Origin of the sequence: Flavobacterium sp. RSSB_23 (genome assembly GCF_051547145.1) — a bacterium.
Taxonomy (GTDB): Bacteria; Bacteroidota; Bacteroidia; order Flavobacteriales; family Flavobacteriaceae; genus Flavobacterium.
Genome location: NZ_JBPTTO010000001.1, coordinates 518923 through 576593 on the forward strand (window position 1 = coordinate 518923; position 57671 = coordinate 576593).

51 protein-coding genes, 1 tRNA gene and 1 pseudogene (2 of these 53 only partly in view) are annotated in these 57671 nt (G+C 33.5%); 15 read left to right on the plus strand and 38 right to left on the minus strand.

Annotated features, from left to right (window positions below):
• From ACSVH9_RS02375 to ACSVH9_RS02430, 12 genes are all read right to left on the minus strand, one after another.
• On the minus strand, window positions 1–2418 hold the 5' portion of the coding sequence (locus ACSVH9_RS02375) for a type I restriction endonuclease subunit R (RefSeq protein WP_438062311.1). It extends 636 nt beyond the left edge of the window; only the first 2418 of its 3054 coding nucleotides appear in the window; the start codon lies at window positions 2416–2418; its stop codon lies beyond the left edge, outside the window.
• Window positions 2411–4915: a DUF262 domain-containing protein gene (locus ACSVH9_RS02380; RefSeq protein WP_438062312.1), complete on the minus strand. Its 2505-nt coding sequence runs from the start codon at window positions 4913–4915 to the stop codon at window positions 2411–2413. The genes ACSVH9_RS02375 and ACSVH9_RS02380 overlap by 8 nt, the downstream gene beginning before the upstream one ends.
• A gap of 7 nt (window positions 4916–4922) precedes the next feature.
• Complete coding sequence (locus tag ACSVH9_RS02385) at window positions 4923–6746, minus strand: DUF262 domain-containing protein (protein WP_438062313.1); 1824 nt, start codon at window positions 6744–6746, stop codon at window positions 4923–4925.
• Between the two features lie 71 nt (window positions 6747–6817).
• Complete coding sequence (locus ACSVH9_RS02390) at window positions 6818–7537, minus strand: hypothetical protein (protein WP_438062314.1); 720 nt, start codon at window positions 7535–7537, stop codon at window positions 6818–6820.
• Complete coding sequence (locus ACSVH9_RS02395; RefSeq protein WP_438062315.1) at window positions 7534–8793, minus strand: restriction endonuclease subunit S; 1260 nt, start codon at window positions 8791–8793, stop codon at window positions 7534–7536. Before ACSVH9_RS02395 ends, ACSVH9_RS02390 begins: the two co-directional genes overlap by 4 nt.
• Window positions 8787–11222, minus strand: coding sequence for a type I restriction-modification system subunit M (locus ACSVH9_RS02400; RefSeq protein ID WP_438062316.1), 2436 nt, complete (start codon window positions 11220–11222; stop codon window positions 8787–8789). The genes ACSVH9_RS02395 and ACSVH9_RS02400 overlap by 7 nt, the downstream gene beginning before the upstream one ends.
• A 393-nt stretch (window positions 11223–11615) precedes the next feature.
• A complete protein-coding gene (locus tag ACSVH9_RS02405) occupies window positions 11616–12467 on the minus strand; it encodes a hypothetical protein (protein ID WP_438062317.1) in 852 nt (283 codons plus the stop codon).
• Between the two features lie 507 nt (window positions 12468–12974).
• Window positions 12975–13631, minus strand: coding sequence for a hypothetical protein (locus ACSVH9_RS02410; protein ID WP_438062318.1), 657 nt, complete (start codon window positions 13629–13631; stop codon window positions 12975–12977).
• A 592-nt stretch (window positions 13632–14223) separates the two neighbouring features.
• The gene (locus tag ACSVH9_RS02415) at window positions 14224–15444 is read right to left on the minus strand and encodes a DUF5131 family protein (RefSeq protein ID WP_438062319.1); all 1221 of its coding nucleotides are present in this window, start codon (window positions 15442–15444) and stop codon (window positions 14224–14226) included.
• A 205-nt stretch (window positions 15445–15649) separates the two neighbouring features.
• Entirely contained in the window at window positions 15650–16090 is a 441-nt protein-coding gene (locus ACSVH9_RS02420; protein ID WP_438062320.1) for a hypothetical protein, read from the minus strand.
• A gap of 119 nt (window positions 16091–16209) precedes the next feature.
• Entirely contained in the window at window positions 16210–16494 is a 285-nt protein-coding gene (locus ACSVH9_RS02425) for a helix-turn-helix domain-containing protein (protein WP_438062321.1), read from the minus strand.
• A 75-nt stretch (window positions 16495–16569) separates the two neighbouring features.
• Window positions 16570–17358 carry a hypothetical protein gene (locus tag ACSVH9_RS02430; protein ID WP_438062322.1) on the minus strand — a complete coding sequence of 263 codons (789 nt, stop codon included), beginning with the start codon at window positions 17356–17358 and terminating at the stop codon, window positions 16570–16572.
• A gap of 206 nt (window positions 17359–17564) precedes the next feature.
• On the opposite strand from ACSVH9_RS02430, the gene ACSVH9_RS02435 reads away from it, so the two are divergent.
• Entirely contained in the window at window positions 17565–18083 is a 519-nt protein-coding gene (locus ACSVH9_RS02435; RefSeq protein ID WP_438062323.1) for a hypothetical protein, read from the plus strand.
• Window positions 18084–18213: 130 nt separating this feature from the next.
• Here ACSVH9_RS02435 and ACSVH9_RS02440 read toward each other — a convergent pair whose 3' ends face one another.
• The 9 genes from ACSVH9_RS02440 to ACSVH9_RS02480 all read right to left on the minus strand — a co-directional run bounded on the left by ACSVH9_RS02440 (window position 18214) and on the right by ACSVH9_RS02480 (window position 28065).
• The gene (locus ACSVH9_RS02440; RefSeq protein WP_438062324.1) at window positions 18214–19458 is read right to left on the minus strand and encodes a site-specific integrase; all 1245 of its coding nucleotides are present in this window, start codon (window positions 19456–19458) and stop codon (window positions 18214–18216) included.
• A 271-nt stretch (window positions 19459–19729) separates the two neighbouring features.
• Window positions 19730–19814: transfer RNA gene (locus ACSVH9_RS02445), tRNA-Ser, on the minus strand.
• Between the two features lie 167 nt (window positions 19815–19981).
• On the minus strand, window positions 19982–21115 hold the full coding sequence (gene ribB, locus ACSVH9_RS02450) for a 3,4-dihydroxy-2-butanone-4-phosphate synthase (RefSeq protein ID WP_438062325.1): 1134 nt from the start codon (window positions 21113–21115) through the stop codon (window positions 19982–19984).
• An 8-nt stretch (window positions 21116–21123) separates the two neighbouring features.
• On the minus strand, window positions 21124–22572 hold the full coding sequence (locus ACSVH9_RS02455; RefSeq protein ID WP_438062326.1) for an LptF/LptG family permease: 1449 nt from the start codon (window positions 22570–22572) through the stop codon (window positions 21124–21126).
• Window positions 22573–22578: 6 nt separating this feature from the next.
• Complete coding sequence (locus ACSVH9_RS02460; protein ID WP_438062327.1) at window positions 22579–23277, minus strand: LolA family protein; 699 nt, start codon at window positions 23275–23277, stop codon at window positions 22579–22581.
• 3 nt (window positions 23278–23280) lie between these two features.
• Window positions 23281–25731 (minus strand): DNA translocase FtsK, encoded by a 2451-nt coding sequence (locus ACSVH9_RS02465; RefSeq protein ID WP_438062328.1) that lies wholly within the window; start codon window positions 25729–25731, stop codon window positions 23281–23283.
• Window positions 25732–25749: 18 nt separating this feature from the next.
• Window positions 25750–26124 (minus strand): diacylglycerol kinase family protein, encoded by a 375-nt coding sequence (locus ACSVH9_RS02470; protein ID WP_438062329.1) that lies wholly within the window; start codon window positions 26122–26124, stop codon window positions 25750–25752.
• Between the two features lie 7 nt (window positions 26125–26131).
• Window positions 26132–26629, minus strand: a complete 498-nt coding sequence (gene tpx, locus ACSVH9_RS02475) for a thiol peroxidase (protein ID WP_438062520.1) — start codon at window positions 26627–26629, stop codon at window positions 26132–26134.
• A gap of 224 nt (window positions 26630–26853) precedes the next feature.
• Window positions 26854–28065, minus strand: coding sequence for a GAF domain-containing sensor histidine kinase (locus tag ACSVH9_RS02480; RefSeq protein WP_438062330.1), 1212 nt, complete (start codon window positions 28063–28065; stop codon window positions 26854–26856).
• Window positions 28066–28212: 147 nt separating this feature from the next.
• Between ACSVH9_RS02480 and ACSVH9_RS02485 the strand changes: the two genes are divergently transcribed.
• The 4 genes and pseudogenes from ACSVH9_RS02485 to ACSVH9_RS02500 all read left to right on the plus strand — a co-directional run.
• Entirely contained in the window at window positions 28213–30075 is a 1863-nt protein-coding gene (locus tag ACSVH9_RS02485; protein WP_300978110.1) for a DNA topoisomerase IV subunit B, read from the plus strand.
• A 10-nt stretch (window positions 30076–30085) separates the two neighbouring features.
• A complete protein-coding gene (locus ACSVH9_RS02490) occupies window positions 30086–30268 on the plus strand; it encodes a hypothetical protein (protein WP_438062331.1) in 183 nt (60 codons plus the stop codon).
• A gap of 38 nt (window positions 30269–30306) precedes the next feature.
• Window positions 30307–33012 carry a DNA gyrase/topoisomerase IV subunit A gene (locus tag ACSVH9_RS02495; RefSeq protein WP_438062332.1) on the plus strand — a complete coding sequence of 902 codons (2706 nt, stop codon included), beginning with the start codon at window positions 30307–30309 and terminating at the stop codon, window positions 33010–33012.
• Between the two features lie 175 nt (window positions 33013–33187).
• Window positions 33188–34600, plus strand: a pseudogene (locus tag ACSVH9_RS02500) (formate--tetrahydrofolate ligase); the annotation flags it as partial.
• A gap of 75 nt (window positions 34601–34675) precedes the next feature.
• Here ACSVH9_RS02500 and ACSVH9_RS02505 read toward each other — a convergent pair.
• The 14 genes from ACSVH9_RS02505 to ACSVH9_RS02570 form a co-directional block, all read right to left on the minus strand.
• Window positions 34676–35056 (minus strand): hypothetical protein, encoded by a 381-nt coding sequence (locus ACSVH9_RS02505; RefSeq protein WP_438062333.1) that lies wholly within the window; start codon window positions 35054–35056, stop codon window positions 34676–34678.
• 417 nt (window positions 35057–35473) lie between these two features.
• Window positions 35474–36136, minus strand: coding sequence for a 3'-5' exonuclease (locus ACSVH9_RS02510; protein ID WP_438062334.1), 663 nt, complete (start codon window positions 36134–36136; stop codon window positions 35474–35476).
• The gene (locus ACSVH9_RS02515; RefSeq protein WP_438062335.1) at window positions 36136–38055 is read right to left on the minus strand and encodes a DUF294 nucleotidyltransferase-like domain-containing protein; all 1920 of its coding nucleotides are present in this window, start codon (window positions 38053–38055) and stop codon (window positions 36136–36138) included. The genes ACSVH9_RS02510 and ACSVH9_RS02515 overlap by 1 nt, the downstream gene beginning before the upstream one ends.
• 99 nt (window positions 38056–38154) lie before the next feature.
• The gene (locus ACSVH9_RS02520) at window positions 38155–38922 is read right to left on the minus strand and encodes a TerC family protein (RefSeq protein WP_438062336.1); all 768 of its coding nucleotides are present in this window, start codon (window positions 38920–38922) and stop codon (window positions 38155–38157) included.
• A gap of 35 nt (window positions 38923–38957) precedes the next feature.
• Window positions 38958–39326, minus strand: coding sequence for a DNA topoisomerase IV (locus ACSVH9_RS02525; protein ID WP_315173122.1), 369 nt, complete (start codon window positions 39324–39326; stop codon window positions 38958–38960).
• A gap of 35 nt (window positions 39327–39361) precedes the next feature.
• Window positions 39362–39943 (minus strand): DUF1572 domain-containing protein, encoded by a 582-nt coding sequence (locus ACSVH9_RS02530; RefSeq protein WP_438062337.1) that lies wholly within the window; start codon window positions 39941–39943, stop codon window positions 39362–39364.
• 2 nt (window positions 39944–39945) lie between these two features.
• Window positions 39946–40518 (minus strand): pentapeptide repeat-containing protein, encoded by a 573-nt coding sequence (locus ACSVH9_RS02535; RefSeq protein WP_438062338.1) that lies wholly within the window; start codon window positions 40516–40518, stop codon window positions 39946–39948.
• Window positions 40519–40667: 149 nt separating this feature from the next.
• The gene (locus ACSVH9_RS02540; RefSeq protein WP_438062339.1) at window positions 40668–40820 is read right to left on the minus strand and encodes a type II toxin-antitoxin system RelE/ParE family toxin; all 153 of its coding nucleotides are present in this window, start codon (window positions 40818–40820) and stop codon (window positions 40668–40670) included.
• Window positions 40805–41035: a hypothetical protein gene (locus ACSVH9_RS02545; protein ID WP_315173133.1), complete on the minus strand. Its 231-nt coding sequence runs from the start codon at window positions 41033–41035 to the stop codon at window positions 40805–40807. The genes ACSVH9_RS02540 and ACSVH9_RS02545 overlap by 16 nt, the downstream gene beginning before the upstream one ends.
• Window positions 41036–41121: 86 nt before the next feature.
• Window positions 41122–41343: a DUF6095 family protein gene (locus tag ACSVH9_RS02550; RefSeq protein ID WP_315142069.1), complete on the minus strand. Its 222-nt coding sequence runs from the start codon at window positions 41341–41343 to the stop codon at window positions 41122–41124.
• Between the two features lie 34 nt (window positions 41344–41377).
• Window positions 41378–42196 carry an N-acetylmuramic acid 6-phosphate etherase gene (gene murQ, locus ACSVH9_RS02555; RefSeq protein ID WP_438062340.1) on the minus strand — a complete coding sequence of 273 codons (819 nt, stop codon included), beginning with the start codon at window positions 42194–42196 and terminating at the stop codon, window positions 41378–41380.
• Window positions 42197–42470: 274 nt separating this feature from the next.
• On the minus strand, window positions 42471–42878 hold the full coding sequence (locus ACSVH9_RS02560; protein ID WP_315173140.1) for a hypothetical protein: 408 nt from the start codon (window positions 42876–42878) through the stop codon (window positions 42471–42473).
• Window positions 42879–43108: 230 nt separating this feature from the next.
• Entirely contained in the window at window positions 43109–43777 is a 669-nt protein-coding gene (locus ACSVH9_RS02565; protein WP_438062341.1) for a ZIP family metal transporter, read from the minus strand.
• Window positions 43778–43827: 50 nt separating this feature from the next.
• Window positions 43828–44592 carry a class I SAM-dependent DNA methyltransferase gene (locus ACSVH9_RS02570; protein WP_438062342.1) on the minus strand — a complete coding sequence of 255 codons (765 nt, stop codon included), beginning with the start codon at window positions 44590–44592 and terminating at the stop codon, window positions 43828–43830.
• A 111-nt stretch (window positions 44593–44703) separates the two neighbouring features.
• On the opposite strand from ACSVH9_RS02570, the gene ACSVH9_RS02575 reads away from it, so the two are divergent.
• A complete protein-coding gene (locus ACSVH9_RS02575; protein WP_438062343.1) occupies window positions 44704–45870 on the plus strand; it encodes a THUMP domain-containing class I SAM-dependent RNA methyltransferase in 1167 nt (388 codons plus the stop codon).
• A gap of 22 nt (window positions 45871–45892) precedes the next feature.
• On the plus strand, window positions 45893–46129 hold the full coding sequence (locus ACSVH9_RS02580) for a hypothetical protein (protein WP_315173152.1): 237 nt from the start codon (window positions 45893–45895) through the stop codon (window positions 46127–46129).
• Between the two features lie 309 nt (window positions 46130–46438).
• Here ACSVH9_RS02580 and ACSVH9_RS02585 read toward each other — a convergent pair whose 3' ends face one another.
• The 3 genes from ACSVH9_RS02585 to rlmD all read right to left on the minus strand — a co-directional run bounded on the left by ACSVH9_RS02585 (window position 46439) and on the right by rlmD (window position 49712).
• Entirely contained in the window at window positions 46439–47272 is an 834-nt protein-coding gene (locus tag ACSVH9_RS02585) for a DUF6048 family protein (RefSeq protein WP_438062344.1), read from the minus strand.
• On the minus strand, window positions 47244–47783 hold the full coding sequence (locus ACSVH9_RS02590; protein WP_438062345.1) for a DUF6452 family protein: 540 nt from the start codon (window positions 47781–47783) through the stop codon (window positions 47244–47246). Before ACSVH9_RS02590 ends, ACSVH9_RS02585 begins: the two co-directional genes overlap by 29 nt.
• A 516-nt stretch (window positions 47784–48299) precedes the next feature.
• Window positions 48300–49712, minus strand: coding sequence for a 23S rRNA (uracil(1939)-C(5))-methyltransferase RlmD (rlmD, locus tag ACSVH9_RS02595; RefSeq protein WP_438062346.1), 1413 nt, complete (start codon window positions 49710–49712; stop codon window positions 48300–48302).
• Window positions 49713–50136: 424 nt separating this feature from the next.
• Between rlmD and ACSVH9_RS02600 the strand changes: the two genes are divergently transcribed.
• The 8 genes from ACSVH9_RS02600 to ACSVH9_RS02635 all read left to right on the plus strand — a co-directional run.
• Window positions 50137–53025 (plus strand): SIR2 family protein, encoded by a 2889-nt coding sequence (locus ACSVH9_RS02600; protein ID WP_438062347.1) that lies wholly within the window; start codon window positions 50137–50139, stop codon window positions 53023–53025.
• 480 nt (window positions 53026–53505) lie between these two features.
• Window positions 53506–54021 (plus strand): hypothetical protein, encoded by a 516-nt coding sequence (locus tag ACSVH9_RS02605; RefSeq protein ID WP_438062348.1) that lies wholly within the window; start codon window positions 53506–53508, stop codon window positions 54019–54021.
• A gap of 288 nt (window positions 54022–54309) precedes the next feature.
• On the plus strand, window positions 54310–54924 hold the full coding sequence (locus ACSVH9_RS02610) for a VOC family protein (protein WP_438062349.1): 615 nt from the start codon (window positions 54310–54312) through the stop codon (window positions 54922–54924).
• A 33-nt stretch (window positions 54925–54957) separates the two neighbouring features.
• Window positions 54958–55734, plus strand: coding sequence for a hypothetical protein (locus tag ACSVH9_RS02615; RefSeq protein WP_438062350.1), 777 nt, complete (start codon window positions 54958–54960; stop codon window positions 55732–55734).
• Between the two features lie 113 nt (window positions 55735–55847).
• Window positions 55848–56372 carry a CIA30 family protein gene (locus ACSVH9_RS02620; protein WP_438062351.1) on the plus strand — a complete coding sequence of 175 codons (525 nt, stop codon included), beginning with the start codon at window positions 55848–55850 and terminating at the stop codon, window positions 56370–56372.
• Window positions 56373–56526: 154 nt separating this feature from the next.
• On the plus strand, window positions 56527–56976 hold the full coding sequence (locus ACSVH9_RS02625) for an SRPBCC family protein (RefSeq protein WP_438062352.1): 450 nt from the start codon (window positions 56527–56529) through the stop codon (window positions 56974–56976).
• 29 nt (window positions 56977–57005) lie between these two features.
• The gene (locus ACSVH9_RS02630) at window positions 57006–57434 is read left to right on the plus strand and encodes a VOC family protein (RefSeq protein WP_438062353.1); all 429 of its coding nucleotides are present in this window, start codon (window positions 57006–57008) and stop codon (window positions 57432–57434) included.
• Window positions 57435–57531: 97 nt separating this feature from the next.
• Window positions 57532–57671: the beginning of a hypothetical protein gene (locus ACSVH9_RS02635; RefSeq protein ID WP_438062354.1), read on the plus strand. 451 nt of this gene lie beyond the right edge of the window; only the first 140 of its 591 coding nucleotides appear in the window; the start codon lies at window positions 57532–57534; its stop codon lies off the right edge, out of view.

Consider the following 57671-nt stretch of genomic DNA (forward strand, 5'->3'; position numbering starts at 1 on the left):
TTCTCGAAGCTTCAAATAGAAATCCAAACGTTTTTCGATATGGGCTATTTCCCTTTCGTTATATCCAGCTTCTTCCATTTCACCCGCAATATTGGCATAAGCTCTTATGAAAGCTACTGTGCCTTTATATAATGCAGTTCTTTGTGCTTCACGCTCCTTTAAATCGGTTTCTATCTCTGAATTACCGCAGAAGTAATGAAAGTACTCTAGTTGTCCTTTCGGTGGTGCTACAGGCTCGCAAATCATTTCTAATTCTTCCAAGGCATTGTCTAGTCTTTCTCTGCCCATCTTAAGACGGTCTTTCAATAAAACTTCACAATCTTCTTTTGTGAAAGTATCAGTATCTAGTTCTGAAGTATAAACATTGATGGCATCTGTAACATTATCAAAGAGGTTTTTATAATCCACAATATACCCAAAGGTTTTATCCTCGGTATCCAAACGGTTAACTCTGCAAATGGCTTGAAACAAAGTATGGTCTTGCATGAACTTATCAATGTATAAATAGGTACATGGTGGAGCATCAAATCCTGTCAATAATTTTGAAACCACAATCAGTAATTTCATATTGGCAGGTTCATCTCTAAACTTATTTTTTGCGTTGTCTTCATATGTTTCTGTTTTGGTTTGATTTCCATTAGCAGAAACTTTTTCTAACAATTCCGAATAAATCTTAAAAATATATTCCTTATCTGTTTCGGTGTTGGCTCCAGTATCTTCTGTGTTAATGTCTTTGGTTGCTGGGTTATATGAAGTAATAACTGCACATTTTCCTTTAAACTCAGTTCTATTGAAAAGTTCAAAATACTTGCAGGCTTCATAAATACTTGAAGCCACCAATAATGCATTTCCTTTTTCATTTAATAATCGAGGTTTAGTCCCAAAATCCAAAACAACATCACCCACCACTTTCTCCATTCTGGATTTGGAACTCAATACATTTTGCATGGTTCCCCATTTCTTTTTCAGTGCTGATTTTTGAAAATCATTTAATCCTTTAGTTTTGGCTTCAAACCACGCATCTACCTTGGCTGGGGATGCTAATTTTTGGTCAATATCTCGTCCTTCATAAACCAAATCTTTTACCACTTCATCTTCTACGGCTTCATTGAATTTGTACGTGTGGATATAGGAACCAAAAACTTCCATTGTTGTCTTCTTATCCTGTTTCAATAAAGGTGTCCCTGTAAACCCAATAAAAATTGCATTTTGCAACATAGTTTTCATTACTAGGTGCAACTTTCCGCTTTGGGTACGGTGACATTCATCTACAAAAACATATAATTCTCCAACGGTTTGTACTGGATTTTCTTCTAATTCTTTGATAAAGTCCTCAAAATTATCTTCACTTTTTTTACCAAACTTATGTACTAATGAGCATAACAATCTTGGTAATGGTTGCGTAAGTTGTTGTAACAATTCTTTTCCACTTCCTGTTCTTTTGATTGGCTCACCAGCATCATTAAACACCCGTTCTATTTGCTTGTCCAGTTCAGTTCTATCGGTTAGAATGATAACTCTAGCATTGGCGTTATTTTCTAAAATCCATTTAGCCAACATCACCATCATGATACTTTTTCCTGAACCTTGGGTGTGCCAAATAATACCGCCTTCTTTCTTTTTGATACGTTCTTGAGATGCTTTCAATCCAAAGTATTGATGAGGTCTTGGTAGCTTTTTAACACCAGCATCATACAAGACACAATTGAATATAATATCAAGAAATCGCTCTTTAGTGCATAACTTTTTTAAGTACTTGTCTATTTTAAGTTCACTATTATCTTGTTCGTCTTCCTTCCAATTGAGGAAGTACTTTTCTTTGGTTCCAATGGTTCCATAACGTAAACCTTGCGTATCATTGCCAGCCATTACAAACTGAACCGTAGAAAAGAAAGATTGAATAAAACTATCTTGTTGGTTGGTGATGTTTTGACGTATGCCTTCAGAAATTTCAACCAAACCCCGTTTTAGTTCTAATACTCCCAAAGCAATTCCGTTTACATAAATTACAATATCGGGACGTTTGTCTCTGTTTCCTTTTACGGTGACTTCCTCAGCAATGGCGAAATCATTGTTCTCCCAATTTTTCCAATCAATTAGCTGAACTGTTGTGTAATTGGTTCCGACATCTTCTTTCACAGGAATGCCGTATCGAAGCATTGCATATATCTTTTTGTTCTTTACATACAAATCATCGTTAAAGCTATCTGCTACTTGCTTGAGTTCGTATATTGCTTTGCTTAAGACCGTAACCGTGTAACCTTGTTTCAGTAAATAACTACCCAAATGACTTTCCTCAATATTGCTGTTTTTTTCTCGTTCTTCCCAATTGCCATAGTAGATATAGCCCAATTGCTCTTTGAATAATTTGACAATACGGTTTTGAGAAAGGCGTTCTATTTGTCCTATATTATTCATTAGGCAACTTGTTTAATTCTTCACAAAGGTTTTTAATAAAAACAAAGGTTAGGCTCTCATTATTTTTCAAAACACAAAAGCTTTTTGATTCATCATTCCAAGTAAAACTTTTATTTAAAAGGATTTCTTTTATTTTATCGGAGTACATTTCTATATTTTTATCACCAATGGAAATGTAGAAACTTACAGCGTATGAATCAATATCATTTTCTGACTTAACAATGTTTATTTCATAATTTTTATTTTGGAAGCACCAATCGTTAATAAATGCAAACGATAAGTCATCATAAGTAGTTATTTGTTCATGATTTACATTTTGAAATGGCAATAGTGATTCTTTGTTTTTATTTAAATATTCAAGATAAAAATTATATGAATACATTTCACGATGTCTATGATTTATTTGAGATTGCATCAATAATTGAATTTGAGAATCTGATTTAAAATACATAAATCCTTGATGACAGTATCTTAATAACTCAGGGTTTGTAACAAAATATTTTCTCCAATCATTTGGTATATTATTGCAAATATTATCTAATGAAAGTTCTAATCTATTTAAGTCGAAAAGAGGGTCGTCAAATACTGCCTTAACGAAATCCCTTTTCACTTTCCAATAGTCGTAATCAGAAGCTCCAATAGGAGTTAATCTTAACAATCTTTTCCAACTGTAATCCCTAAGGTTTTTTGATGTGTTTAAAAAGTTACTTCTATTGTAACTTGATGGGATTAAATAATCACCTTTGGTTAACACTGAACGCTCCCATATAAAATCTTCATTTTTTTCTGTACCAATTATATCAAAAGTAGCACTTGATTTACTAGCATAATTTATAAATTGATTGTAAAAAGAATCATTAGTTTCTTCATCCCAATTACAGTGTTCATTTAATTCATAAAAATTTAAAATTCCAGAAAACTCCAGTATAAAGGATATTTGCCCAGAAAAGTAGTGATGTTTTTCAGTATTTTCAATGGCATTTTTCCATGCATCTGAATGATTTATTAAAAATGCTTTAATTCTTTCTTCTTGAACTTGTCTTCCTAAATAAAAATCAATTTTGCAATTATCACTCACTAAATAACTTAAAATATCCTCGCAATTATTCGCTAAGTTGTTAATAGATTTAATTGCTTTTTCAGCTTCTTCAGCAGAGTTTAATTGTGTGTTTTCTGTAAGATTATATACAACTCGCATCCACTGATGCAAACCTGAATAATCATTAGGATTTTGTATTAAAAACTTTAGATAGGCATAAAAACGAATTCTTTCAGGCAATGATATTTTATGAGTGAGCACTCTCTCAAAAATAGTTTCTTCATCATAATAAAAGGAATCCTTTAAATGGGTTTTTATTTTATTATCGCCATTAACAAGCTTATCAAATGCATTTATTAAATACTTAATACAATTTGATGAAAGTGCATTTATTGTTTTTAATTTCTGATAGGAAATATATTCACTATCTACATTGGATTCGCTTTTGATGAGATATTTAAAGTTTTCTATATTTATTTCTGGCTCAATAGCATATTGATTTGAAATAATTACCCTAATGAAATTCATTAATTCATCATCATAATTATTCTCTTTTCCCGCTAGAGCTCTATACTGCCAAAATAAATTTGCCCATTTTGTATCAATATTGAAAGAAAAATATTCTTTTGTTTCTACTTTTTTCTCAGTCCCTTCAAAATCCAAAGTATAACTTTGTCTATCATCCGAAAATATTTTTTCAATATGCTGTTCTAATTTTGCTTTGAAATTTTCAAATGTTGTAAGAGGTTTTCCTCTTGAATTCATTTTAATATATAAATCCTCTGTTAATTTAAACTCTCCAAGGTCTAAGTATAGAAAAGTTATTATTGGATTAATAGTATCGGTTAATCTTTCAAAAAAATACGGTTTATCATAAAATTTATTATGTATGGAATCTAACATCGTTAGCATAGATTGAATAGTTGGGTCATTTCCCCATGACAAAAAATACCACCCACAATCTTTAATTGTCTTTGAAAGACCATTTTGTTGATGGTTGTCATTTGGTAATAAATTGGTAAAATCTATTGTGTTTTGCAATAAAGCATCGCAAAATTCACTTGAACTGGTTCGTGTTAAATAAGTGAATTTGGATTTATTATCTTTAACTAAAACCTCCCTGAAGTCTTCTATTTTTCCAGATATAGTAGCTAAATACCAATGCAATAAAAATAATGTTGTTAGTCTTTGCTGTCCATCTAACGGTATGAATTTTTCATTATTTTCTTCAATTTCAGTACTACCATAAATAAAATCTAAATCCCTATTAGGTATATTTTCTTCTAAATAGTCATATAAAGCTTGTAAAAACAAATCCCTCACTTCCCCTTTAGATTTTCTTCCTTGAGCATAATCTCTTTGAATTATTGGAATTTCAATTGCGTATTTATTTTCACTTAGTAGCTGATAGAATGAATAACGCTTACCTTCTTGTTTTGAATTTATAGTAGTGCTCATGCTTTTATTATGCCGTTGGTAAATATTCTTTTAATAACTTTTTTATTGACTCTAAATAATCTTTTGCATCGCTTTCTTTCCAGTACATTACATCCCCCATTTTTTTACTGTAATACTTTAAAAATAAATTTTTAGTGCAAATAGGAACAAAGATGCCGTTCATATCGTTTTCAATAATTCTTTTTCTTTTTATCGGGAACATTGCATTACCATAGCTTCTATTGGTGTTTTCATCCAACAAAGCAAGATTAGATATATTGTCATCTTGTTCAAAATCTGATTCTTTAAATTCAATGGTTAAATCATCATAAAGGCTTTTAAAATACTCAGCATCAATTTTTTCTTGTTCTAAAAGACATATTAATCGTCTTGCAAAATCTTTGTCTTTTTCGTTTAGATTTTCAATATGCTCTAATTGAATTTCCTTTGTTGTTTTATTGCTTTCTTGCCATAAAGTATCAGAATATCCTTTTTGTCCAGTCAAATATTCTAAAATATCTAAAGCCCAATCTTTAGCATTAGATTTATTTATTGATTTTTCTGTTTGAGATTTTACATGCTCAATATCCCAATTTTCTTCTTTGTATTTATCAAAAGGGAATCTCATTTCAGCTTTTTGTGTAGCAAGTATGGTTTGAATGTTAAAGAGTAACAAAGTCATTTTTATTGATTTATTATGGGTTGCTCCATACTCTAAATCATCAATGTCTATGTTTTGAAACATGTCTCGTATCTTTTGTTTTAGAAATGTTTTTTGCTTGGATTTGTTTAAACCATTTGAATCTGATTTTAACTTATTTATATCGTGGTTGTATTCAATCAAGAAACCAATTAAATGATACAAGTCTTTATCATTATACCATTCTTCTAAAATCAAGAAATATTTTTTAATTTTTAACCATAAAGGGTCTATGTTTAATGTACTGTTTTCCTCTCTGTTTTTCTCGAACTCTTTATGAAATTCATTAAAAGTAAAGAAGTCCTCATCATCTTTTTTCTTGCCTTGAATCAAATCAAAAATATATTCTATTCTGTTTTCATACGCTACTGAGTTTTTTGGACTATAAATGAAATACCAAAAAGAGTTGTCTTGCAATTTTTTTTCTATGATATCCCATTCGGTAGCAATTTGTAACTGTTTTAAACTTGCTTGTTGATGAAAATTTCCTTTTTGTAAAAACAATGCTTTCACAAGTTCTGCATTTGTTAAAGGGATTTTACCAATGTTGATACGAGTAAAAATATCTATAGGATTAGAATTACTATCGTTTACTTCATACCAAATAACTTTAGTTTTATTTATTAAAATAGATTCGAAATCATTTATTAGATTTTGTCTGGTAGAAAACCATGTTTTAATAGTTTCATAGGCCTCATAAATGAAGTGGTAATCTATATTTTTATCTTTTTCTGACGCGTTAATATTTGCCAGATATTCTATACTATCTTCTCTTGTTTTATAACTTAAAGAGAAAATAGGCTTTCTGAATTCCTCAGTAAATCGTTTATTAAAGTAGCTTAGGAGTATATAAATTGTAGTTAATCTTTGTTGACCATCAATTAGTTCCCATTGTTCAACATCTGATGTTTTGTTTAATGTTACAACAACGGGTTGCAAACAATAAAACTCATCTTTCACAGGGTTTTTTTCGCTAAATTCCCAAATGTCTTTTAATAATGCGGTTACTTGTTTTTCTGTCCAGCGATAACCTCGTTGGTAAGATGGAATAAAAAAACGTTTGTCAAGTAGTTCTCCTACAGATTTTAGGTTTAAGTAATTTATACAATTATCTACAATTGCATCTGCTTTTTTGATTTCTTCTAATTCCATATTCTTTTAATACTGTGGCTTTGAATTACTGCTTTTTTGATTTTGAATAATTAAACCAACTTTGTCTTTTTTTAATAACTCCTGCAAATGATAACAAATGAACTTTTACCACAATCAACATTTTTATCAATAATCTTATCAACTCCAACCTGTTTTGCGTGGATTTTAAAACAATCCTGCCAATCTTTATCTGTAGTAAAGAGTCGATTCTTCCCATCATTCATGTCCTGAACATCTTGAAAACCTAAATACATTAGTACAACGGGAATACCTTGATTGGCTAGCCACCATGCATGTGCAATACGGTTTGAAAGTTGATAACAATTATCTCGTGAAATAGCAACACCACTAAATTTCTTATTGATTTCGATATTTGCCTGTTCTATAGCTTTACCAATTTGTTTCTGATTTTCTTTTGTACCATCAGATTTAGTGTTTATATCATATGGTTTTCCCTTGCTTTCATTTTCTAATTCGTAAGAGTGTGCTTTTGCTTCTACTAAAACAATGCCTCGTTTACCGTTGATTGTACAAGTACTAATCAAATCCCAATTGGGAGTTGTTGCATCTTTGTATAGCCACCATTCAGTAATAGCCGTAGCTAGTTCAGGATTGAAGTTGTACTTCAAAAAATCATTTAACTCTGCTTCTTTATCATACCTGATGCTTTTAGGCATCCAATTATCATAAGTAGTTACGGTTGCTCCGCTTTTTTTAAGTAATCCATTTAAGATATTAAGAAAACTACTTGACTCAACCATTTTTAATATTGCATATTTACTCCCTTTCATACCAACCTCGTTTTTCCTGTTAACAATTCCTGCATCATCCCCAACTTTACTTTCTTGTATTTCTCTAGTTTTTGCTCTAAGGCAGTTATTTCGGTATCCATATCGTAAAGTATTTCGGCAATTTTGTTCTGTTCATTAATATTAGGTAATGATAACTCCCCGTTTAAAATATCTTTTGTACCTATGTTTGCTTGAACTCCAAGAGATGCTGAACCAATACAATATGTTCTCCAGCTTCTCATATTCGAAAGGGTTTTTAGAAAATAAGCGTTGACTTTTGTGTTATCAAGTCTCAATAAACCAACACGTTGATTAAGCAATAAAGTCTGATTTGTTTTTACTATTGCCATTCGGCCAATTAGATTTTTTTCGGGAGTTACATCTGTCATTGCAATTATTAAATCTCCATTTTTGATGTGAAAATTTTTAAGCACCGAAAAGTCCTCAGGTTTCCAAAAGTTAACCTTTGTTTCATCAAAATTAAAAGAACCATTTAACCCAATTTGTGCCATTGTGATTATTGGTATTCCAGATTTAACATATCCGATAGCAGAAAAGCCATAACCATTTTGAAAATTAATAATAACATCCCCCAACTTTTTCACTTCCCAACCTTCTTTGGGTTGCAAAAGTTGTTGCATAGCACCTTGTTTGATGTTTCTTTTTTTGGAAATGAGTTTTTCTAAACTCGTTATCAATGCATCGGCATCGGATAAGGCTGTGGCAATGGCGGTTTGTTCTTTAATTGAAGGAGGAACAATGATTGGTAATTTTTTTGCAATAGCTCCTGTATAACTTTGTTGTTTTGTTCCTTGACAATATTTAAAAGCTAGCTCATCTCCATATCTAACATAATAGTGATACAGATAAGGTGTTGTCAATACCCCTTTTTTTGGATAAAGTGCCATACATGATTGATTCGTGGTAGCTTTTATTCCCGTTATACCACAACTTCCTCTAGTTCCTGCTGCTTCTAAACCAGTAATTGCAAATAGAAAGGTTCCAATAGGCAAGATTTTTAAATTTGCGGCTTTAACACCTTCTATTGTAATTTTTTCAATGGTATCGGTTATAACATTATAATTTAGCTCACCACTGGTTATCCAAGGAATATCACCTTTGTAATAATCTGTAATTGCTCTATAAGGAGTTTGTCCACTTGAAAAACCATCAATAACATCAACAAATTCTTTCACTTCCCAATCCATTGGAATCACACCAACTTCAGTTTGTTTGTATCCTTCTTTCATTACCATACCAATCCCATTTTAGCCAAATGTGCATTTACTTTTTCTTCTAAGGTTTCCACTTCGTTTTTCAGTTGTGGCATTGGGTTGTCGTAGCGTTCTGCTAATTCTTTGATGCGTTGGGTCAAGGCTTGGCTCACTCGTTCCATTTCGGTGGTAATTGCAGTGGCAATGGTGTTCATCCATTTGTGGTCAGTTACCAAGGTTTTAATTTCGGTTTCGCTTAGCGTTGGGTATTTGGCAACTACTTTATTTTCTAATGCTTTCAAAGCTACTTTTAAGTCGGCATTTATCTTGCTGTCTTGTTCCAATAGCTTCAAATAGGTTTCGCAAACTTCAACTTCTTCTTTGGGTGCTTTTTCTGCCTTTTTCTCTTTGAGCAACTTGCTTACTTCGGCTTTGTTTATCTTGTCTAAATCGCCAAATAAACCACCTTCAGCTCCGTGTTCTTCTTCGAGTTCGGTTTTGGTGGCTTGCCCTTCTTCTTTTTTGGCATTCAAGGCATCAATAGCGTTTTGTTCTTTAGCAAAATAGTGAGCAATCAATAAAGTTGGTGGTATTAGTCTTCCTTCTAATCCATCCAAACCTTCCACGTCTTTACGAACGGTTTCTTTCTTACTGTTCTTGCTTTCTTTAACAAGGCGGTTTACTTCATTTCCAGCCTGCCATCCATCGGAAGCAATCACATAAATATCATCTTGCATGGTTTCGTTCCAGTAGCTCATGAGGTGTTGGTACACATCGTATTGGTCTATCAGAGGACGATTGTCATAAGCATGTAACAAGGCTTCAGAAATGCTTTGAATAACTTGTTTGGGCTTGCAACCCGCTTCTAAGTTTTTAAGTAATTCTGTGGTTTGGTTTTTCCATTGGTTGAAAACTGCATCTAAATCATTAGTAAATGCCAGAAACTCAGGATGTGAAAAAATGGCATTTTTGACCTCGGTATTAGCAACCCTTAATTGTGAATAATTTGGGTTTTCTGTTGGCACAAACAATTCGTTTTTAAGACTTGGATACACTTTCCAATACCCATTCAAGCTTTCAATATCGGCATTTGGAATCCCACCTTTTAGGTGCCCCAAAATATCTTGAATGTCCTCGGCTTCCTGACTGTCTATGTATCTTGGGATATTTAAATTGTAATCGTTTTTAGGGTCGGCAATTTCATCCATTGACACCATACGGCTGTACTTCGGCACTTCAATTTGTTTGTTGAATACATCCACAATCTTATGAATGTCTTGGTCACGAAGGCGGTTTTTGTTACCATCTTTCGCATAGCCTTTTCCTGCATCAATCATAAAAATACCTTTGCGCGTGTGGGCATTTTCTTTGTCAATAAAGATAATACAGGCAGGAATTCCAGTACCGTAAAATAAGTTGGGTGGCAATCCAATAATTCCTTTTATCAATCCCTTTTTGATGATGTTTTTACGGATTTCGCTTTCGGCATTACCACGAAACAATACACCGTGAGGCAAAATAATAGCTCCTTTACCAGTGCTTTTTAAAGATTTGATAATATGCAGTAAAAAGGCATAATCGCCATTCTTGTCTGGTGGTGTTCCAAAGTCTTGAAAACGTTTATAAATATCATTTTGCGCATCAACACCATTGCCCCAGTTTTTCAATGAAAATGGAGGATTGGCAACGCAATAATCAAATGTTTTTAGTTTTCCATCTTCTTCCCATTTTGGTTTAGAAAGGGTATTATCAGCCCAGATAGTTCCTGATGGTTTGTTGTGTAAAATCATGTTCATACGAGCCAAACCAGCCGTTGCTGTTTCTTTCTCTTGTCCGTATAAAGAGATTTCTTTTTCGGCTTCATCAGCTACCTTCAAAAGTAGGGAACCAGAACCACAGGTTGGGTCATAAGCGGTTGTTTGAGCCGTACTATTGTCATTGTTGATTCCAAGAATCTTAGCTAAAACCTTGCTTACTTCCGATGGTGTGTAGAATTGTCCTTTCGATTTTCCGCTTTCAGTAGCAAAGTGACGCATCAAAAATTCATAGGCATCACCCAAAATATCATCGCCTTCAGCTTTGTTCTTGCTAAAATCGAGTTCGGGTTTATTGAAAATCAGAATCAGTTTTGATAAGGTATCAATCATTTCCTTGCCACTACCCAATTTGGTTGGGTCATTAAAGTCTGGGAAATCTTGAAGTTGGTTAACCTCTTTTAAAGGATTAAGGATTTTCTTGTTGATGTCATCACCAATGGTTTCTTTTCCAACCAAAGCCACCATGTCATTGAAACTAGCTCCGTCAGGAATCAAGAGCGGTGCATACTTATCGCCAGCATACTTATCGGAGATGTACTTCACAAACAACATCGTAAGTACATAATCTTTGTATTGAGAGGCATCCATTCCTCCACGTAATTCATCACAACTAGCCCAAAGTGAGCTATATAATTCTGATTTTTTAATTGCCATAGTGTATTAAAAATTCGTTTTTCAACTTTAAAGTTATCTTGAAAAGATGAAATTATAGGGGTTTATATTTTGGTACAATTTACCACAAAACAAAGAAGTGGCTGATGTAAAAATAATTTTTTTTAGAAACATTCCTTAATTAATTTAAGCTATTATCAAGCATTTTTTTTAAGACCATAGCAATCATCTTTTTAGAAAATAGTGAAAGGTCTGAGTACTAATTGATATATAAATTTCGTAATCAGGTAGCTCGGTTTTTGGATTGTTTCTATCCTATAGTAGATTATAAATAATTGTACCTTATTATCGGATTTACCAAATTTTGCAGATGCAAATCAACTTTCCATTAAGCCAATTACCTAAATCTGTTGTATTAGCTGTTTGGTAAAGTGATTATTTCAAATCTAATCTACTTTGATTATCAGTTTTTGAAGTATGCTCCAAAACTTGTTCAATAACATAACTATTCTGGTCAACTATATAAGTTTGTAAATCCTCATCATAAGTTCTACTTCTCGCCAAAATCACTTTAAAAGTGTCTCCTTTCATAAATGCCTCACTATTAAGTTTAGTTATGAAATTAGAATCTTTTATTGATGCTTTAATTGGATATCCACGAAAAATGAAAACCCATTTTGCATTACCTTCAAAATGTATTGTTTTTACAACTAATGTTGCTTCATCTCTAATTATATCTTTTTTGGGTTCGTGTACAATTTCGATTTGTTCTTTTCTGTTTATAATATTTGCAAATTGCGATTTAGGAATATTGATAATTTCTTTGTCGTTCTTATCTATTTTCAAATCTGTAATATTTTTATCTTCATTAACAACTATGAACGATTGCTTAATTTTTTGTTCCACGCTAGTATTTTGGTAAATGTTGTAAACATTATTTACGATTTCGGGTTCAATATTTTGTTTTTCTAAAAGCAACTTTATTTCTTCAAGTGTTTTATCTTCTTCTGGCTTTGTTAGATAATAGAGTAAAAGACCTGCTAAAGTTGATACAACGATTGTTTCAAAAGATTTAAGCAGTATTTTTTCATACTTTGGTGAAATTTTTATTTTGAAACTTCCTTTTTCTGGTGGCGATACTTCAATAATTAAATCGTCACTAAAATAACCTAATTGATTATTAATGCTATAAATTAAGTCTTTGTAAATTTCAAGAAATTCAGTTAAAGTATCAACTTTAATATTTCCATCGCCTCCGAATTTTATAGTTATTTGATTATTAATCATAGTTTTGGTTGGTTCATTTCGCCTAGCAACTAGTTTTGACGGTAAGTTATCAAAGAAACCATTCTTTAAGTCTGAAAACAATACCCAGATTTAGTGATATTTAGAAAAAAGAAATTTGCTAATATTTCAAAATTTTATAAAAATGGAAAATTAATAACTGATAAAGTAGGCAACGATATCTTTTATTAAGAAGTTAGAGTGGATAGGAAGTTAGTTTAGAGCTAAGAAATAAATGAGTGATTTTATTGGTTGAATAATTTTATTTTCAGAATTTGTTGAGAGTTTGAACACAGTATCATGTCAGGAGCTTATTTTTTTACTAAAGAGTGCTTTAGAAGGGCTGTAATCGATGATTGTAAATGTCAGGTAACAGAAGGTTTACAGGTATATCTGAACACTTTTGGTACATATAAAAGGGGGTAAATTTAAAAAAAGAATCAAAATTTTAGTATATCAACGGGGGAGGTCTATTATTAAGATTATAATAATTATACATTTTTATTTTATTTATTGGTTGGCAATCATTTTTTGAAATCTCTTATATTGCTCATCAGAAATTAAAATTCCTTTGTGGTATTCTTTATTTTTATTTAAAGCTGTACCAGAGAAATAGTAATTGAAATCTTCAAATCGGACTTTGGGTGTTGGAAAGTTTTTTTGAAATTCTTTGATATCAATTTCATTAAAATTCAATAAACTCATTACTTGTTCAATATCAATAATATCGTTGTCATGATATAGTGGTATCGATTTGAATTCGTTTACTTCAAAAGCTGGAGTTTCATAAAATTCTGAATTTAATTCTTCAATGGATTTCTCATTTGCACAGTCAATTTTATTTGTTTTTTTATCTGGAAGTAAAAAACTTTCCAGCAAATCAATGTTAACCGTTATTTCATGTCCAGAGGTACCCGTTCTCTCATCGTAATCTTTAATAGCCGTGAAGAAATCAAATTTGTTTAATGTTGTTATAACTGACCTCATTCCCCCATATTTCATTCCGAACTTTAAAGCTAAGGTGTTATTCGTTTCGAAACAGATTTTCCCATTCTCTTGCCACCCAATAATGTAGGATACAAATAGTTTTTGCGTTGAAGATAGTTTTTTTGTAGCTAGTAAATTGTAGTTTACTTTAACGAAGTTTTTCATTTGTTTTTTTTTCATAATTGTTTACTATTTAAATTGTTTTTTTTTTTTTTTTTTTTTTTTTTTCAGTAGGAGGTGTTCTTTTGACAGCAATACATGTTGCTTTAACAACTGTGAATTGTGTTTAAAGAACAGGGTATTTTGTTGGAGCAGTAGCAGGGATGTTGAATAAAGCTCTATCTATTAGATTATTATTAAATTAAAATAAGATTAAATAATAGAATAAAATAATACTAATTACTAGATTGATATTCAGTATGTTAATATTGATTAATTTATTATTTTATTATTTTATTATTTTATTATTTTATTCTTTATTTTCTTTTAGATTTTTATCAATTACTAAACTCAATCTGATTCATAACAGTAACACTTCAACGGATTTAAATTGCGAAGCAAGTAACCTTATCGAAATTGATTAAAAGAAAACAAACTTCAACTCAATATCCTGTGTAGCATTTGTCTTTTCCTTGTCTAAAAGAATAATATCAACGTTGCGGAGCTTTGCTTTTTTTTAATCAAAAACATATCTCAACTAAAAGAAAAAGTTTTAGCTCCGCTCAATTGCCACCCCCAATTCCGCTCACCCCCTCCAAAAATTCTGCTTATTTTAGAACATTACTTTATAAGCCTTTTGAGAATATTTTCTAATTATCGATTTAGCTAATTTCATTTTATGAGGTATTTTATGAAATTCTGAATCATGACCGTGAGGTGTTTTTTTAATATTTAAAGAAGAATTTTCAAGTACCATTTTAGCTCCATAGTAGAAATCATATAGTGCTACGCAAAAAGGGTCGAGTTCAACTGATTTCTTTGTGATTATTTCATTTCTCCTGACAGGTACTTTTTCATAAGCATTAAAATATCTTAGATTCATCAATAAATCTATTTCTTCATCGTTGAAATTCATGTTTCTTAATATTTTTTCATCAAGATACATACGTTCTAATCCCTCAGTATATGGGAAATCATCATTTAGGGTAGTTGTTGTTTTAAACATTTTATAAAATTTAATTGGTTGGTTTTTTATTGGAAATTCTCTAATCAACAAATCATCAGGAATCGTTTGGATTTTGTCAATTTGTTTAAAGAAAAAAGGAACATTTTTTTTCTTGCAATCATCTCGGAGTATTCTTCCCCAATCTGTATCAAACGGTCTTTTTCCATGTCCGCTTTCGCCACCGTTGATGACCCAATCAACTAAGTCTAATAGGACTCTATCAGTACCATCGTTAGCTTTAGCCATTAAATCGATTTTTTCTAATTGTGGTTCAACCGAAAGAAATCTTTGACCATTAACCTTTGATAGCTGAACGATTAGTTTATCAGCTGTCTCTTGGTTTACTGGTGAAGTACCAAACATTACGTTCTTTGGAGGATTATTTTTCCAACTCTCAGGAATGTATTTGTTGATGTTTGACGGTCTTTTGGTCAAGAGTAAGAACATCAGATTAGGTGAATTCGGAACCACTTCATTGAAGAATTTATCTCTCAACTGTCCTGTGTTCCAGAATTCATTTTCTTCTTCTAATAGAGGCTTACCGTTGTGGTCAACCAAAAGCATTGGTTTTTCGAAGATATCCATCATTGACCCAACAAAAACTCTATGAACCTCGTTGAGTTTTTTTGCCTGCTTTTGAAATTTTTCAAATTCAGACCAAACATTTTTAATTATTCTTCTGGGTTTATCGTTACCCCAGACATCATGTCCATATCTCTTAGATTGTAATAGGGCGAAACATAGTTGGCACCCGTCATGAACTTTTGTGCATCCCCACCACAAATTGGCAGTATGATTACACCATTCTATTTTGCTATTTTCAGCCATAATTTTATTGTTTTAAAAGGTTTTTATTATTTTTAATTTGAACATAAGAAGTCCTGTACCCAATTGCTGGGTAGATTATTAATTTGATAAAATTGGTTTGGGATTTCTTTTCGGAAATGAAAAGAAAGGATATTTAGTTAACGACTATAATTTATAACTAAATGACAATAGATTAATTGTATTTGGAACTTGAACAGTTTAGTTTCTAAATTTTACTGAGGAAAAACGATAGGTTTTCTTCTATCACTTCAAATGTTTCATTTTCATTATTTTCAACATTTATAAATTTTGTAATTTCTGACATTTCTTTAAAGAATAAAGCCTCTTGTTCTAATGCAAAATAAGATATGTAATTAGCTCCATAAATAAGGTTTTCATATTCAATTCCGTTTTCTTCTATAATTAAAAATATTTCTATTAAATAGCCTTTGAAGTTTTTATTTGATGGGATATTAAAAGAATTAGAAATTTCCTCAGCTTTTAAAATAGCCTTTCTTCTATTTTCTAATATTGTGTCATCTTCAAAAACATACTGAGTATTTTTACTTTTTCGTTTGCCTATGTTATCTGGGTGAAGAATGAAAACAGATACTACATATTTGCTTTTAATTGAATCTAAATTTGTTGTTGTCATTGAATTTTTCATGTTTTTTAAATTTTAAGGTTGGATTAAGACAGTTCTCTTCCTGTCCATATTCAAATGGATTTTTTTTATTTTACTATTTATTGATTATTTACTCTCCAGATTCGGAAAGACTTTGAAGATTATGCGCTTTGATTGAATCGATTGTTCATCAAATCAAAATTGCTGTTCTGGACTAAAATACTTTCTATCTCAGCAATGGGATAATAATAGATGTCCCCAATCTTTGTAAAAGGAAGCAAGTTTCTATCTCGGTAACTTAGAATAGTGTTGTCACTTAGTCCGAAATACATTTTAAGATGCTTGTTTCGATAATATCGCTTTGGAGATTGGACATTATCAATTTTAGTTTTAAGCTCTTCTAATAGCTTAATAACTGGCTCGAAGGTTTCGTTTGTTTCTTTCATCGTATCAATTGTTTTATTTTGATACTGCAAAGGAAGGTCAGAAAGTTGCCAACAATTATTAATTGTTAACAATTGTTAAGTTTTATTTTTTTTTTTTTCAAATTTAAATTCGTCAATTATGGTAATCAGTTTTTTAGATAGGTTTTCTAAAGTCTTATTATTGGATTTAAGTTCATCTTTATCAATACTGTTGAATCTGGAGTATTCACTTTTTATATCAGTTATTGGGAATGACTTACCATAGGATTCATTATTTCGGACTTCAGTAAAGTTGAAATTTTGTTCAATGAAATTTTTTCTTTGAGCATTATTGTCAAATTTGAGAAGATTTATTTCTTCTAAAATATATAATAACATCAATGACTCTCTCTTGCTTAAATTAAAAGTTGCTCTTACAGCAGTCTCTTTTTCCTGTTTTTGATTCGACTCTGAGAATGTATTATAATCAAAATCTGTATTTATCCTGTAATCAAAATTTGCAATTTTTAGAATCAAATCACTTTTTAAATTTGTTAAAACGTCTAGTTTGGCATCAATTAATTTGCATATGATTGGAATAGACTCTATGTAAATTGGATTTGAATTATTAGATTCTGCTAATTTTCTTCTATATTGATGATAAAGGTTGATTAAATTCTCACCATTTGTATTTATAAGATTAATGAATTTTTGCAACAACTCAACATCACATTTTTCTTTTAACTGAATAAGAATCTTATAGTTTAATTCATCATTAGAGTCTTGGATAATTTTCAATTGAGATTCTAATAATTCTTCACCACCATCAGAATACTCTTTTAAAACATTACTTTGATTAAATTCTCCAATTTTGTTTATTAGGTCTTGAATTTGAATTACATTCATATTTTTGAAATATTATGATTAATTTGTCTAAAGTCTAAATAGAATTTTGTACTTAATTTTCGTTAAATATCGGAAAATCTTATAAATTTATGAGATATTTATATGTAGTTAAATGAAATAAAAACCTTAATCTTTGAACTCAATAAAATTGAAGGTTCTATTTTAAAATAACAACTTGTATTACAAGGATTTATCTCAAAACACCTATGGAAGAAGAAAATTATGGTTACATAAAATTTCTTATTGAAAATACTTTTAATAACGAAAAGTTAGAGAAAGACGTTTTTTATGATGAAATACCAGATTCAATTATATCAGTATTCAATGAAAGTTTAGATTTTGATTTTAAAGAAAATATCGAATATCTACTTTTTTATAATGATTCATTAGATGGAACAGGAGAAGATGGAATTGCAATTGTTAAAAGAGAAGAAAATTATTATTTGATATTAAAAGAACATAGAAATAAGCCATCTATATTTTTTCTCCATTCTGAATTTGAAAGCTGGGAAATAAGGAGAATGTATTTTAATGAAATAGATTATGTATTCAATATTGAAACAGACATAGATGCTTTAGTTATTGGGGACAGATATTATTATACCAATGGTTTTGAAGGTGGTGATTCTGTGAAAAGTAGGTTTTATACTTTTCAATTCTATAACAAAAGGTTTCTAGAATTGTTAATAGAGATATGTGAGCAAATAAATAATGAGTGTAATTAGAAATGAAAAGAGGCTATCCGAAAAGTATGGATAGCCTCTTTTTTATTCTTAAATATTCTGAATTAAAGTTCATTTGTGTAATTCTTAATAGTTGTATCTTACTTTTTGGGTAGCTTCATTGGATTATGACTCAAACAAAATTTTCACTTAATCCTTTCATGTGTTGTTTTACGGTACCATCCAGCAATTTTGCATAATGCTGGGTTTGGGTAATTCGTTTATGACCCATAATCTGGCTAATTACCTCCATTGGAATATTATTAGCCAAAGCAACTGTGGTTGCGAAAGTATGCCTTCCTACGTACCATGTCAGATTTTTATCGATGCCACATAAATCTGCAATTTCTTTTAGATAAGCATTCATGTTAGAATTACTTCGATTTGGGACTAATCGATTTTCTTCAACACATTCTGGGTCGTTTCTATATTTATCAATGATTCTTTGTAATGCAGGGATAACCAAAACATTAGTTTTTACTCCAGTTTTTTGTCTTTTCGTTTGAATCCAACTGTCTAAATCATTATCTAAACTGTAATTTCCTTTACGTAGGTTCATCACATCAACTGGTGCAAAACTTGTATAGCAACTGAATAAAAATATATCTCGTGTTACATCCAGTCTTCGATTTGAAAAGACTTTGTTTTCAATAGTTCTCAATTCTTCAAGTGTTAAAAACGTAGTGTCAATTTCTTTTAGTTTGCCATCATAGATTGTAAAAGGATTATTAGTTACTAGTCCAACTGTTATTGCATGATTAATCATTGAAGAAATGTTTCTTAGGTATTTAACAGTAGTATTATTTCCTAAACCTTTATTCTTACCATGTATTCTTTCAAATCTTAAAAAATCATCGAGACTGTAAACAAATTGTCTATCTACTTTGTCAAACTGAATATCTTTTATTTTATGTTTAGATTGGAGAAAGTCTTTAATGACATTTCCCATTCTTTCGTATTTTTCAAGTGACCCTTTAGCACGGTCACCTTTAGCTACTTGTTTTTTGAAATATACATTGTGTTTATCTATAATCTCCAATAATGTAATTCTATGTTCAGTCTTTTCGTTGAAGCAGTAGTTTTTTAGATGTAAGGGAGTTATTTCTTTGTTATCTGGGTTATTCCTGATTAGCTCATTGTACTTACTCTCAATGCCATCTACTAACGATTTTAAGTAGTTCTTCAGGTTAATTTCATTGTCGATTCTAACTACGTTTCGGAGGTTGTTGGTTTTAGACCAACGTTCCTGTAAAATGTACTTAGATGTTGAAAAAGTAGAGTAGAGGTTCCCTAAATAAATTTTGGCATAAATTGCTGTTTCACCATTCTGATTTTTTTTGTCCCCTTTCAAAAAGAAGCTCACTTTTAGTTTTTTCATATTTCCGTTTTTAATTAATGCAAACGTACTATTGAAAGTTCCCAACCCCTTGTATTTGTTAACAATTGTTAACTTTTTGGTACCCTAATTTGAGGGTTCATTCTGAGGGTACCAAATAGGGTACTTGTCACATAAGATTTAAAGTATAAAATGAAAATGACTTCATTTCATGATTTAAATCAAAACGACTCGTAAGTGCTGTAAAATATAGGATTTTGTAAAGTAAGGAAAGTATTGAAATGTAAAAAGCCCCTCTTTGAGGGGCTTTCAGCGGAGAAAGAGGGATTCGAACCCCCGGACCTGTTACAGTCAACAGTTTTCAAGACTGCCGCATTCGACCGCTCTGCCATTTCTCCAGTAAGTCGCTATCATTTCGTGATTGCGAGTGCAAATATAAGAACCTTTTTTGGTTATGCAAATGTATTTTTATAAAAATTACACCTTTTTTTTTGGTATTTTTTTAATCATTTCATTTTCTATGTTTTAGGAGAAGAAAAAAAATAAAAAAAATAATTCCAAAAGCTTAATAGTTTACGTATTCTGTAATTTCAAGGCCGTAACCAATCATTCCAACGCGTTTTCCTTGTGCTGTATTGGTAACCAATCGTATTTTTGAAATGTCTAAATCGTGAAGAATTTGAGCTCCAATTCCAAAGTCTTTACTGTCTATTTTTATTTTAGGAGCTTTGAGCTCTCCATTGGCTTGTAATTCTTTTAATTCTGCAATTCTACTCAATAGGTTTACGGCTTGCATGTCTTGATTAATAAAAATCACGGCACCTTTTCCTTCATTGTTAATTGTAGTAAACATATCATCCAATTGTTTGTCGGCATTATTGGTTAATGTTCCCAACAAATCGTTATTTACTTGCGAAGAGTTGATTCTTGTTAGAATAGACTCACCAGAATTCCATGTCCCTTTGGTTAAGGCAATATGAACTTGTTTGTTGGTGGTTTGTTGGTAAGCACGGAATCTAAAAGTTCCAAAACGAGTTTGTATATCGAAATCTTCTTTCTTAACAATAAGGCTATCGTGTTGCATTCTATAAGCAACTAATGCTTCAATAGAAACTAATTTCAAATCGAATTTTTTAGCCACTTTAACCAATTGAGGTAAGCGAGCCATGGTTCCGTCTTCGTTCATGATTTCTACAATCACACCAGCCGATTTAAAGCCTGCTAAACGTGCAAAATCAATTGCAGCTTCTGTATGTCCAGTTCTTCTTAATACACCGCCTTGTTTTGCGATAAGTGGGAAGATATGTCCTGGACGAGCTAGGTCGTGTGGTTTTGTATTAGAATCCACTAAAGAAAGAATTGTTTTTGCTCTATCAGAAGCAGAAATTCCTGTAGTTACACCATTTCCTCTTAAGTCCACCGAAACAGTAAAAGCGGTTTCCATAGGATCGGTATTATTGCTCACCATTACATGCAGTCCTAGTTCTTTACAACGACTTTCGGTTAGAGGAGCACAAATTAACCCTCTTCCATGCGTAGCCATAAAGTTGATCATTTCGGGTGTTACTTTTTCGGCTGCAGCCAAAAAATCACCTTCATTCTCTCTGTCTTCATCGTCTACTACAATGATTACTTTACCTTGACGAATGTCTTCAATTGCTTCCTCAATCGTATTGAGTTGTATTTTATCTGCTACCATGTGTAGAATTAGTTTTTAGAAGGGAATAATTTTTTAACCAATTTTTGAAAAGGTTCTGTTATACGATCCATATTGATTATACCAATATCGTTGATGGCTCTGTAGGTTAATAATACGGCCAAAGGTGTTAATATGAATGAGGACATCCATGCTCCAACAAAAGGAGTGAGTCCGTCTTCTTGTGAGATTCTTTTCCCGAAAGTGTTGATGAAATGGAAAGTAATAAAGATCAATACTGCAAAGACTATTGGAAGTCCAATACCTCCTTTTCGTATAATGGCTCCTAATGGTGCTCCAATGAAAAACATTAAGAAACAAGCAAAGGCAATTACAAATTTCTCATAAATGACAAATTCGTGACTGTTGATGTTTTTTTGTTTTAATTTCAAATCCGAAAGTGTTCCGTCAATGCTAACCACTGTACTTTGTGTATTGGCCAAAGCATTTTTGTAAACGGTTGCTTTTTCATCATCAGTAAAAGGTGCCAAAGGGTCTTTGGTATTGAACTTTTTGGTTTTCTTTACAGTGTCATTAGTTGGAATAGTGGTAGAAGCTAATGGAATAGTAACTTTCTGATTGATGTTTTCAGAAAAAGACTTGGCTTCCGTGGCTTTGCTTTTTGATAATGAATCGATAGTGTATACAAGTTCTGATACATCTAGCATTCCTTTTGTATTGGCTTCTTTGGTGTCTTCTACGGTGGTAGTGTTTAATTTAGATAAGTCAATATTGATGATGTCTTTTTTAAATGAACTTTTTACAAAAGGCATTTTTTCGCGATCTTCATATTTCTTTGGAGTAACATCTTCATAGTAATAACCATCTTTTAAAACCAATTGCAATAAGTTTGATTCTTCATTGCTAATCAATTCGCCAGTTTTGGCTTTGATGACAGTTTTATTTCCATCACCCATTAATGATTTTTTGTGAATGGTTACGCCACTTAAAAAGTTTCCTTTATCCCCCGATTTTTTATTCACTTTGATGTTGTATACACCAACGGTGTTAAATTGTCCTTCGGCAATAGCTAAGGCTGGTTTTACTTGAGCAATATTTCTTCTAAAACTCATGAATTTATACTCAGCGTATGGAATTACATTGTTTGCAAACATAAAAGCAACAATGCTCAATAAAGAGATAAAAACAATTAAAGTACGAAAACATCTTTGTAATGAGATTCCAGATGATTTCATTGCTGCTAATTCATAGTTTTCAGAAAAACTTCCGAAAGTCATAATAGAAGCCAATAAAACCGATAGTGGTAAAACCAAAGGAATAATCCTTGGCATAGAGAAGAGTAAGAATTTAACAATCATTATAAAATCCAAATCTTTACCGGCCAGTTCAGTAATGAATAGCCAAACGGTTTGGAGAATAAAGATGAAAAAAAGGATAACAAAAACCGTAGTAAATGTAATCAGAAACGATTTTAATAAATATTTGTCAAGTATCTTCACCTATGTTTAATCTATTTTATTGATGTAGTAATTGGGGTATTTACTCGCCGCAAAGGTAAATTGATTTTTTGATAATGACTGATTAGTTTTAAAAGAATTAACGGTAAGGGTTGTTTTTGTTCCTTTTTTACCAAATTCAATTAAGTTATAAATATGTTTGGTTTGTATGTCGATACCAAGTAAGATTTCTTTTCTTTGGTCTTTTGCATTTGTTGGAACTAGTTTTACATATTGTATTTTTCTTCCTCTAACATCTTGAATGATGTCCATAGTGTATTTGTAACCAGAGTTGAAAAAAGTCAACATTTTTGAAGGTGTAATGGCATTGTCGTCATTTTCATTCAGTTTAGAAATCGTGATTTCTTCGTCTTCAGGAACGATTGTGTATGTTTTTTTACCGTCAAAAAGTTTAGTTACGCCCATAAAATTGAGTACATACATATTTCCCTTTAGGGTAACATTTCCTTTGCTGTCTTGATTGATGTTTTCTTTGGCGTTTTGTAGGCTATATTTAAAATCAATCGTAATGTTATCGTAACTTTTTACTTTGCTAGTGACTTGGTCCAACAAAGCTTTTGCTTTTTTGTCTTGAGCGGATGAAGTAAAAGCAACAAAAAACAAGGCAATTAATGTTAATAAAGGCAAAATTGATTGAGACTTGTTTTTTAATGCAAAAAGAGTTGTGTTTTGAGTGCTAGGTAACATGATTTAATTGTTTAGTTCGTTATTGAAAAATTGATCAAGAGAACTCATATCTTGAATATTTACACTACGTGCTTTACTTCCTTCAAAGGAGCCTACAATTCCAGCAGCTTCTAATTGGTCAATTAGTCGTCCTGCTCTGTTGTATCCTAGTTTGAGTTTGCGTTGTAGTAAAGAAGCGGAGCCTTGTTGTGCATTGACAATAATCTCGGCGGCTTCTCTAAATAAGGGGTCTCTTTCGGAAACATCCATATCAAGATTAATGCCACTTTCTTCTCCAACAAACTCTGGAAGTAAATAAGCAGTGGCATAGGCTTTTTGCGAACCAATAAATTCGGTTATTTTTTCTACTTCTGGTGTGTCGATAAAGGCGCATTGTACACGAACCACATCATTGCCATTGGTGTATAATAAATCCCCTCTACCAATCAATTGGTCAGCGCCTTGTGTATCTAAAATGGTTCTAGAGTCAATTTTTGAAGTTACTCTAAAAGCAATACGAGCTGGGAAGTTGGCTTTAATCAAACCTGTAATTACATTCACCGATGGTCTTTGAGTAGCGATAATCAAATGTATTCCGATAGCACGAGCCAATTGAGCCAAACGCGCAATAGGAACTTCTACTTCTTTACCAGCCGTCATAATTAAATCGGCAAACTCGTCGACTACCAATACGATGTAAGGTAAAAAACGGTGTCCTAATTCTGGATTTAACTTTCTAGACTTGAACTTTTCGTTATACTCTTTTATATTGCGCACCATAGCGTCTTTTAATAACGAATAGCGATTGTCCATTTCAACGCAAAGTGAATTTAAGGTAGCAACAACTTTTGCATTATCAGTAATAATGGCATCTTCGGTATCGGGTAATTTAGCTAAATAATGTCTTTCAATTTTATTAAAAAGAGTAAGCTCTACTTTTTTAGGGTCTACCAAAACGAATTTCACTTCGGCTGGATGTTTTTTGTACAAAAGAGAAGTCAATACGGCATTTAATCCTACCGATTTTCCTTGTCCAGTAGCACCCGCCATTAATAAGTGAGGCATTTTCGCCAAATCGACTACAAAAGTTTCATTAGAAATGGTTTTCCCTAAAGCAATTGGTAATTCCATTTCGGCTTCTTGAAATTTAGCCGACCCAATTACGCTTTTCATGGAAACCATAGTTGGATTCTTGTTAGGAACCTCGATACCAATGGTTCCTTTTCCAGGAATTGGCGCAATGATACGAATTCCAAGTGCAGATAAAGACAAGGCGATATCGTCCTCTAAACTCTTGATTTTTGAAATTCTGATTCCTGCTTCTGGAACAATCTCATATAAGGTAACCGATGGTCCAACCGTTGCTTTAATTTGCGCAATTTCTATTTTGTAATTGCGAAGAGTGTCAACGATTTTATTTTTGTTTTCTTCTAATTCTTCCTGATTGATGGTGATTCCGCCAGTAGAATATTCTTTTAACAAATCAATCGTTGGGTATTTGTAATGTGATAAATCCAACGTTGGGTCGAATAAACCAAAATCAGAAACCAAGCGTGAGGCAAGATTTTCTTCGATAATGTCTTCTTCGGCTGCTTTTTCAATTACAAAAGCGTCGTCGTTGGTTGTAATTACTTCATTTGGAATTGGAGTAACTATGGGTTGCGGTTTCAATTGAGGTTCCAAATTAATCTCCGAAGCACTACTAATAGTAGGTTTCAAAGCTTCTTTGTTAATTTCGAATTGTGAACCTGATGTTTTAAGATGAATGGTATCTTCTAAATCTTCTTCCTCTTCAATGGCAAATTCTTCTAAATTGTAGGCATTCGAAGTTTCTTTTGGAAAAGGATTATTGGCTATTTCATCTTTAATTTCTTCTTTGGTGGAATGAAAGATGTTTTGAATTTTTTCTGGCGATATTTTTATTTTGAAAATCAAGTAAATCAGAATGCCGAAAATCAACACCAATAAGGTACCTGTTTTTCCGATATAATCTTGAAAAAACAAATTAAGTTCATAGCCTACGGTTCCTCCTAATTCCGGTACAGAAGTCGCGAAAAATCCAAATAAAACGGATAGAATTACAATCAAGAATAAGTCCCAAAACCAAATGTTTTTAAGTTTTTTGAGACGTAAATCTAAAAACAAAAACAAACCTGTTAGGAAGAATAATCGAACAAATAAAAAGGAAGCGATTCCAAATCCTTTGTAGATTAGGGCATCAGCAAGAAAAGCTCCAATTTTCCCTAGCCAATTTTGTACCACTTCATTTCTATCGGTTATACTATTGACGGCACTTTGATCCTCTTGTCCATACAGGAAAAAGGAAACAAATGCAATTAGTAATCCAACAGAAAATAGTACTAGCAAACTACCTATAATGAGTTTGTTTTGCTTGGATAGTTCCCAAAATTTCACCTTGGGAGTTGCCGTATCGGAAGGAGTTTCAGGAGTGTTTTTTTTACTTGTTTTTGCCATTCTTTTTTTGAAGTAAGCCTATGTGAATTTTGGAACGTAAATGATTAAACCTATAATGATTGCAGTAATTGCTGCAAAGAAAACAGATCCTGCAGCAATGTCTTTGATAAAACCAATTCTTTGACTGTAATTTGGATGAATAAAGTCGGCTATTTTTTCTACAGCAGTGTTTAGACCTTCAATGCTCATTACTAAGCCAATTGAAAGGGTTTGAAACAACCATTCTGTAGCAGAAATATTCATTATATAGCCTAAAATACTAATGAGTATTCCAATAGAAAACTGAACCATTATGCTATGTTCCGTACTTATTAATTTTAGTGCGCCTTTGAAAGCATATGTAACACTTTTTAATCTTCCGGTTACAAAAGAATTGTCTTTTTGAAATTCCATAAATGTATTATAGTGCGGCTAAAGCTGCTTCGTAATTAGGTTCGTTAGCGATTTCAGCTACTTGTTCAGTATGCGCAACCACACCGTTTTCGTCTAAAACAATAATAACTCTAGAGTGCAATCCAGCTAAAGGACCGTCAGTGATTTCTAAACCATTGGTTTTACCAAAACTACCTTCTTGGAAATCGGATAAATTCACTACGTTTTCTAATCCTTCTGCACCACAAAAACGTTTTTGAGCAAAAGGTAAATCTCTTGAAATACACAAAACGGTAGTGTTCTCTAAAGTACTAGCGCTTTCGTTGAATTTTCTAACAGATGTAGCACAAGTTCCGGTATCGATACTTGGAAAAATATTTAAAACTAATTTTTTACCAGCAAAATCAGCTAATGTAGCTACTGATAAATCATTTTTGATTAGTTTGAAATCTACTAATTTGCTTCCAACTTGAGGAAGTTCGCCTGAAGTGTGAATTGGGTTTCCACCTAATGTTACTGTCGCCATATCGTTGTTTTTTTTGAGTTTCAAAAGTATGAATTTTTTTTAAGAATTGGGTTTCCTAAAGCAAGATTTTAGCTCCAACAAAATAGCTTGTGCTTCAGGAATAAAACTTTTTTTTTGACTCTTTTTTGAGGGTTGAAGTGAAATAACAAAGCCTAAGAAATTGTCTTTGCTATGACTTTGTGTTTGTATGTGTGCTGTTTCGTGTAGTTACGTTTTATGCTCTACTACGAAGCTGAAAGGGTGTTTACTTCTTTAGGGATTGAAAGAATAAAGGTGCTTCCTTCATTAACTTTTGAATCTATAGAAATAGAAACCCCTATTTTGTTACAAAGATTCTTGATGGTAGTCCAGCCTAATTGCGTACCATAATTCCCAAAGCGATCTTTTTTTGCAATGCTGGCTGAATTGTTTAGGAGTGAGGCGGCCTCGGTCTCGCTTAAACCAATTCCGTTATCGCTAATTTTTAGTTGATAGGAGGTAGTTGTTTCATTGAAACCAAAGGTAATTACAGGAGTGGTGCTGTAATTGTATTTTAATCCATTCGAAACTAGATTCATTACAATTTGAGTCAAAGCTAATGGATCCGTATATATCTGAGCTTTTTCAAAAGTTGACTCTATTTTGAATTCTTTTTTTGGATTTAGGATAGAGTTGGTGGTGGTGATTATTTCATTAATATTAAAATCCTTTTTACTGATGATTTGATTTTCAGAACGATAATAATAAAGCAGTTTAGTAACGTATTCTTTCAGTTGACTAGAGCTTTCAATCATTAAGTCCAGATATTCCGAGCTAGAAAAAGAAGTTTCGTTTTCTTCTCTGAAAAGGGTAATCAATGAAATAATATTGTTTAGCGGCGATTGAATGTCGTGGGATACACGATTGGAGAACTGTTTCAAGGCCTCGTATTGTTCACTTAAAAGTTTGTAATTGTTAAGTAAAGCAACGTTTTTGTGTCTTAATTTAAAAAGGGCTTCTACTTGTTTTCCTAAAATTTGCAACCCCTTTTTTTGGTCATTTGTGAGTTTTTTGCTTTCATAATCAATAACGCACAAGGTGGCTAACGGAATTCCTTTTTCATTCCTGATTGCCACACTAGCATAAAAACCGTTTTCTTCCAAGCCGTTTAATTTACCTATACCGCTAAACTCTTCGTCTAGCATTAAATTTGGAATTTCTATAAAATCTAAATTTTTGGATAGCGCCAAGGCACAAAAGGAATACTCTATAGGATTTTCGTTATGGGTAAAACCTATTTTGGATTTGAACCACTGGCGAGTAGTATCAATTAATGTGATAGTAGAAATTGGTGTTTTACAGATTTGAGTTGCCAAAAATGTAATGTTATCGTATTGTTCCTCGTTTGGAGAGTCAAATAATAAATATTCGTTGATGAGTTTAATTTGTTCTAAACTCGGTTTTATGGTATTTGGCATTTTTTTGGAAAAATTTGGCGGTAAATTTACTCAAAACCGATGTAAAACATTGTTTTTGAGCCTGATTTTATTAAAAAAAATTAAAGAGTATCGCCTTTCATTTTTTGGAGATATATGCTATATTGCATCAAAATCCAAAATCTGTTTATGGTTGAGCAAAATATTTATAATGAAGACAATATACGTTCTCTCGATTGGAAAGAACACATCCGGATGCGTCCCGGAATGTATATCGGAAAGCTTGGTGACGGTTCTTCGCCGGATGACGGTATTTATATTCTTTTAAAAGAAGTATTAGACAACTGTATTGATGAGTTCGTAATGGGCGCTGGAAAATCTATCGAAGTGACCATTAAAGACAAAACCGTAGCGGTACGTGACTATGGTCGAGGGATTCCTTTAGGGAAGGTAATCGACGTAGTTTCCAAAATGAATACTGGTGGAAAGTACGATTCTTTGGCGTTTAAGAAATCTGTTGGATTGAATGGAGTAGGAACCAAGGCGGTGAACGCTTTATCGACTTATTTTAGAGTTGAATCGGTTCGTGATGAGAAGCAAAAAGCAGCTGAGTTTTCGGGAGGGAATTTGGTTTTAGAAGAAGATATCATCGAAACCACCAAGCGTAAAGGAACCAAGGTTACGTTTACACCAGATGAAGCCATTTTTAAAAACTATAAATTCAGAAATGAGTATATAGTAAAAATGCTCAAAAATTATTGCTACCTAAATACAGGCTTGACCATCATTTATAATGGTGAAAAATATTTTTCTGAAAATGGATTGAAAGATTTATTAGATGAAAATATTGCAGAGGAAGATATGGTGTATCCTATTATTCATCTTAAAGGGGATGATATTGAGATTGCAATGACCCACAGTAAATCGCAATACAGCGAGGAATACCATTCTTTTGTAAACGGTCAAAATACGACGCAAGGTGGAACGCATCTTGTAGCTTTTAGAGAAGCCGTAGTCAAAACCATACGTGAATTTTACAATAAAACCTTCGACCCTTCAGATATTCGTAAATCCATTGTGAGTGCGGTTAGTATCAAGGTGATGGAACCTGTTTTTGAATCCCAAACCAAAACGAAATTAGGTTCTACAGATATGGGCTCTGAGCCAGGAATGGCATCTGTAAGAACGTTTGTGAATGACTTTGTGAAAAATAAATTAGACAATTTTTTACATAAAAATCCAGAAACAGCCGATTTGTTGCTTCGAAAAATTCTACAAGCCGAGCGCGAGCGTAAAGAATTATCAGGCATTCGAAAATTAGCGAAAGACCGAGCTAAAAAAGCCAGTTTGCACAATAAGAAGTTGAGAGACTGTCGCGTGCATTTACCAGATATCAAAAATCCAAGATATTTAGAAAGTACGTTGTTTATCACCGAGGGAGATTCGGCTTCGGGGTCGATTACTAAATCGCGTGATGTGAATACACAAGCTGTTTTTAGTTTGCGAGGAAAGCCTTTGAATTCTTACGGAATGAGTAAGAAGATTGTGTATGAAAATGAAGAATTCAATTTGTTGCAAGCGGCTTTGAATATCGAAGAAGATATGGGTGACTTGCGCTACAACAATATTGTAATCGCCACCGATGCCGATGTCGATGGAATGCACATTCGCTTGTTGTTGATTACCTTTTTCTTGCAATTTTTCCCTGAATTAATCAAAGAAGGGCATTTGTATATTTTGCAAACGCCACTTTTTAGAGTTCGAAATAAAAAAGAAACCATTTATTGCTACTCTGATGAAGAGCGCAGGGATGCCATTGAAAAATTAAAACCCAAACCAGAAATTACGCGATTTAAAGGACTCGGGGAAATTTCGCCAGATGAGTTCAAAAATTTCATTGGAGAAACCATCCGATTGGATCCTATTATGATGGATAAAAATACCTCAATTGAGCAATTATTGTCTTTTTATATGGGTAAAAATACCCCAGATCGACAAGATTTTATCATCAAAAACTTGAAGGTAGATTTGGATGTGATTGAGAAAGAATAGTATTTTAGAAATGAACAAAAAAACGTTAATACTCATTATTTTAGCTTTTGCCCTAGGTTTTGGTGGGACATTTTTTATTATCAGAAGCAATGATCACAAAGAATGTGGAATAGTTACCAAAAAAGTGAAAGACAAAAACGGAAATTGGGTGACCACAGAAGAACATATTTGCAAAGAAAAGTATTCTTTTTAGCATTGAAATAACGATAAAGTAGATTCATAAAGATATAAATGAAAGACGAAGAAGAAGATAACATCCTTTCGAACGAAGACGAAAACAACGACGCCAGTTTTGATGCCAATGATCAAGAGGGGTTTGATGATATATCGACTTCAAGTGGGATGCACCATTTTTACGAAAATAATGCAGACGAGCACGATACCATTACCAAAGTTACAGGAATGTACAAAGATTGGTTTTTGGATTATGCTTCGTATGTAATCTTGGAACGTGCCGTACCCGCTATCGAAGACGGATTCAAGCCGGTACAACGCCGTATTATGCATTCGTTAAAAGAATTAGACGACGGTCGTTATAACAAAGTAGCGAATGTGGTGGGACACACTATGCAATACCATCCTCATGGGGATCAGAGTATTGCTGATGCTATGGTACAAATCGGTCAAAAAGATTTATTGATTGACTGCCAAGGAAACTGGGGTAATATTTTAACAGGCGATGGCGCAGCTGCTTCTCGTTATATTGAGGCGCGTTTGTCCAAATTTGCGTTAGAGGTATTGTATTCACCTAAAATTACAGATTGGGGTGTATCGTATGACGGTCGTCGTGCAGAACCGAATAATCTTCCCGTGAAGTTCCCGTTGCTTTTGGCACAAGGAGCAGAGGGAATCGCGGTGGGGCTTTCTACCAAAGTGTTACCTCATAACTTCAATGAGTTAATCGATGCTTCTATAAAAATTCTGAAAGGGAAACCCTTTACTTTATATCCAGATTTTCAAACCGCTGGGATTGCGGATGTATCGAATTACAACGATGGTATGCGTGGCGGACGTGTGCGTGTGCGTGCCAAGATTAGTCAGTTGGACAAAAACACCTTGGTGATTACCCAAATTCCGTTTTCGACCAATACATCTAGTTTGATTGATAGTATTCTGAAAGCCAATGAAAAAGGGAAAATCAAAATCAAGAAAATCGAAGACAATACTGCTGCCGAGGTTGAGATTTTAATCCATCTTTTCCCAGGTGTTTCTCCAGATAAAACCATCGATGCCTTGTTCGCTTTTACTGCTTGCGAAACGTCTGTGGCACCGTTAGGTTGTGTGATTGAAGACAACAAACCGCTTTTTATCGGGGTTTCGGATATGTTGAAAATTTCGACAGACCGCACGGTAGATTTATTGCGTCAAGAACTCGAAATTCAATTAGAAGAATTAAAAAACAAATGGCATTTTGCTACACTTGAAAAGATTTTCATTCGTGAAGAAATGTACATTGACTTCAAATTGTACTCAGATAGAGAATCATTGTACAAATACATGTACGATCGTTTTGAGCCTTTCAAAGCGTCCTTTGTGAGAGAAATTAACGATGATGATTTGCAAAAACTAACGCAAATCCCAATGATTCGAATCACGCGTTTTGACTCTGATAAAGCCGATGATTTCATTGCGAAATTGGAGGACGAAATGAAGGAAGTACAACATCATTTGGATCATATCATCGATTTTGCGATAGCTTATTTTGCGAAACTTAAAGAAAAATACGGTAAAGGAAGAGAACGCCAAACCGAACTCCGAATTTTTGATGACATCGAAGCGACCAAAGTGGTTTTGCGTAATACCAAATTATACGTCAATCGCGAAGAAGGATTTGTGGGAACTAGCTTGAAAAAAGATGAATATGTAGTGGATTGCTCTGATATCGATGATGTAATTGTTTTTCTACGTAATGGAACGATGATGATTACCAAAGTCGATGCTAAGACATTTGTTGGTAAAGACATTATTCACGTTGCTATTTTTGACAAAGGCGATAAACGCACGATTTACAATTTGATTTATCGTGATGGAAAATCGGGTCCGTCTTACATTAAACGATTCAATGTTTCAGGTGTTACTAGAGATAAAGCCTACGATTTAACCAATGGAGCTGCAGGTTCTCAAATTCTTTATTTTTCTTGCAATCCAAATGGTGAAGCGGAGGTAATAAATATCATCCTACGTCAAGTTGGTAGTATCAAAAAACTCAAATTTGATATTGATTTCGCCAAATTAGCTATCAAAGGAAGAGCTTCCAAAGGTAATTTGGTAACCAAATATCCAATCAAAAAAATTGAATTAAAAGAGAAAGGTATTTCTACTTTATTACCAAGAAAAGTTTGGTTTGACGATACCGTGCAGCGCTTAAATGTGGATGGAAGAGGAGAGTTGTTAGGTGAATTTAGACCAAGCGACAAGATATTAGTCATTTCTCAGACTGGAAAACTCAAAGTTATTATTCCAGAGCTGTCTACTCATTTTGATGAGGATATGATTGTTTTGGAAAAATGGAATCCTAAAAAACCGATTTCGGCTATCTATTATGATGGCGAAAAAGAGCGTTATTATATCAAGCGCTTCTTGGTTGAAGTGGAGAATAAAGAAGAATCGTTTATATCCGAGCATCCAAATTCTCGTTTAGAGATTGTAGCTACCGATTATCGTCCAGTAGCCGAATTGATTTTTGCTAAAGTGAAAGGTGTTCAAAAAGAAAATCAAGTGGTAGACATCGAGAGTTTTATTGCGGTAAAAGGCTTTAAAGCTCTAGGAAATCAATTGACAACAGATAAGCTAAAGCAAGTGAATTTGCTCGACCCTTTGCCTTATGAAGAACCAGAAGAAGAACAACCCGAACCGAATGAAAGTATAGAAGATACTATTGATGATTCTTCTATTCAATTAGAAGATGATGGACAAGTCACTTTGTCTTTAGAATAATTCAAAACCGTTTCCAACTTCAAAAGGAAACGGTTTTTTTAAAACCTGATTTTTATCGTATTTTATATTTTGGATTTGGTTTATTTTTACATAAAAAACAAAAACCAATTCAATTATTATGAAATTATTTCCTTCCGACATAGAAATTGCTCAAAAAAGCAAGATTTCTTCAATAAAAGACATTGCTGTTTTACGAGAGCCTTCTTTGGGACCTGTTTTTGGTTTGAAAGGTGGAGCTGCTGGAGGTGGTTATGCTCAAGTCTTGCCTATGGAAGATATCAATCTTCATTTTACTGGTGATTTTTCAGCGATTGAAAAGGCTAATAATTTGCTTTCTGCCATCATTGATAATCATTTGCAATACCCTGAAGCCCATTTGCAGTTAGACCCGAAAGCCATTGTTTGGAAACGTGTTATGGATATGAATGACCGTGTGTTACGTCAGATAGTTATTGGTGTAGGAGCCAAAGGAAATGGAGTGATGCGTGAGGAAAATTTCAATATTACACCTGCTTCTGAAATTATGGCTATTTTATGTTTGGCCAAAGATATTGCTGACCTCAAAAAACGTTTAGGAAATATTTATGTGGGAAAAACGGTAGAAGGCACTCCTGTTTTTGCTAAGGATTTGAAAGTAGTAGGGGCTATGGCAGCTTTGTTGAAAGATGCTATCAAGCCTAATTTGGTGCAAACTATCGAAGGAAATCCTGCCATCATTCACGGAGGGCCTTTTGCGAGTATTGCGCAAGGAACCAATTCTGTGATTGCTACCAAAATGGGACTTTCGTTAGGGGAATATGTGGTTACAGAGGCGGGTTTTGGTGCCGATTTAGGAGCGGAGAAATTTTTGCATATCAAATGTGAACAATCCGGATTGCGACCTGATGCAGTGGTTTTGGTTGCCACACTAAAAGCCATCAAGCATCACGCAGGCTTGACAGCAGAAGAGTGCAAAGAACCCAACGTTAACGCCATAAAAAAAGGCTTTTGTAATTTAGAAAAGCATATAGAAAATATTCAAAAGTTTGGCTTACAACCAGTGGTTTGTATCAATGCTTTTCCAGCAGATACACAAGAAGAATATGAGGTGTTGATTGAGTTATGTGCTGAAAAAGGAGTAAAAGCTGTAGTGAGTACTGCCTTTGTTGAAGGAGGTAAAGGAGCCGAAAAATTAGCTCAAACGATTGTGGAGCAAGTAGCAACTGCAAGTACTAATTACCAACCTTTGTATACAACCACTGCATCTATTGAATCGAAAATTGAAACGATTGCCACCACAATTTATGGCGCGGATAAGGTAGCTTACTCGGCTTTGGCCAAAAAACAATTGCAAAGCATTAAGGAATTAGGTTTTGAGCATTTTTCAATTTGTATGGTTAAAACACCTGCTAGTTTTTCTGACGATGAAAAAATGATTGGAAGGCCTACAGGTTTTACAGTTACGGTACGTGAATTTGAATTTGCCAGTGGCGCTGGTTTTATTATTCCTTTGTTAGGCGATGTGATGCGTATGCCGGGCTTACCGAAAGTTCCTAATGCAACCCGAATCGATATTGATGATAATGGCGTGATTTCGGGATTGTCATAAACTATATGATGCAAAAATGCCATCTCGTGGGATGGCATTTTCATTTCGTTTTGTAATAACGATTGGTTGTTTGATTTACTTCACTTCTTTAGACAAGCGAATGTTAAGTGCTTTGATTTGTTGTGCGGCAATTTTAGCAATTTCTGTGGCTCCTTTTACAGATAAATGGGTGTTGTCATCGATTCCCTTTGGGATATAACTATTTTCTCCCGGGGCAAAGTGCAGATGCAGTTCTTTTGATTTTTCTACTCCGTAGGATTCTTCCAAAAGTTCTGTGTAGTATTGCATATCGATAAAAGGCACTTTGTACTCTTGAGCAACTAATCTCATTTCTTGTGTGTAATCGCCATGAGAGTCAATCAGAACGCCTTGTTCATTGAAGGTTCTTCGGGTTATCGAAGAGAATAGGATAGGAGTGGCTCCTTTTTTTCTGGTTTCTTCTACAAAACGAATCAAATTTTCCAGCGACAGCTTACTAGTTTAGCGTTACTCATGTTTTATTGGATAAAGAATTATAACAATCAATGTAATCTATTGTACAGATGTAGTTTATATTTTATAAATACAATTTTTTGCTTAATTTTTTTGATGCAATAAAACTTTTGTCTAATTTTTATATGATATGTAATAAAACGTGTCTTGCGAAGGTAAATGATGCGTTTTTGTAATTAGCTTTTTGATTTCGATGCATACTTTTTAAAAAGTAAAATAATCAAACTAACTATTGGACGATGAAAACAGGGGAGAAAGTTAGCTACCATTTAGATATGTAACTGTTACAAGAATAAAAAGTAACCAGCGTACTTAGTTTTTGTTACACTAAGAGAATTGCGTAGAAAGGGTAAATGAAGTTTCAACTTTAAGTCCCTTCAATTATTTTAAATAATCATTCAAGTTAAAATCTTTGTTGTGTTTTAATTTATGGATGATTTTAAGGAAAGCAATAGCGGTAATATACGCATCGCCCATTGCTGTATGCCTGTCTTTTTTTGAAATATCAAATTTATCAGCCAATTCATCAAGGCTGTAGTTGTCCTTTTTCTCTAATAAGTTTGATTTTAGCAGGGTTTCTTTATACAATGTGGCTGTATCTAAGCTTTTATTTTTTAGTCGGGGAAGCCCATTTCTTTCTAGCGCTTTGTTGATCATTCCAATGTCAAAATAGGCATGATGGGCTACAATAATGGCATCACCAAGATATTCCAAGAATTGTTGTAAGGCTTCTAATTCAGTGGGACGGTCCAAAATCCATTGTTTTAATATTCCGTGAATTTTAGCACTATTTTGATCGTAATGATCTTGTTCTATGAATACTTCAAAGCTATCTTTCAACGAGATCGTATTGTTTTGTAACGAAACGGCGCCAATACATAAAATGCAATCTTTTAAATAATCAAATCCTGTAGTTTCAGTATCAAGAACTACAATTCGTGTGGCTTCAATTGCAGATATAGTCCATTTTTTTTCGGCTGGAGTACTTGTACTGAAACGCTTTGATTTAATAAAAGGCACTATTTTTTTAAGAAAATCTTTCATTATAATATGTTTGAGGCATTAAATCGAACGGTAATCAGTTCTTGCAAATCTTTAATGGTTTTAAACGTATTTTTGAGTTTTATTTTTTCGAGTTTGGTTAGGGAATCCAGAGCAATATATTGCCCAGAATCATTATGCAATAGGCCTTGTTTGGTTCTAAATTTCAGTAAGGCTTTATAGGAATAAGCACAAGACAAATACAGTTCTCGATTGTTAGGTTCTAACTCAGCTAATTTTTCAAAGCGTTCTGCGGTATTGCTGATTGATTTTACAGAATGGTATAAAATTAATAGTCGTGCGGCATCGGCAAGTGGCATTAAGGCTCTGTTTTTGATGTTGAAGGTATCTTTGTTCGCTCCGTCTTGTTCTACTAAAAATTGTCTGAAAAAACCTGTAGGTGAGGGACTTTGCAAAGCACCACTAACTAAGTGCAGATAAAATACTGGATTGGCTTTTATCGTTTCAAAAATATAGTCAGATAATTCATTTACAATTTTACTATCACCATAAGTCAACGAATAATCAAAGAAGATAAAGGATAATAAGACTTCATTTTTGCCTGTATTGGTTATCCAATGCATTACTTTCTTTTTCCATTCGGATAAACTCAAACACCAATTTGGATTAGAAGCCATCATTTCTGCGGGACAATAATCGTATCCAATTTCAAACAATCCTTTATTGACATGAGTTGCCAATTCTAAGAAATATTTTTTAGTTTCTGAGGCTTTCTCTTCAGGGACATCTTCATAGACCAAAGCATTGTCTTGATCCGTATGCAACAATTGCTCACTTCTGCCTTGACTTCCCAATGCCAGCCAAGAAAAAGCAACTGGAGGTGGAGTTCTCATTTTTTTTAGCGAAAGTTTGATGACTTGTTGTATGCATACGTCATTCAATTCGGTAATGATTTTTGTAGTAAGCGTCATAGGGATATTTTGGTCAATATATCCTTGTAACAAACGCATTATGTTTTGCCTAATTGGCTTTATTTCTTTGCTTTTTTTACATCTTTTGATGGCTTTGATGAGTACGGCTGGATTGTTGCCAATGGCTACCATTACATCGTGTTTGGAGAGAATGCCAACTGCTTTGGTATTAGGAGTTCCGTCTTTAGTCAAACACAAATAGCTAATGTTGCTTTTTATCATAGCCATTTGGGCTTGCGTGATTGTCATTTTTTTGGGATACGTAATCACAGGACTATTCATTATTGAGGCCGCTTGAGCAGTAATAGGAAAGGCGCCTGTTACGATTTTATTTCTTAAATCTTTATCGGTTACAATGCCAATAGGGAGTTCGTTTTCAACCACTAAAATAGCTCCCACATTTTTTTTGGTCATCATCTCGGCAATGCTATTGGCTGGTGTTGAGGGTGTACATGTAATGATTTTTTTGGAATATTTGACAGGTTGAAAATCCAAAAGCTTTTGGCTACTGCCCAAAATTTCTTCATTGACTACTTCGCCATAAAGCTTGCCGCGATGGCTTTCAGAATAAGGATTCTCGGTATTTGAGGCAAAACTTTCTATCAAAAAATTGGCTACATCTTTGTTCTTTAAAGCATAAGGCTTGAACAAGTCACTCGGAATAGCATAGAGGATGCTTTCTTCGTGAGCACGAGCTTCCATTTTATAATTTTCGCGAGTAATAAGTGGTCTTAAACCAATGAGGTCACCCTCATCTGAAATATTGATAATTTCGTTTTTGCTTCCTTTTTTCAAGGCAACAGCGCCTTTATGGATGACATAAAATGAATCGTGTGCAGCTTCATTTTCTTCAAAAACAATGCTGTCTTTTTCTTTATAAATAATTGAAACTTCTTCAGATAGGGTGTTGATTTCTCTTAAGTTTAAAAAACTGAAAGGGGGATAATTTTTTAAAAAATCGGCGACTCTTTGTGAAATGGTATTTTTCATTATAACTGTTTTACTGCTATTTTTCTTGTTTTGTAATGTACTAAAAAGAAGTATTTCGGCATAAAAAAAGCCTCCAGTTTTGGAAGCTTATTTTTAGAATTATTTCTTTTTGGTTTTCATATTCAATATTTCGACGAACAGAGAAAATGAAATGGCAAAGTACAAATAGCCTTTAGGTACTGGCGTGACGTGACTTCCGAAGATTAATGCATTCGATAAATGAGCACTTTCTGTCAATAGCATAAAGCCAATCAAAATCAAAAAGGATAAACCTAAGATTTGAATAGAAGGATGTTTGTTCACAAAATTACCTACCGGAACAGCAAATTGCATCATAATGAAAACGGATACAATTACAGCAGTTATCATGATGTAAATCGCTCCAGAAACGCCATTGGTCATTCCAACTGCAGTAAGAATACTGTCGAAAGAAAAAACCAAATCAATCATAATGATTTGCAGAATGACACTTTGGAAAGATTTGGTTGCTGCTTTGCCGAGTTCTTTTTCTTCATGTCCCCTTTCATCTACTTTTTCACGGATTTCGTTGGTGCTTTTATAAATAAGAAACAATCCTCCTAAAAGCAAAATGATGCTTTGTCCAGTAATGCCCGCTTGTAACCATCCCCAGTCGATGGTAAGCCAAGGTTTTTTCATCTGAATCAACAAATTGATTCCGAATAGCAAGGCGATTCGCATGAACATGGCCAAAAACATTCCTATTTTGGTAGCTTTTTTACGTTTTTCTTCAGGTAACTTTCCTGTGGCAATAGAAATAAAAATAATGTTGTCTATCCCTAAAACAATTTCTAGAAAAGTTAGGGTCAATAAGGCAATCCATGCATCAGGATTCAGAAATACTTCCATTTTTGGCTAATTTAAGTTTGTGATTTGAGTTTAGTTTAAATTTTTGTAACTGTACCAGTTTGTTTTACATCTGAACCTACCATTCCGAATTCGAAGGTATAGGAATTAGCTGTCGTGGTTAGGATTTTCATTTGTATGGCTTTTTCTTCCGCCATATTTTTTGGGTGTTTTTTTTGGATTACATACTCGCAATCGTTGACCCAACGAATGGTGGCTGTATCGGTTTTTCCTTCAAAAGTCTCAATTTCGATACTGTCCTTGCGTTCAAAAACGGTTGTTTTTTTGACGCCATTGACTTCATATTCAAATTTGAATTTTCCGGTTTTAAAATCGGAGCATTTTCGTTCTACATTATAGCAGGAAATCATGCTTAAAATAGCCAATACGCTTATTATTTTTTTCATATAGTGATATGTGCTTACAGTTGTGTTTTACAGTTTTATTGGTTTTTCAATCGATTTGTTTCTTCATCGGTAAAATGTTGTCTCTTTTTTTCTTGAGCAAATTTTGCTGAATTGTAACTTTGAGATTTGTTTTTGGGGATGGATAAACTTTCCCAGTCTCCATTTTTCAATTGTTTGGCTGAGAAGACAATTTGCCCAATGTGATAAGGATAATGAGCTAATTGTCTGTTTATGGCTTCCATAACAGTATGACCTTCATTTCTAATGTAAATGATGGTATTCAGTTGCTCTGGTTGAAGACTCTCAAGTGCGTTTAAAAAACAATTCCAGCCTTTATCCCAATGCGCCATTACTTCGTCTTTAGTATTCCAATTATTTTCAAATTCGGCATCTCTATTTCTGAAATCCTTTTCACCATCGGTAGTTAAAAAATCAGTCCAACGCGAAAGCATATTTCCTGACAAATGTTTTACAATCAAGGCAATACTATTGGTGTCGTCGTTTAAAGCTAGAAACAATTGTTCTTCAGCTAATTGATTAATAGCTTTTTCTCCCAACAATTTGTAATACAAAAATTGCTTTTTTACACTTTCAAGATAGATTGCATTTTGCTCCATAACTACTCTATTTTAATATCGTATTTGTCCAAAAGGCCTACGATTCCTTGTGTAGTAAATTTGGCTTTTTTCATCGGATTGAATTCGGGGTCGATACTGTAATTGTATGCAGTTCTAAAATCGGTTCCTGCCAATTGGGTATCATTAAAAATCGCACGGTCAAGATTGCAATTATCAAACACACTATTGTTCAGTTGTGTCCCAATGAAAGTTACTTCTTTGAGCGAACATCCTGAAAATTGGGTTTTCGGCATTTTTTTATTAGCAAAAGACGCGTAATCCAATACGCTATCTTGGAAACCCACATCAAATAAAAAATCGTCACATCCTTGAAATTGAATGCCCAAGAGTTTACAGTTTTTGAAACGAACGGTTTTTAAACTACTGCCTGCAAGTTGTACCATAGATAAATTACAGTCTATAAACTCGCAATCCATAAAGGTGTTGTTGCATAAATCACTATTGGAGAAATCACAGTTTTTAAATACACAATCTTCAAACTCGCGATGGTTTATTTTTTTATCAACAGCAATGATTTTTTCGAAGGTTTTTTGAACGTTAATTAGGTTTTCCATGGTAATTTTTTAGATTTTCTAGCAGTATGTCTTATCCGAAGAATTTGAATGGTTGAGTCGGATATTCTATATGAAATGCTGTAATCATAAATGTAATATACTCTAAAGGTTCCGTCGTTGTTAACTTTGTTGCTGTCGAGTTTGTAAATTTAGGGTTGAGTTTTTAAAATTTCAGTACTGTCAAAAATGGTTGTAATTACTTTATCTGCAATATGAATCGATTTACTTTCAAAGAAAATGTAAAAATGGATATCCTCTAATTGTTCTAAAGCATTTTTTGACCAAATTATTTCCTTCCCCATTTTTTTGCAAGATTTTTTGCGTCTTCTTGAGTGTAGTATGCACCATCATTGATGCTTTTTAAAGCGGCATCGATATCTGCATTGTATTCAGCAGCAGTAGCTTCTTTGGAAGTGTTGATTGTTTCTAAAAGACGTTTTATTTTTTCAATAAAATTAGGGTCTTTTACCTTATCGATTTCTTGATGAATCCAGTTTATGTCAGCACGAATATCCATATGATACAATTTTTGTAAATATACAATTTATCTTTATTATTCAGTATTTTGAGAAAGCCCCTTTTTTAAATAAGGCTCTAACTTCTTCAATCATTGAATAAAGCTTTCATAATCCATCTAAGGCCTGTAAAGATTAAGTACATCGATGCCAAACAAGCTATAATTCCTATGCCGAGCACCAAATAATGCCAATTCGTATGTTGGTTCATAAAGGCGTTATAAATGATAGACGGGCCAAGGAAGAGTAGAGGCAAAGCTCCCGATAAATATTTGATTCCTTTGGATAAAAAGTCTTTGTTGGTTGCCATTTAAAGTGAGAAGTGAGAGGTTAGAAGTAAGAATTTAATTTTGAGGGTTGAAGTTGTCTACCGCTTTTCGAACACTTCCGTATTTGGCTAATAATTCAGATGCTTTTTCGTAAGAAACAGGAATTTCCCCCATAATCATCTTCACGCCACGGTCTACTAATTTGGCGTTACTTAATTGCATATCGACCATTTTGTTGCCTTTTACTTTGCCTAGCTGAATCATAGTAGCCGTCGAAATCATATTGAGGACTAATTTTTGAGCGGTACCTGCTTTCATTCTCGAACTTCCTGTTACAAATTCTGGACCTACAATTACTTCGATTGGGAACTTTGCAGTTTGTGACAACGGACTTCCTGCATTACAAGAAATACTTCCAGTACTGATTTGTTTCTCGTTGCAGGCTTTTAAACCGCCAATTACATATGGAGTTGTGCCAGAAGCAGCAATACCTATGACCACATCGTTTTCATTGATGTTGAATTGTTGTAAATCTATCCAAGCTTGTTCCGCGTCATCTTCGGCATTTTCTACAGCTCTTCGGATGGCTTTGTCTCCACCAGCGATGATGCCAACAACTAAATCAAAAGGAACTCCAAAAGTAGGTGGACATTCCGATGCGTCGACCACACCTAATCGTCCAGAAGTTCCAGCTCCAATATAAAAAAGGCGTCCTCCTAGTTTCATTTTGGTTACAATTTCGTTTACTAAGGTTTCGATTTGAGGTAACGCTTTTGCAACTGCTAAAGGAACTGTTTGGTCTTCTTGATTGATATTGTGTAGCAATTCCTGAACCGACATTTTTTCTAAATGTTCGTAATTTGAGGATTGTTCGGTGGTTTTAGTGAAGGTCATAATGAATTTTTAGCCTAAATTTTAAAGCACCAAAGTTAATTAAAATTTAGGAGTCATTATGATTAATTCAATAGTTTGTAGAGGGAAGGCTATACTTTTTAAAATGACAGTTGACAAGCAGTATATCGATGTCTAGTATAGAATATAGTAGTATGTGTGAAATAAATTATTGGCAAAAACAATAAGGTTTTTATCATTTTAACAAGTACAAAAAGGGTTGAAAAACTATTCAAATTTGAAATAAAAACAAAAACTAATGTTGAAGTATTAGTTATTAATTAGTTTTTAGCATCTTGATAATAGCTGAATCCTTTTCTACTGATTCGGTTAATGTTTTGTGTAAGCGCTCCGCCATATTTTCTATGCTATCTGAAATTGAGCCACAAATTAAATCCATTCTCTTTTGCTTTTCTTCTTTTATTGCTAATACTAATTTATCAATTAGAAAATCATCGTATTTTTCAGCGATTGAGTCATGGGTGTTGGTAATTCTGATAACATTTTCGTTACTGAAAATAGTGACTCTGATATGATTATCTTCATTACTCAAATAATATTTTCTGCCCAATTCATCACAATGAATATCAGTGCTGTTTCTTTTCAATAATTCTGATATTATACCAAAAATATGGCTTTCAGTTTTTGAAAATTCTCTAGAATTTTTATGAAACAAACTAAACATAATAAAAAGTATTTTGAATTAATTACAGTTACATTTGATTCTTAAGAAATAATAGAATTCAATTGAGATTATTCAAATTGGTTTCTAAATTATTCTCAAATAAATTTAAATACTAGATAACATCAAAATAAATCAGTTTAAATGCTAAAAGTTCAGATGAAATGCGATTAAAATCAATTTATGTTTTTATTTAGTGATATGTTATTATGTTAGTTGGTTTTATACATAAGTTACAATAGTACTGCTAATAGAATTCCCAATATAATCATCGATACTTTGGCCACGTTGAATTTGTGTCCTTCGCTACTTTCGAAAATGATGGTAGAGGAGATATGAAACAAAATCCCGATAACGATGGCAGTGATTTCGGTGGTGTATTCTTGTAATTCGGGAATATAATTGGAGGCTAATGTGCCCAGAGGGGTCATCATAGCAAAAGTAATCATGAACGCAAAAATGGCTTTTTTGTTGAGTTTCGCTTGAACGAAAAAGGTAGTCAAAATGATGGCAATTGGCAGGTGGTGAATAGCAATTCCGATGGCTAAATCATGGTGGTGTCCAACAGGAAATCCTTCTAATAATGCATGAATACAAAGACTTATGAATAACAACCAAGGAATATGTGTTATGGTTTGATGCCCGTGAACATGTCCGTGTTCTGCACCTTTAGAGAAGAATTCTAATATGATTTGAAACAAAATCCCTAACATAATATAAAGACCAATACTATTGTTTTTTGTTTCGTAGACCTCAGGTAATAAATCGATTACTGTGATGGATAGCAAAAATGAACCGCTAAAAGCCAACAGTAATTTTAAATTGGATTTCTTTTTGGGCTGGATTACTAATGCCAAGATATACCCTAGTATTACAGCAATTAAAGGCAAGAGGTAATTCATTATTTTTTATTTAGTTGGTTTTTAGATGTTTGAAGTTTTGAAAGTTTGACTTATTTAAAAATCATAATCAAACGTTCACTATCGGTTTTGTGGAATTTTTTAAGCTTGTAATCGCCAAAAATATCCAACAAATATATGCCTGCTTCATCCATTAGCTCTTGGAAATCTTTTAAACTAAAAGCTCTTACTTTTTCGGTGAAATGGTAGTGCTGTCCTTGGTCTTCAAAGCTGATTTCTTTGTAAATATGTCCTTCTTTTACATATCGTTTGATGTGAAACTCGATTTGGTCTACCGTTTTAACTTCTTCAGGAACTAGCGTTTCAATCACCTGATTCACATTCATAAAATCAATTACGGCAAAACCTGTTTCGGATAGGCTTTCTTTGATAGCAATTAAAGTTTTTAGATTATCGGCTTCGTCTTCAAAATAGCCAAAACTGGTGAATAAATTAAAAATAGCGTCAAATTTTTCTTCAAAAGGTTCACGCATATCGTGCACTTTGAAGGACAAATGGGTGTTGCTATTTTTACTCGCCTCAGCAATACTGTTTTCGGACAAATCGGCCCCCAAAACGGTGTATCCTAATTGACTCAAATAAATGGCGTGACGCCCTTTCCCACATGCTAAATCTAAGACTTTTGCTTTATCAGGTAAGTTGAGATACTGGGTCAAATTATCCATAAAAATTTGCGCCTCACGGTAGTTGCGCTCTTTGTAAAGGATATGATAGTAAGGAGTGTCAAACCAAGAGGTAAACCAATTTTTGGTGGAAGGCTCTTGATGGTTTATAGTGGGTTTGTGGTCTTCAGACATTTATTCGTTTTCATTTAATTTAAGTCCGGCAAATTTAGTGTATTTTTGCAGAAAATATACTATTTCAAACCGTTTGGAGTTTGGAATTTAATACTTGGAATATAGCATACGATGGAGAATTTTAAAATGATAGCCAAAACCTTTTTTGGTTTTGAAGAAATATTGGCCAAAGAGTTACGCCAATTGGGCGCGCAAGAGGTCGAGCAGGGAGTGAGAATGGTAAGTTTTAAGGGCGATAAAGGATTTATGTACAAGGCCAATTTGTCTTTGCGTACCGCATTAAAGGTGTTAAAACCTATTTATTCTTTTAGAGCAACCAATGAAGCAGCTTTGTATAAAGGTATTGCAAGTGTCAATTGGTCAAAATACCTTAATGCCAATCAAACGTTTGTGATTGATGCAACGGTGCATTCAGATCATTTTAACCACTCGGAGTTTGTGTCTCAAAAATGTAAAGACGCCATTGTAGATCAGTTTAGAGAACGCACAGGGCAACGTCCAAGCATTGACAAAGCTTTTCCTGATTTACGAATCAACATTCATATTGGCAAAGACCAAGTTTCGGTTGCTTTGGATACTTCTGGGAATTCGTTGCACCAACGTGGTTATAGAACTGCTACGAATATTGCTCCTATCAATGAAGTTTTGGCTGCGGGAATTTTATTATTATCAGGTTGGGAAGGACAAGGGCACTTTTTGGATCCGATGTGTGGTTCAGGAACATTTTTGGCCGAAGCCGCAATGATTGCTTGTAATATTCCAGCCAATATCAACCGAAAAGAATTTGCTTTTGAAAAATGGAAGGATTGGGATAATGATTTGTTCGACCAAATTATGGACAGTTTGCTGAAAAAAGTAAAAGAGTTTCATTACACGATAACAGGCTATGACAAGGCGCCAAGTGCGGTTCAAAAAGCCAAAGACAATATCAAGAATGCCAATTTAGACGAATATGTAAAGGTTGTTGAAGAAAACTTTTTTGATACAGAGAAAACCACCGAAGGCAAATTGCATATGGTTTTCAATCCGCCGTATGACGAGCGATTGGATATTCATATGGAAGAATTTTATAAAAACATTGGCGATACTTTGAAGAAAAATTATCCTGGTACCAATGCTTGGTTTATTACCGCGAACTTAGATGCTTTGAAATTTGTCGGTTTAAAACCTTCTCGAAAAATCAAATTGTTTAATGCTAGTTTAGAAGCACGTTTGGTGAAATACGAAATGTATGAAGGAAGTAAAAGAACCAAGTTTCAAACCGAAAATAAAGAGTAAATTTTAATTTAATTTTTTCAATATGACGAAATTACAAGTACGAGCATTTCTATACCAATTGGGCTGTTTTGCTATTTTGTTTGTTGGTTTTCGCTATTTAGTGGGAACCTATACAGGTTTGACAGGGTTTTGGATTCCGTTAACCGCATTTGCTTTGGGTACAATATTGGCACCTAAATTTCAAGCAGCCAAAACCAAAGACGGCGAAAAACTATTTATGTCTTGGATTTTTCTTAAAGGAGTCCGAATCATTGGGTAATATTTTCAGTTATGAGTTTTCAGTTATGAGTTTTCAGTTATGAGTTTTCAGTTATGAGTTTTCGGTTATCGGTTTTTAGTTATGAGTTATAGGTTTAGTATTGGTCAAAAAAAGCGCGTTTTTACGATTAGTAAAAACGCGCTTTTTTTTGCCTTTTGCCTTTTGCCTTTTGCCTTTTGCCTTTTGCCTTTTGCCTTTTGCCTTTTGCCTTTTGCCTTCTGCTTTCTGTCTTCTACTTTCTGTCTTCTACTTTCTGTCTTCTACTTTCTGTCTTCTACTTTCTGTCTTCTACTTTCTGCTTTCTGCCTTCTATTTCTTCGGCTTTTTCTCTTCTTTTTTTGCTTTTTCAGCAGGAAGTACTTTTTTCTTGTATAGCGGAACAAAGTACGAAACGGTGTAATTGAAGCCTACGCCAAAATCACCATTATACGTTCGGTTAAAACCTGGAATGTACAAATTATCAAATCCACTTGGAGTTTTGTTGGTAATTAAGCGGTTCAATCGCAAACTGAAACCTACAAAAACGTTGTTGAATACTTTGGCTTTTACACCAGCCACAACTTCTATCCAAGTAGCTGTTAAACCACTGTAATTTTTTCCTGCAACCACAACAGGAACTTCTCCCCAATACGGATTAGGATTGTAGATTTTGTAGCTGTTCAATTCTTGGCTAAAGCTTGAAAAACCAGCGCGCATCCCAACCGAGATGATGTTTTCCATATCCAACCAGTTTTCGTAAGCGTTATAATCAAATCCCGCTTTTAGGTATGAACCTTTTGCGGTTGAAGTCAAACGGTCGTCTTCGGTGGTTTTGTTTTCAGTACCCAATTCGGCAGCCAAAAAATATTTTTTTGTTATTCTGTAATCTCCTACCAACTCAATTCCTTTATAGTTATTGTCGTACAAACCTCTGGTCAGTTTGTACAAATCAGCACCTACTCTTAGACCATAGCGATTGAATTTTGGAGGAACAACAGTGTCCTTTTTTGTGGTAGGCAATTTTTCTATTTCTTGCTTTGGTTTTGCAGGAAGGATATTGGTTGCTTTAGGAGGAGTTGTAGTTGTAGTCGTTTCTTGTGCTTGAACGGTAAACAAAGAAAAGAGCAAGCAGCCACTAAAAAAAGATAGAAAGGTGTGTTTCATTTTCGTTGTTTATGTTAGTTTTTTGCAATTGAACTTCTTTCATCCACTTGGTGTCAGAAGCAGGCCCATCCGAATGAACAAATGGAGGGTTAGCATTCATTTCGAACAAGGTTTTGAAGCCACAAGCTCTAGACACATAGACTTCGCTGGTGGTGTAATTGAATTGGATTACATCCGTATTGACCAAAGCAGCATTGGTACTACCAGAATTTAGTATAAAACTAAAAGTAGTTGTAGCGGCATTGGTTTTCAGTGGAATCGAAATTTTTGAAGTATTTGCCAAGAATTTTGATTCTCCAGAGGCCGTAGCATTAAAAATTACTCCATCGGTCATTCCTTCTCCAATTACTTTCAAATTCGTTACGCTTTTTTCAACCGTTGGATTGTTGATATCGAAGAATTTAATCACCATTCTAGGTGTAGTAGGCGTATTGGCATCGCAAATATCATCTTTCTCACAACTCGAAAAAGAGAAACAAAACACCAACAGTAAAAGCGTTATTTTTTTCATTTAAAACTATTTATTTATACGGATAAGTTTTTTAAAATTAAATTGTTTTTTTTACCACATAGAGACATAGAATTTATAGTTTTTAAAAGAAGTAATAGGCGTTTTACTATTCACATAGTATTCTATGTGTGAAATAGGGCTATTTCTATTTATTCTTGATTCATAAGCATTAATCTATGATTCTATGTGGTTAATTTTTTTATTTTATTAGAATTTCATAACCAACGGATATTTATTATGATTTAAAATCAGTGTCAATTTTATATGCCCTTCAATGCCTTCTATGGTTAAAAAAAACCAACCGCAAAGACCGCAAAGATTTACGCAAAGCACACCAAGAAAAACTCTTAAATACCCTTCAATGCCTTCTATGGTTAAAAAATCCAACCGCAAAGACCGCAAAGATTTACGCAAAGCACACCAAGAAAAACTCTTAAATGCCCTTCAATCCCTCATATGGTTTCAAAAACACACAAACCATTAAAAAAAAACTTCAATGACTTATATATTTAAAAATTAACGACGTTCCAACAACACCACATTCTCCACGTGATGCGTTTGCGGAAACATATCCACAGGTCGAACGCGCGTCACTTTGTACTTCTCATCCATCAAAGCCAAATCACGAGCTTGTGTTGCCGAATTACAACTCACATACACCACTTTTTGAGGCTCAATTTTCAAGATTTGATCAATAACCGCCGCGTGCATTCCGTCTCTTGGTGGATCGGTGATGATTACGTCGGGTTTGCCGTGTTGCGCGATAAAAGCTTCGTTGAACACCACTTTCATATCTCCTACAAAGAACTCACAATTCGTGATATTATTTCGTTCGGCGTTGGCTTTGGCGTCTTTAATCGCTTCGGGTACGCTTTCAACACCAATCACTTTTTTGGCTTTTTTCGATACAAACTGAGCGATAGTTCCCGTTCCTGTGTACAAATCATACACTGTTTCGTTGCCAGTCAATCCAGCGAAATCTCTTGTGATTTTGTATAGCTCGTAGGCTTGATCCGAGTTGGTTTGGTAAAACGACTTAGCGTTGATACTAAATTTCAAGCCTTCCATTTCTTCTAGGATGTAATCACGTCCTTTGTACAACTGAATGTTCGTATCGTATAACGTATCGTTTGCTTTATTGTTAATCACGTATTGCAAAGAAGTAATCTGCGGAAATTTGGCATACAAATGATCCAACAACAATTCTCTATTAGCTTGATCGTCTTCAAAAAACTGAATCAACACCATGATTTCGCCAGTCGAAGCCGTGCGCAACATAAGCGTACGCAACAAACCTTCGTGTGCTCTTGGGTTAAAGAATGTCAAACCGTTTGCATTGGCAAATTCACGCACCTCGTTGCGAATGGCGTTCGAAGGGTCTTCTTGCAAATGACATTTATTGATATCTAGGATTTTGTCCCACATTTTCGGAATATGAAAACCCAAGGCATTTTTATTGTCCAATTCCTCGCTGCTTCCTATTTCGGCTTCGGTTAGCCAACGGCTGTTCGAAAACGAAAACTCCATTTTGTTGCGGTAGAAAAACTGTTTTTCGGAACCCAAAATCGGTTCGAATTCAGGTAATTCAATTTTACCAATACGTTGTAGGTGGTTTTTCACCTCGTTGTGTTTAAAAAACAATTGCTGGCTGTACTTCATATTTTGCCATTTGCAACCGCCACACACCCCAAAATGCTCACAAATTGGGTCGACGCGGTGTTCCGAGAACTCGTGAAACTTCACCGCTTTGCCTTCGTAATAGGCTTTTCTTTTCTTGAACGTTTGCACATCTACCACGTCGCCAGGCACGACATTCGAGATGAACACTACTTTACCGTCGGGCGCTTTAGCCACCGACACGCCTTTTGCTCCAGCATCAAGGACTTTTATCTGATGAAAGACAACTTTGTCTGTATTTTTCTTTGCCATAGCGCAAAAATAAGGCTTTGAAACGTTTTACAAATTCAATTTCACAATTTTTTTTGAAAACCACTGTATTTGTTGAGAAGTACTACTTGGGCGTGCCCCCCGAAACCCGTTTTCCTTGAACCCACATTATCTCGGAAATCGGGGGTCGGGCAGTCCGCTATATCTCTTGGGGCGAACCCCGCCCCAAGAGGATGCCGCTCCCGTCCCTCACGCTTTTAAGACGACAGTTGTCAGTAGTCACACGGCAGATACAACAGCCAAAACACGAAAGGAACTTTCAGAATTTTTTTATGTTTTTAGGAGGAAAAAGAATATATTTGGGAAAATAAATGCGAAAATATATTTCGCTTTGATATACAATTATAGATATGTCTGCTAAGTTTTATTAGTATGTACAGAATATTTTTTAAATATATAATCATAAATGAAGACTATTAATCAAGATTTAATTGATAAAATTAATCAGAATGAAATTGTAATTTTTGTTGGTGCCGGTTTGTCAATAAATGCTGGACTACCGAATTGGAACGGCTTAATTGAGAATATTCTTGATGGAATTTCGTCTAAAGAGCCAAAAAGCGAAAAACTAAAGAATGCATTAGTAGATGAAATACTTTCGCCTATTGAGGTTTTAAATAGGATTAGCACTTTTCGTGAAGATGCAATTGGTATTCTTGAAAAGAGTATTCGCTCCTTCGATAATTGTTTACCATTAGTAACACATAGTCAAATAGGACAACTTTCAAACTATATCATAACTACGAATTATGATAACTTAATTGAAAAAGCTCTAACAAGTTTTGAGGTAATTTCTTATTCAAACAATTATAAAGTAGCTCATCTCTCAAATTATGAAAAGTATATTTTCAAAATCCATGGAGATATTCACGAACCAGATAAATGTGTATTGTTTCCTGAGGAGTATAATGAACTTTATTCTGAAGGTGAAAAATCTTCAACATTTGAACTTAAAAAAATTGTTTCTGACAAGTCAATCCTATTTATTGGATTTGGAATGAATGATCCTTATATTTCTTATGTTTTCGACTTTATTGATAAACTATATTCAGGTTTTAATCCAGATCATTACATAATTACAACAGACAAGTCGAGACAATGGCCAAAAAAGATAAATCCAATTTATTTGGATAGTTATGCAAACCTAGAAACATTTTTAAAAAAACTTATTGAGGAAAAAAAGAACGCAGTCCAAAATCAGGTTGATATAAAAAAAGAAATTGAATCTAAATCGGAAACTAGTATTTTAAAAATTTCTTCCACTAATGATTATGATTCACCTCCAACTAATAAATTTTGGGTTGGTAGAGAAAAGGAAATTAAAGGTATAGATACAGAATTGTTTAAGATTATTTTTATTACAGGTATTGGTGGTCAAGGGAAATCAGCACTTGCAGCTCATTACATAAGGAATAATTTCGACACAAAAACATATGAATTCGCTGATTGGAGAGATTTTAAAGAAGAAGCAAATCGTTTTCAAACAAAAATTATTTCGATTATAAAACGCTTAGATTCAAATTGTCAAATGAATTTTGAAGCTCTAAGTAATAAAGATTTAGTTGATACTTTTTTTCATATTTTAAGTGATAGAAAAATAATATTTGTTTTTGATAATATTGATAATTACATTGATTTAGAATCTTTTGTTCCCAGTGGAAGTTTTGGATATTTTTATGAACAAATTGTTAGCAGGAATCATAAGTCAAAATTTATTTTTACCTGTAGACCATTTATAAGAGAGGCTACAATTGATTTTTACCAAATTAAGTTAACAGGATTATCAGAAAGTGAATGTGTAAGTCTTTTTAAGTTTTATGATATTGGTGTTGGTAAAGATAGCTTAGAGAATTTGGCTCAAAGAGCTCACAAACTTACTAAAGGTCATCCTCTCTGGTTAAATCTAATTGCTGGTCAAGCAGTCAGAGGAATAAATACTGTAAATGAATTTATGACTGACATTGAAGGAAAAACCACTTTTAAAGAAGATAATTTTTCATCAATTTTGTCAGAAAAAATTCTTACGGCTGTATGGCAAACATTAAACGACAAGCAAAAAAATGTTATTCGAGGCATAGCTGAAACCGTTCGTCCTGAATCAGAAGAAAATTTGAAAATGATTTTAGGTAGTCAAATTAATCCTAATCAATTTTATAAATCAATTCGTACTCTTAAAAATTTGCACCTTATTGAAACTTTAAAAGATGGGGAGATTGAACTTCACCCATTAGTTAAGGAATTTGTTTTGACAAAATATCCTAAAACAGAAAGAGCAAAATTTATAACATTGTTTGTAAAATTCTATGATCAATTTATTTATATTCTGAAACCTCGGTTAAATTCAAAATTATCTCTTCAAGAATTTCAAAATTGGACATTAAAAATAGAGCTTCAAATTAACCAAGGTGATCTTAAACCAGCACTTGTAGCACTAGAAGAGGTTTGCCACTCAATCTTAAGTGCTGGCTATTCTGAAGAATATATGAGAGTATCACAAAGGTTATTTGCTTCATTAAATTGGGATTCTGCTGTCTCTAATGAATATCCATATTTCCATTCCCAGCTTACTAATCTCACAACGACATTAACTCAAATGGGGAATTTCAATGAAACTGAAATTTTGTTAGAAAAATATAGGAAGCTTATTCCAGGTAAAAGTGTTCATTATTTGGCTTATTGTAGCGAAAAAACTTATTTTTATTGGTATCAAGGAAAGTTTATTGACGCCATTCAGATTGGGGAAGAAGGTGTCTCTTTATTAGAAGAATCCAGTTTGGCAGATAATTATAATTTAAGGCATAATCTTGCTTTATCATACAGAGATTCAAAAATATCTGAAAATGTACATAAAGCTTTGAATTATTTTTCAAATGGAGGAAATTTAGAGTCATTACTTGTGGAGAAGTTGAGTAAAGATTATGGAGGAGCATATTATGGAAATTTAGGAAAATGTTTAGAATATCTTGGCGAAAAAGAAAAAGCTCTTATCTATTACTACTACTCTCTTAAATTATTGATGAATGAGGACAATATAAATACAATTATAAATATGGGATATGCATGTCTTTGGATTGCTAATATTCTTTCTGAAAAACTTGACAAAGAAAATGCATTATATTTTTTAAAATTAGGAAAAATTTGTTGGGATAAAACTTCATCTCCAAGAAGTGTTGATATTTTGAACGATTGGGATTCAATGCTGTTATTAGAACATGTTAAAACTAAAATAGATGCACTTTCCGATTGGAAAATTAAAGATTATTGTTCAAATCATATTGCTAATAAAATTATGTAAAATTACTTTTAATAATATCCCCCGCTAGCGCGAGCGTCCCGCTCGTGCCCGTAACCAATTAAAACAGCATATTTTCTTTATATGTAGAAAGTAAAAGTTTAGAGAAATAGGAGGTATTTCTTCATAAGAACCAGTTAGAACAAATAAAATAAATACAATTATGTTTGAAAAATTATACGAAAACAATACAGAAAAGGAATTAAAGTTTCTACAAAAACTATACACTGCACTTTTAATTGTGGTAGTCAGCTTACTAGTAGTTTTTAATGGTATTAGTTATTTTCTATGGGGTAATTTCCATTTAATTCCATCAATTATATTTATCATAGTACTATTCTGGAGTGCTTTGAATGTTGATTATTTGAAAAAGAAAGTATAAAATTTATTCTAACATTTTAAAATTGGATTTTTGGAAATAGATTTAGATTGTGGGCACGAGCGTGACGCTCGCGCTAGTTGGGGAACGTTGTAAGCAATTATATGAAATACAAGACATATTCACTGAATCCGGATGAAGAAAAAAAACAATTTATTGTTTTGTGCATCATATGTTTTTTCTTAATCTCTGTGACTAAATTTTCACTAATAATTTCATTGGCAAGTATAGTATTCGTTGCTATAATGTATGTTCTTTCCAAAAGAGATTTAAATAGAAAATATTTTGAAATAAATTTTAAAGAAGAACAAGCAGAAATTAATTACATTAAGCGGAATGAGAATATAGTAATTTGTTATTCAGACATTATTCAAATCAGATATATAAGGTATAAGAATAAAAGTTATAATAGATTAACATACAACCATAATGCTAAATCAAAGAAAGTTTCATATTTATCCGTAGCAGAAGGAGACGAATATATAAATTTTCTGAGATGGATTAGAGAAAAAAATAGCAAAACAGAATTTGATGCTTATCCACCAGATGAAAATATGGAATATAGAATTCAAGAAAATTTTGGTTTTAAATACAGAAAGTTTTTAAAAGAGACATTATAAAAACCGATAGCGCGGATTTGAAATCCGTGCCCCCGATAGGGCGAGCTTCATCCCAGCTAGTGCGAGCGTACCCGATAGCGCGGATTTACAATCCGTGCCCACCAGATAGCGCGGATTTGCAATCCGTGCCCATTTCAATAAGCAACTTGAGCAAGTTTAGCATTAAACATAAAAGAAATTTCCTTTTTTTAAATAGATTTTTTTAATTTATATTGTTTTAAGTACTGTGCGGAAACAGATTGTAAATCCGTTAGATATGGTTTTAATATCAACCTAAAAAATACTCCTATGAAAAAGTATACACTTATCTTTTTGAACCTAGTGCTATTGGCGAGTATTGTAGGATGTGGTAATTCTGAACAAAAATCTTCCAAGAACAGTGCAAAAGAAGCAACTGCCAAGCAATCTTTGACCCAAAAGCCAACTCCAATTACCCAAAAAGTAACACCTTGTCTTTGGGTTGATAAAGACGCAAAAGCGGTGGTGAAATATTACCTTTCTATTTTCAAAGACGGTAAACTAAAAGAATACCATCGTTACAAAAATCCACCACTAGAAAACGGACAAGCAGGTCAAGACTACTTCGAAACCGCAGTTATGGAAATTGGGGATATAGAGTTTAGTATTTTGGCTGCAGGACCCTACTTCAAGTTTAACGAATCCATTTCCTTTGTTATTAATTGCAAAGACCAAGCAGAAGTGGATTACTATTGGGAGGCTTTGACCGCCAATGGAGGAGAAGAAGGCGCTTGCGGATGGTGTAAAGACAAGTATGGACTTTCGTGGCAAGTGGTTCCCGTGGAGTATTTTGATCTCATTAATAGCCCTGACCCTAAAGTTAGAGAAAAAGCAATGAAGAATACTTTTAAACAAAAGAAGTTGATACTATCAGAGCTTAAATAAACGGCTTACTACTTAATTTAAAAATTAAATACTTTGAAAATAAATACGTTATTACCAGGAAAATCAGGACTAGAGATTTTATGCGATAGTTATTTGATTGAAAATCTTGAATCATTCGAGGAGTTAATCGAGGTGTACAATTTGCACAAAGAAAAGAATCCTGAAATGACCATAATTCTAACTTTAGACAATTTAGGACAAGCTGAATATACAAGTGTGCATTCAACCATGTCTAATGACTTAGACGTTATCGAAGGTCACGATTTGTCAGGAATTGATAAGGAGTGTTTTGAAAATGGGGAACATTTGGGTTACCTCTCAACACCATCTGAGTTTTTTATTCTAAAAGAGAACTTCCTAAATCAAGTAAAAGACGTTGATTTTTTAACTGCATGCGACAAAGGATTAACAATTGATGAAGACGAACTAGCTATTTTAGAGGAAATCAATCAATCTCCATTTAATTTTCTAGACAAAGAAATCATTCTTAGAATTGTTCCAGTAAAGAATGCTTATGAAGGTGTTTGTGGATTTCCAAATGGCTATTTCGCTAGTGATTTGGATCCTTTTGAAAATTATGCTTTAGCTAAACATTTATTTGAGAAATATGGTTTGGAACTTTTTGGAATTGGAGCTTCGTTTTTAGGCTTTATTATGAATAGAACTTTAGATGTGCAAGAAGTACAAGAGTTGGGAGTCGATTTGTCAAATTTGTATGATACAACTCCAGAACTATTGGTGAGATTGCTTAAAATTACCCAAGAGAAGGGCTATTTGTTTTTAAAATATGTTGAATATTTAGATCATTAAAGTAAGTTTAGTATACTTTTTCCCTCGCTGGCAAACTTATACAACAGCTATTAAAAAGCTGTTAAATCTAATTAGTTGCTGGTCAGAAGTAGTACTTTAGTAGAAAAATGCCAATGCACTTTTTAATTACCCTACTTTTTATGATGACACAAGCCACTACCATCTATAATTTCAATAAAAATTCCAAGGCGAGCGATTGGACTATTGTTAATGATGGGGTTATGGGTGGGCTTTCTTATGGCAATTTTACCATAAACCAAGCAGGAAATGGTGTGTTTTCGGGCACGATTTCGTTAGAAAACAACGGAGGTTTTTCGTCAGTGCGGTATCGTTTTACACCTTTGTCCACCACTGCCAAAAGTAAAGTGGTGTTGCGCATAAAAGGAGATGGCAAAAAGTATCAGTTTCGTATCAAAGATCAATCATCAGCTTATTATTCCTATATCACTACTTTTGCTACTACTGGCGAATGGGAGACCATTACCATTGACCTCAATAGTTTGTATCCTTCTTTTAGAGGCCGACGCATAGCAGCTCCTAATTACAATAGTGATTCCTTTGAAGAGATTGTATTTTTAGTGGGCAACAAAAAACAAGAATCCTTTCAATTGCTATTGGATAGTATCGTGTTGCAATAATTGTTTTTTGATTGGCATAGGGTAATACTTTTCCAAAACGAATGCTGAAAATCTGTGCTATCGGGTTGTTTCTACTCAAGAATCCCAAAAGAGTAGTGCCGATTGCATTTATTCTAATGATATTCTCTTAAATTTGAGAGTTAAATTAAAATATATGGCAACAAACACTGTTCAGCTACATCGCGTTTTGGCGGCACCAGTCGCAAAAGTATTTCGAGCATTTGTCGAGGCAGATGCAATGGCTTCTTGGTTGCCTCCTTATGGCTTTGTTTGTAAAGTAGACCATTTAGAAGCCAAAGTAGGAGGAACCTACAAAATGTCGTTTACTAATTTTACAACAGGCAGTAGTCATTCGTTTGGAGGCGAATATCTAGAAATACTGCCCAACGAAAGACTGAAATATACCGATATCTTTGATGATCCCAATTTGCCAGGTCAAATGATTACTACGATTCAGTTCGAAACGGTTTTGTGCGGCACACAACTTTGGATTACTCAAGAAGGGATTCCTGAGGCCATTCCAACAGAAATGTGTTACTTAGGTTGGCAAGAATCGCTAGAGAAACTAAAACGTTTGGTAGAACCCAACATTCCCGATGCTTAATTCAAATGCTCACTTTTTAAACTTTAATTATGGCAAAAATAAATCCCTATATCCATTTCAATGGCAATGCCGAAGCCGCTTTTTTGTTTTATCAATCGGTTTTTGGTGGTGAGTTCACCGCGTTGTCGCATTTCAAAGACATCGCTTCTGAAGAAAATCCTATAGCAGATCATGAAGCGCATAAAATTATGCATATCGCATTACCTATTGGAGATTCGAATTTGCTCATGGGAAGTGATGTTCCAGAGGTTTTGGGACAAGTAAATGAAAACGAAAACCGAAGTAAAATTATGATTAGCGCTGCCAGCAAAGAAGAAGCGTATCATATTTTCAACGGACTTTCAGCTGGAGGGACAGTTGAAGTACCTATGGATGAAAGTCCTTGGGGAACACTATTTGGTATGTTTCGTGACCAATTCGGAATTGAGTGGATGATAGATTTTAATCCTGAAAAGTAATACTTAAATAAGCTTAGAAAAAGAGATGTTTTTTACTAGCAAAAGAATTTTTTTTTTTGCTTTTACTAAAATGTGTTTAATATTTAATTAATGGTGAATGGGTTTAGATAGTGTAGAACTTTTAATGCGATTCGAAAAGGAGTTTAAAAAGGATGTGCCTGATGAAGATGCTGCAACACTTTCAACAGTTGGTGATGTAGCCAATTGGTTTTTTAATAATATAGTTATTCATTCACC

What these genes read in the sequence shown, in the direction of transcription:
- ACSVH9_RS02425 (WP_438062321.1), bottom strand. Translation starts at nt 16,494, where the DNA reads ATGAAAGAAACAAACGAAACCTTCGAGCCAGTTATTAAGCTATTAGAA.
- ACSVH9_RS02495 (WP_438062332.1), top strand. Translation starts at nt 30,307, where the DNA reads ATGAAAGACGAAGAAGAAGATAACATCCTTTCGAACGAAGACGAAAAC.
- ACSVH9_RS02460 (WP_438062327.1), bottom strand. Translation starts at nt 23,277, where the DNA reads ATGTTACCTAGCACTCAAAACACAACTCTTTTTGCATTAAAAAACAAG.
- ACSVH9_RS02560 (WP_315173140.1), bottom strand. Translation starts at nt 42,878, where the DNA reads ATGTTTAGTTTGTTTCATAAAAATTCTAGAGAATTTTCAAAAACTGAA.
- ACSVH9_RS02405 (WP_438062317.1), bottom strand. Translation starts at nt 12,467, where the DNA reads ATGATTAATAATCAAATAACTATAAAATTCGGAGGCGATGGAAATATT.
- ACSVH9_RS02490 (WP_438062331.1), top strand. Translation starts at nt 30,086, where the DNA reads ATGAACAAAAAAACGTTAATACTCATTATTTTAGCTTTTGCCCTAGGT.
- ACSVH9_RS02585 (WP_438062344.1), bottom strand. Translation starts at nt 47,272, where the DNA reads ATGAAACACACCTTTCTATCTTTTTTTAGTGGCTGCTTGCTCTTTTCT.
- ACSVH9_RS02480 (WP_438062330.1), bottom strand. Translation starts at nt 28,065, where the DNA reads ATGCCAAATACCATAAAACCGAGTTTAGAACAAATTAAACTCATCAAC.
- ACSVH9_RS02380 (WP_438062312.1), bottom strand. Translation starts at nt 4,915, where the DNA reads ATGAGCACTACTATAAATTCAAAACAAGAAGGTAAGCGTTATTCATTC.
- ACSVH9_RS02515 (WP_438062335.1), bottom strand. Translation starts at nt 38,055, where the DNA reads ATGAAAAATACCATTTCACAAAGAGTCGCCGATTTTTTAAAAAATTAT.
- ACSVH9_RS02590 (WP_438062345.1), bottom strand. Translation starts at nt 47,783, where the DNA reads ATGAAAAAAATAACGCTTTTACTGTTGGTGTTTTGTTTCTCTTTTTCG.
- ACSVH9_RS02385 (WP_438062313.1), bottom strand. Translation starts at nt 6,746, where the DNA reads ATGGAATTAGAAGAAATCAAAAAAGCAGATGCAATTGTAGATAATTGT.
- ACSVH9_RS02550 (WP_315142069.1), bottom strand. Translation starts at nt 41,343, where the DNA reads ATGGCAACCAACAAAGACTTTTTATCCAAAGGAATCAAATATTTATCG.
- tpx (WP_438062520.1), bottom strand. Translation starts at nt 26,629, where the DNA reads ATGGCGACAGTAACATTAGGTGGAAACCCAATTCACACTTCAGGCGAA.
- ACSVH9_RS02520 (WP_438062336.1), bottom strand. Translation starts at nt 38,922, where the DNA reads ATGGAAGTATTTCTGAATCCTGATGCATGGATTGCCTTATTGACCCTA.
- ACSVH9_RS02535 (WP_438062338.1), bottom strand. Translation starts at nt 40,518, where the DNA reads ATGGAAAACCTAATTAACGTTCAAAAAACCTTCGAAAAAATCATTGCT.
- ACSVH9_RS02390 (WP_438062314.1), bottom strand. Translation starts at nt 7,537, where the DNA reads ATGAAAGGGAGTAAATATGCAATATTAAAAATGGTTGAGTCAAGTAGT.
- ACSVH9_RS02470 (WP_438062329.1), bottom strand. Translation starts at nt 26,124, where the DNA reads ATGGAATTTCAAAAAGACAATTCTTTTGTAACCGGAAGATTAAAAAGT.
- ACSVH9_RS02440 (WP_438062324.1), bottom strand. Translation starts at nt 19,458, where the DNA reads ATGAAAAAACTAAAAGTGAGCTTCTTTTTGAAAGGGGACAAAAAAAAT.
- ACSVH9_RS02400 (WP_438062316.1), bottom strand. Translation starts at nt 11,222, where the DNA reads ATGGCAATTAAAAAATCAGAATTATATAGCTCACTTTGGGCTAGTTGT.
- ACSVH9_RS02575 (WP_438062343.1), top strand. Translation starts at nt 44,704, where the DNA reads ATGGAGAATTTTAAAATGATAGCCAAAACCTTTTTTGGTTTTGAAGAA.
- murQ (WP_438062340.1), bottom strand. Translation starts at nt 42,196, where the DNA reads ATGACCTTCACTAAAACCACCGAACAATCCTCAAATTACGAACATTTA.
- ACSVH9_RS02485 (WP_300978110.1), top strand. Translation starts at nt 28,213, where the DNA reads ATGGTTGAGCAAAATATTTATAATGAAGACAATATACGTTCTCTCGAT.
- ACSVH9_RS02580 (WP_315173152.1), top strand. Translation starts at nt 45,893, where the DNA reads ATGACGAAATTACAAGTACGAGCATTTCTATACCAATTGGGCTGTTTT.
- ACSVH9_RS02565 (WP_438062341.1), bottom strand. Translation starts at nt 43,777, where the DNA reads ATGAATTACCTCTTGCCTTTAATTGCTGTAATACTAGGGTATATCTTG.
- rlmD (WP_438062346.1), bottom strand. Translation starts at nt 49,712, where the DNA reads ATGGCAAAGAAAAATACAGACAAAGTTGTCTTTCATCAGATAAAAGTC.
- ACSVH9_RS02625 (WP_438062352.1), top strand. Translation starts at nt 56,527, where the DNA reads ATGGCAACAAACACTGTTCAGCTACATCGCGTTTTGGCGGCACCAGTC.
- ACSVH9_RS02395 (WP_438062315.1), bottom strand. Translation starts at nt 8,793, where the DNA reads ATGGTAATGAAAGAAGGATACAAACAAACTGAAGTTGGTGTGATTCCA.
- ACSVH9_RS02465 (WP_438062328.1), bottom strand. Translation starts at nt 25,731, where the DNA reads ATGGCAAAAACAAGTAAAAAAAACACTCCTGAAACTCCTTCCGATACG.
- ACSVH9_RS02540 (WP_438062339.1), bottom strand. Translation starts at nt 40,820, where the DNA reads ATGGGGAAGGAAATAATTTGGTCAAAAAATGCTTTAGAACAATTAGAG.
- ACSVH9_RS02570 (WP_438062342.1), bottom strand. Translation starts at nt 44,592, where the DNA reads ATGTCTGAAGACCACAAACCCACTATAAACCATCAAGAGCCTTCCACC.
- ACSVH9_RS02600 (WP_438062347.1), top strand. Translation starts at nt 50,137, where the DNA reads ATGAAGACTATTAATCAAGATTTAATTGATAAAATTAATCAGAATGAA.
- ACSVH9_RS02430 (WP_438062322.1), bottom strand. Translation starts at nt 17,358, where the DNA reads ATGAATGTAATTCAAATTCAAGACCTAATAAACAAAATTGGAGAATTT.
- ribB (WP_438062325.1), bottom strand. Translation starts at nt 21,115, where the DNA reads ATGGTAGCAGATAAAATACAACTCAATACGATTGAGGAAGCAATTGAA.
- ACSVH9_RS02605 (WP_438062348.1), top strand. Translation starts at nt 53,506, where the DNA reads ATGAAATACAAGACATATTCACTGAATCCGGATGAAGAAAAAAAACAA.
- ACSVH9_RS02525 (WP_315173122.1), bottom strand. Translation starts at nt 39,326, where the DNA reads ATGAAAAAAATAATAAGCGTATTGGCTATTTTAAGCATGATTTCCTGC.
- ACSVH9_RS02620 (WP_438062351.1), top strand. Translation starts at nt 55,848, where the DNA reads ATGCACTTTTTAATTACCCTACTTTTTATGATGACACAAGCCACTACC.
- ACSVH9_RS02530 (WP_438062337.1), bottom strand. Translation starts at nt 39,943, where the DNA reads ATGGAGCAAAATGCAATCTATCTTGAAAGTGTAAAAAAGCAATTTTTG.
- ACSVH9_RS02410 (WP_438062318.1), bottom strand. Translation starts at nt 13,631, where the DNA reads ATGAAAAAAAAACAAATGAAAAACTTCGTTAAAGTAAACTACAATTTA.
- ACSVH9_RS02415 (WP_438062319.1), bottom strand. Translation starts at nt 15,444, where the DNA reads ATGGCTGAAAATAGCAAAATAGAATGGTGTAATCATACTGCCAATTTG.
- ACSVH9_RS02435 (WP_438062323.1), top strand. Translation starts at nt 17,565, where the DNA reads ATGGAAGAAGAAAATTATGGTTACATAAAATTTCTTATTGAAAATACT.
- ACSVH9_RS02420 (WP_438062320.1), bottom strand. Translation starts at nt 16,090, where the DNA reads ATGAAAAATTCAATGACAACAACAAATTTAGATTCAATTAAAAGCAAA.
- ACSVH9_RS02630 (WP_438062353.1), top strand. Translation starts at nt 57,006, where the DNA reads ATGGCAAAAATAAATCCCTATATCCATTTCAATGGCAATGCCGAAGCC.
- ACSVH9_RS02510 (WP_438062334.1), bottom strand. Translation starts at nt 36,136, where the DNA reads ATGAAAGATTTTCTTAAAAAAATAGTGCCTTTTATTAAATCAAAGCGT.
- ACSVH9_RS02610 (WP_438062349.1), top strand. Translation starts at nt 54,310, where the DNA reads ATGAAAAAGTATACACTTATCTTTTTGAACCTAGTGCTATTGGCGAGT.
- ACSVH9_RS02545 (WP_315173133.1), bottom strand. Translation starts at nt 41,035, where the DNA reads ATGGATATTCGTGCTGACATAAACTGGATTCATCAAGAAATCGATAAG.